At 62.3% G+C, this 57,671-nt stretch carries 50 protein-coding genes (2 of these 50 cut by a window edge); 25 read left to right on the forward strand and 25 right to left on the reverse strand.

Annotation, left to right across the window (positions count from 1 at the left end; genetic code table 11):
• The 5 genes from EGD98_RS04335 to EGD98_RS04355 form a co-directional block, all read left to right on the forward strand.
• Window positions 1-584: the 3' portion of a cohesin domain-containing protein gene (locus EGD98_RS04335; protein WP_220587124.1), read on the forward strand. It extends 97 nt beyond the left edge of the window; 584 of the gene's 681 nt are visible here — the last part of the coding sequence; the start codon falls outside the window, past its left edge; the stop codon is at window positions 582-584.
• Between the two features lie 65 nt (window positions 585-649).
• Window positions 650-1,426: a glycosyltransferase family 2 protein gene (locus tag EGD98_RS04340; RefSeq protein ID WP_220587125.1), complete on the forward strand. Its 777-nt coding sequence runs from the start codon at window positions 650-652 to the stop codon at window positions 1,424-1,426.
• A gap of 275 nt (window positions 1,427-1,701) precedes the next feature.
• On the forward strand, window positions 1,702-2,628 hold the full coding sequence (locus tag EGD98_RS04345) for a glycosyltransferase family 2 protein (RefSeq protein ID WP_220587126.1): 927 nt from the start codon (window positions 1,702-1,704) through the stop codon (window positions 2,626-2,628).
• A 247-nt stretch (window positions 2,629-2,875) separates the two neighbouring features.
• On the forward strand, window positions 2,876-3,988 hold the full coding sequence (wecB, locus tag EGD98_RS04350) for a non-hydrolyzing UDP-N-acetylglucosamine 2-epimerase (RefSeq protein WP_220587127.1): 1,113 nt from the start codon (window positions 2,876-2,878) through the stop codon (window positions 3,986-3,988).
• A complete protein-coding gene (locus EGD98_RS04355) occupies window positions 3,985-5,358 on the forward strand; it encodes a nucleotide sugar dehydrogenase (protein ID WP_220587128.1) in 1,374 nt (457 codons plus the stop codon). The genes wecB and EGD98_RS04355 overlap by 4 nt, the downstream gene beginning before the upstream one ends.
• An 85-nt stretch (window positions 5,359-5,443) precedes the next feature.
• Here the strand turns inward: EGD98_RS04355 and EGD98_RS04360 are convergent, their stop codons facing one another.
• Window positions 5,444-5,761, reverse strand: coding sequence for a nickel-binding protein (locus EGD98_RS04360; protein ID WP_220587129.1), 318 nt, complete (start codon window positions 5,759-5,761; stop codon window positions 5,444-5,446).
• A 425-nt stretch (window positions 5,762-6,186) separates the two neighbouring features.
• On the opposite strand from EGD98_RS04360, the gene EGD98_RS04365 reads away from it, so the two are divergent.
• On the forward strand, window positions 6,187-6,903 hold the full coding sequence (locus EGD98_RS04365; RefSeq protein WP_220587130.1) for a ZIP family metal transporter: 717 nt from the start codon (window positions 6,187-6,189) through the stop codon (window positions 6,901-6,903).
• 119 nt (window positions 6,904-7,022) lie between these two features.
• Here EGD98_RS04365 and EGD98_RS04370 read toward each other — a convergent pair whose 3' ends face one another.
• Window positions 7,023-8,201: a redox-regulated ATPase YchF gene (locus EGD98_RS04370; protein ID WP_220587131.1), complete on the reverse strand. Its 1,179-nt coding sequence runs from the start codon at window positions 8,199-8,201 to the stop codon at window positions 7,023-7,025.
• Window positions 8,202-8,240: 39 nt separating this feature from the next.
• Window positions 8,241-9,314 carry a polymer-forming cytoskeletal protein gene (locus EGD98_RS04375; RefSeq protein WP_220587132.1) on the reverse strand — a complete coding sequence of 358 codons (1,074 nt, stop codon included), beginning with the start codon at window positions 9,312-9,314 and terminating at the stop codon, window positions 8,241-8,243.
• Window positions 9,315-9,519: 205 nt separating this feature from the next.
• Between EGD98_RS04375 and EGD98_RS04380 the strand changes: the two genes are divergently transcribed.
• The 4 genes from EGD98_RS04380 (at window position 9,520) to EGD98_RS04395 (ending at window position 11,967) form a co-directional block, all read left to right on the forward strand.
• Window positions 9,520-9,717 carry a DUF5800 family protein gene (locus tag EGD98_RS04380; RefSeq protein WP_220587133.1) on the forward strand — a complete coding sequence of 66 codons (198 nt, stop codon included), beginning with the start codon at window positions 9,520-9,522 and terminating at the stop codon, window positions 9,715-9,717.
• A gap of 235 nt (window positions 9,718-9,952) precedes the next feature.
• Window positions 9,953-11,119 carry a thiolase domain-containing protein gene (locus tag EGD98_RS04385; protein ID WP_220587134.1) on the forward strand — a complete coding sequence of 389 codons (1,167 nt, stop codon included), beginning with the start codon at window positions 9,953-9,955 and terminating at the stop codon, window positions 11,117-11,119.
• Window positions 11,116-11,502 carry a Zn-ribbon domain-containing OB-fold protein gene (locus tag EGD98_RS04390; protein WP_220587135.1) on the forward strand — a complete coding sequence of 129 codons (387 nt, stop codon included), beginning with the start codon at window positions 11,116-11,118 and terminating at the stop codon, window positions 11,500-11,502. The genes EGD98_RS04385 and EGD98_RS04390 overlap by 4 nt, the downstream gene beginning before the upstream one ends.
• 198 nt (window positions 11,503-11,700) lie before the next feature.
• A complete protein-coding gene (locus EGD98_RS04395; RefSeq protein ID WP_220587136.1) occupies window positions 11,701-11,967 on the forward strand; it encodes an amphi-Trp domain-containing protein in 267 nt (88 codons plus the stop codon).
• Between the two features lie 27 nt (window positions 11,968-11,994).
• Here the strand turns inward: EGD98_RS04395 and EGD98_RS04400 are convergent, their stop codons facing one another.
• Both EGD98_RS04400 and EGD98_RS04405 read right to left on the reverse strand, forming a co-directional pair.
• Window positions 11,995-12,933 (reverse strand): alpha/beta fold hydrolase, encoded by a 939-nt coding sequence (locus EGD98_RS04400; RefSeq protein ID WP_220587137.1) that lies wholly within the window; start codon window positions 12,931-12,933, stop codon window positions 11,995-11,997.
• A gap of 127 nt (window positions 12,934-13,060) precedes the next feature.
• A complete protein-coding gene (locus EGD98_RS04405; RefSeq protein WP_220587138.1) occupies window positions 13,061-14,743 on the reverse strand; it encodes a hypothetical protein in 1,683 nt (560 codons plus the stop codon).
• A gap of 249 nt (window positions 14,744-14,992) precedes the next feature.
• Here EGD98_RS04405 and EGD98_RS04410 point away from each other — a divergent pair, with 249 nt between their 5' ends.
• Window positions 14,993-16,207: a hypothetical protein gene (locus EGD98_RS04410; protein ID WP_220587139.1), complete on the forward strand. Its 1,215-nt coding sequence runs from the start codon at window positions 14,993-14,995 to the stop codon at window positions 16,205-16,207.
• 107 nt (window positions 16,208-16,314) lie between these two features.
• On the opposite strand, the gene EGD98_RS04415 is transcribed toward EGD98_RS04410, so the two are convergent.
• The 3 genes from EGD98_RS04415 to EGD98_RS04425 all read right to left on the reverse strand — a co-directional run bounded on the left by EGD98_RS04415 (window position 16,315) and on the right by EGD98_RS04425 (window position 22,946).
• Window positions 16,315-18,336 (reverse strand): hypothetical protein, encoded by a 2,022-nt coding sequence (locus EGD98_RS04415; protein WP_220587140.1) that lies wholly within the window; start codon window positions 18,334-18,336, stop codon window positions 16,315-16,317.
• A 384-nt stretch (window positions 18,337-18,720) separates the two neighbouring features.
• Complete coding sequence (locus EGD98_RS04420) at window positions 18,721-20,400, reverse strand: hypothetical protein (protein WP_220587141.1); 1,680 nt, start codon at window positions 20,398-20,400, stop codon at window positions 18,721-18,723.
• 647 nt (window positions 20,401-21,047) lie between these two features.
• A complete protein-coding gene (locus EGD98_RS04425) occupies window positions 21,048-22,946 on the reverse strand; it encodes a hypothetical protein (protein WP_220587142.1) in 1,899 nt (632 codons plus the stop codon).
• A gap of 977 nt (window positions 22,947-23,923) precedes the next feature.
• Between EGD98_RS04425 and EGD98_RS04430 the strand changes: the two genes are divergently transcribed.
• A complete protein-coding gene (locus tag EGD98_RS04430) occupies window positions 23,924-25,129 on the forward strand; it encodes a hypothetical protein (protein ID WP_220587143.1) in 1,206 nt (401 codons plus the stop codon).
• A gap of 177 nt (window positions 25,130-25,306) precedes the next feature.
• On the opposite strand, the gene EGD98_RS04435 is transcribed toward EGD98_RS04430, so the two are convergent.
• The 8 genes from EGD98_RS04435 to EGD98_RS04470 form a co-directional block, all read right to left on the reverse strand.
• On the reverse strand, window positions 25,307-28,234 hold the full coding sequence (locus EGD98_RS04435; protein ID WP_220587144.1) for a hypothetical protein: 2,928 nt from the start codon (window positions 28,232-28,234) through the stop codon (window positions 25,307-25,309).
• Between the two features lie 95 nt (window positions 28,235-28,329).
• Complete coding sequence (locus EGD98_RS04440) at window positions 28,330-29,688, reverse strand: outer membrane protein assembly factor BamB family protein (RefSeq protein WP_220587145.1); 1,359 nt, start codon at window positions 29,686-29,688, stop codon at window positions 28,330-28,332.
• A gap of 175 nt (window positions 29,689-29,863) precedes the next feature.
• Window positions 29,864-33,334: a DUF7286 family protein gene (locus tag EGD98_RS04445; protein ID WP_220587146.1), complete on the reverse strand. Its 3,471-nt coding sequence runs from the start codon at window positions 33,332-33,334 to the stop codon at window positions 29,864-29,866.
• Window positions 33,331-34,299 (reverse strand): DUF7284 family protein, encoded by a 969-nt coding sequence (locus tag EGD98_RS04450; RefSeq protein ID WP_220587147.1) that lies wholly within the window; start codon window positions 34,297-34,299, stop codon window positions 33,331-33,333. Before EGD98_RS04450 ends, EGD98_RS04445 begins: the two co-directional genes overlap by 4 nt.
• Before the next feature lie 113 nt (window positions 34,300-34,412).
• Window positions 34,413-35,825, reverse strand: a complete 1,413-nt coding sequence (locus EGD98_RS04455; protein WP_220587148.1) for a M61 metallopeptidase family protein — start codon at window positions 35,823-35,825, stop codon at window positions 34,413-34,415.
• Window positions 35,826-35,911: 86 nt separating this feature from the next.
• A complete protein-coding gene (locus EGD98_RS04460) occupies window positions 35,912-36,454 on the reverse strand; it encodes a DUF7285 family protein (protein WP_425433342.1) in 543 nt (180 codons plus the stop codon).
• A complete protein-coding gene (locus EGD98_RS04465; RefSeq protein ID WP_220587150.1) occupies window positions 36,351-36,845 on the reverse strand; it encodes a DUF7283 family protein in 495 nt (164 codons plus the stop codon). Before EGD98_RS04465 ends, EGD98_RS04460 begins: the two co-directional genes overlap by 104 nt.
• Before the next feature lie 439 nt (window positions 36,846-37,284).
• Window positions 37,285-37,746 (reverse strand): DUF7311 family protein, encoded by a 462-nt coding sequence (locus EGD98_RS04470; protein WP_220587151.1) that lies wholly within the window; start codon window positions 37,744-37,746, stop codon window positions 37,285-37,287.
• Window positions 37,747-38,168: 422 nt separating this feature from the next.
• On the opposite strand from EGD98_RS04470, the gene EGD98_RS04475 reads away from it, so the two are divergent.
• Window positions 38,169-38,639, forward strand: a complete 471-nt coding sequence (locus EGD98_RS04475; RefSeq protein WP_220587152.1) for a hypothetical protein — start codon at window positions 38,169-38,171, stop codon at window positions 38,637-38,639.
• A gap of 123 nt (window positions 38,640-38,762) precedes the next feature.
• On the opposite strand, the gene EGD98_RS04480 is transcribed toward EGD98_RS04475, so the two are convergent.
• From EGD98_RS04480 to EGD98_RS04500, 5 genes are all read right to left on the reverse strand, one after another.
• A complete protein-coding gene (locus EGD98_RS04480) occupies window positions 38,763-39,686 on the reverse strand; it encodes a DUF8054 domain-containing protein (RefSeq protein ID WP_220587153.1) in 924 nt (307 codons plus the stop codon).
• A gap of 166 nt (window positions 39,687-39,852) precedes the next feature.
• Window positions 39,853-40,881 (reverse strand): methylmalonyl Co-A mutase-associated GTPase MeaB, encoded by a 1,029-nt coding sequence (meaB, locus tag EGD98_RS04485; protein ID WP_220587154.1) that lies wholly within the window; start codon window positions 40,879-40,881, stop codon window positions 39,853-39,855.
• The gene (locus tag EGD98_RS04490) at window positions 40,878-41,300 is read right to left on the reverse strand and encodes a cobalamin B12-binding domain-containing protein (RefSeq protein ID WP_220587155.1); all 423 of its coding nucleotides are present in this window, start codon (window positions 41,298-41,300) and stop codon (window positions 40,878-40,880) included. The genes meaB and EGD98_RS04490 overlap by 4 nt, the downstream gene beginning before the upstream one ends.
• 52 nt (window positions 41,301-41,352) lie before the next feature.
• Window positions 41,353-42,126 carry a PAS domain S-box protein gene (locus tag EGD98_RS04495; protein WP_220587156.1) on the reverse strand — a complete coding sequence of 258 codons (774 nt, stop codon included), beginning with the start codon at window positions 42,124-42,126 and terminating at the stop codon, window positions 41,353-41,355.
• A 119-nt stretch (window positions 42,127-42,245) separates the two neighbouring features.
• The gene (locus EGD98_RS04500) at window positions 42,246-42,521 is read right to left on the reverse strand and encodes a DUF7111 family protein (RefSeq protein WP_220587157.1); all 276 of its coding nucleotides are present in this window, start codon (window positions 42,519-42,521) and stop codon (window positions 42,246-42,248) included.
• A gap of 84 nt (window positions 42,522-42,605) precedes the next feature.
• Between EGD98_RS04500 and EGD98_RS04505 the strand changes: the two genes are divergently transcribed.
• Window positions 42,606-44,030, forward strand: a complete 1,425-nt coding sequence (locus tag EGD98_RS04505) for an HTTM domain-containing protein (RefSeq protein ID WP_328762011.1) — start codon at window positions 42,606-42,608, stop codon at window positions 44,028-44,030.
• 38 nt (window positions 44,031-44,068) lie between these two features.
• Window positions 44,069-44,356: a PadR family transcriptional regulator gene (locus tag EGD98_RS04510; RefSeq protein ID WP_220587158.1), complete on the forward strand. Its 288-nt coding sequence runs from the start codon at window positions 44,069-44,071 to the stop codon at window positions 44,354-44,356.
• A 22-nt stretch (window positions 44,357-44,378) separates the two neighbouring features.
• Here the strand turns inward: EGD98_RS04510 and EGD98_RS04515 are convergent, their stop codons facing one another.
• The gene (locus EGD98_RS04515; protein ID WP_220587159.1) at window positions 44,379-45,236 is read right to left on the reverse strand and encodes a 3-hydroxyacyl-CoA dehydrogenase family protein; all 858 of its coding nucleotides are present in this window, start codon (window positions 45,234-45,236) and stop codon (window positions 44,379-44,381) included.
• 243 nt (window positions 45,237-45,479) lie between these two features.
• Between EGD98_RS04515 and EGD98_RS04520 the strand changes: the two genes are divergently transcribed.
• The gene (locus EGD98_RS04520; protein WP_220587160.1) at window positions 45,480-46,358 is read left to right on the forward strand and encodes a class 1 fructose-bisphosphatase; all 879 of its coding nucleotides are present in this window, start codon (window positions 45,480-45,482) and stop codon (window positions 46,356-46,358) included.
• 95 nt (window positions 46,359-46,453) lie between these two features.
• Here the strand turns inward: EGD98_RS04520 and EGD98_RS04525 are convergent, their stop codons facing one another.
• Entirely contained in the window at window positions 46,454-48,457 is a 2,004-nt protein-coding gene (locus EGD98_RS04525) for a PKD domain-containing protein (RefSeq protein ID WP_220587161.1), read from the reverse strand.
• 110 nt (window positions 48,458-48,567) lie between these two features.
• On the opposite strand from EGD98_RS04525, the gene EGD98_RS04530 reads away from it, so the two are divergent.
• A complete protein-coding gene (locus EGD98_RS04530) occupies window positions 48,568-50,337 on the forward strand; it encodes an acyl-CoA carboxylase subunit beta (RefSeq protein WP_220587162.1) in 1,770 nt (589 codons plus the stop codon).
• Between the two features lie 290 nt (window positions 50,338-50,627).
• Window positions 50,628-50,993, forward strand: a complete 366-nt coding sequence (locus EGD98_RS04535; protein WP_220587163.1) for a DUF5658 family protein — start codon at window positions 50,628-50,630, stop codon at window positions 50,991-50,993.
• A gap of 5 nt (window positions 50,994-50,998) precedes the next feature.
• Here EGD98_RS04535 and EGD98_RS04540 read toward each other — a convergent pair whose 3' ends face one another.
• Window positions 50,999-51,448: a MaoC family dehydratase gene (locus EGD98_RS04540; RefSeq protein WP_220587164.1), complete on the reverse strand. Its 450-nt coding sequence runs from the start codon at window positions 51,446-51,448 to the stop codon at window positions 50,999-51,001.
• Between the two features lie 75 nt (window positions 51,449-51,523).
• Between EGD98_RS04540 and EGD98_RS04545 the strand changes: the two genes are divergently transcribed.
• The 6 genes from EGD98_RS04545 to EGD98_RS04570 all read left to right on the forward strand — a co-directional run bounded on the left by EGD98_RS04545 (window position 51,524) and on the right by EGD98_RS04570 (window position 56,627).
• Window positions 51,524-52,357, forward strand: a complete 834-nt coding sequence (locus EGD98_RS04545; protein ID WP_220587165.1) for an HpcH/HpaI aldolase/citrate lyase family protein — start codon at window positions 51,524-51,526, stop codon at window positions 52,355-52,357.
• A 40-nt stretch (window positions 52,358-52,397) separates the two neighbouring features.
• Window positions 52,398-52,796 carry a pyridoxamine 5'-phosphate oxidase family protein gene (locus EGD98_RS04550; RefSeq protein ID WP_220587166.1) on the forward strand — a complete coding sequence of 133 codons (399 nt, stop codon included), beginning with the start codon at window positions 52,398-52,400 and terminating at the stop codon, window positions 52,794-52,796.
• Window positions 52,797-52,871: 75 nt separating this feature from the next.
• Complete coding sequence (locus EGD98_RS04555; RefSeq protein ID WP_220587167.1) at window positions 52,872-54,128, forward strand: Glu/Leu/Phe/Val family dehydrogenase; 1,257 nt, start codon at window positions 52,872-52,874, stop codon at window positions 54,126-54,128.
• A 65-nt stretch (window positions 54,129-54,193) separates the two neighbouring features.
• Window positions 54,194-55,471, forward strand: a complete 1,278-nt coding sequence (locus EGD98_RS04560; RefSeq protein ID WP_220587168.1) for an outer membrane protein assembly factor BamB family protein — start codon at window positions 54,194-54,196, stop codon at window positions 55,469-55,471.
• Between the two features lie 56 nt (window positions 55,472-55,527).
• Entirely contained in the window at window positions 55,528-56,013 is a 486-nt protein-coding gene (locus tag EGD98_RS04565) for an SRPBCC family protein (protein WP_220587169.1), read from the forward strand.
• Between the two features lie 62 nt (window positions 56,014-56,075).
• A complete protein-coding gene (locus EGD98_RS04570; protein WP_220587170.1) occupies window positions 56,076-56,627 on the forward strand; it encodes an FAD-dependent oxidoreductase in 552 nt (183 codons plus the stop codon).
• Window positions 56,628-56,637: 10 nt separating this feature from the next.
• Here the strand turns inward: EGD98_RS04570 and EGD98_RS04575 are convergent, their stop codons facing one another.
• Window positions 56,638-57,435, reverse strand: coding sequence for an RIO1 family regulatory kinase/ATPase domain-containing protein (locus EGD98_RS04575; RefSeq protein ID WP_220587171.1), 798 nt, complete (start codon window positions 57,433-57,435; stop codon window positions 56,638-56,640).
• Window positions 57,436-57,511: 76 nt separating this feature from the next.
• On the opposite strand from EGD98_RS04575, the gene EGD98_RS04580 reads away from it, so the two are divergent.
• A protein-coding gene (locus EGD98_RS04580; protein ID WP_220587172.1) for an acyl-CoA dehydrogenase family protein crosses the window boundary here: on the forward strand, window positions 57,512-57,671 show its 5' portion. Its footprint extends 980 nt past the window's final position; the window shows 160 of its 1,140 coding nt (coding positions 1-160); it begins with the start codon at window positions 57,512-57,514; the stop codon falls past the right edge of the window.

Genomic DNA, 57,671 nt, shown 5'->3' on the forward strand with positions numbered 1-57,671 from the left:
GTCCCTCGACTCAGACCACGAACGATAGCGCGACCGCGGCCCAGACCGACAACGCCACCACGACAGTGACGACCGACCCCGGCGGGACCGTCTCCGTGCAGCGCTGGGAGACAGTCACTGTGACCGTGCGGGCGAAGGCGACGAACGTGACTGGCTATCAGTCGGCGGTGTCGTACGACCCGAGCGTCCTGCAGGTGCAGACGCTCTCGGGCACCGAGGACTTCGCCGACCCGGTCGCGACTGTCGACAACGCGAACGGGTCGGTCGTGTTCAACCAGATTCGCTCGGGTGAGACCACGGACCCGGCGCTCGTCGAACTCTCGGTTCAGGTGATCGGCACCGACGGGCAACGGGGCGACCTGTCGGTCCGCACCCAGGAGACGCGGTTCAGCAACGCCACGGGGGCGACGTTCGACCCGGACAGTTCGAACGGTGTGACCATCGCTGTCCAGCCGGGAGAGAACGGGACGGATGGGGCAGAGAGCCCCGGCCAGTCCGGGCTGGGGCTCGGTGGCCCCGCGGTTCTCCTGGGAGCGCTGGCCGCCGTCGGCTGGCTGATGTTGCGCAGCCGACGGCAGCCGTAACCGCCTCGGAGTTCCCTGGCAGTAGACGGTGAGTAACCAAACAGAAACGCACGCGTCTGGTATCCATGCCAGACATATCGGTAATCGTTCCGACGCTCGACGCCGACCGGACCTTCGGGTGGGAGTCGAAGCTCCGGGCCTCGCCCGTCGAGGCCGAGCTGCTCGTCAGAGACGAGGCTAGTGCCTCGGCGGCCCGCAACGCCGGGATTCGGGCGGCCAGCGCGGACAAACTCGTCTTTCTCGACGACGACTCCGACCCCCGCGGCGACTACTTCCAGCGCGTCTCCGCGCTCCTCGACGAGCATCCCGCGGTGACCGGCCGGATTCGCGACACGGGGTCGCGGTTCATCCGGCCGGTATCCTCGAGCGACTACGACCAGGGCGAGTCGGGCCACGTCACGGAGACGGTCGTCGGCTGTAACATGGCGATGCGCCGCGAGGTCCTGGAAGATATCGGCGGGTTCGACGAGCGACTCCCGTACGGCCACGAGGAGACGGAGCTCATCGACCGTCTCTGTGACGCCTACGACGTCTGGTACTGTCCCGACCTGGTTGTCGACCATCCCTTCGCCGACTCGCTGGGTGGCTATCTGGAGAAGCAGTACCGACACGGGCGGGAGGCCGTCCCCTACTACGCGATTCGAGGCGAGAACTTGCCCCGACGAATGGCCCGCTTCGCACTCGTCCCGAGCCACTACACCGGCCCCACAGCCACGGCGACGGCACTCCAGACGCTCGGGCAGCTCGTGGCCGTCGCCGGGATGGCACGCGGACTCCTGTGGTATCTGGCCGCGGACGGCGGGGACGGCCCGCTCGACCAGCCCACGGACGAGCGAATCTGAACACGGCCGCGGATTCTATCTAATATCAGAGTAATAATAATTTTCGCCCCAGCCACACCAGAACTGCAACCCACCGTGTAGCGGATGCTGGGAGTTCATTACCGGAAGCGACCACGGCGCTCGCAGTTTGCAGGTCGCTAATTCGGTTAGTCGGCACCGTCGGTGTGCCGGATATTCCACACGTGAGGGCAGCCAGTTCGCAGGAAGCCCGTAACAATGTCTTACTGAGGTGTCAGTTCGCTTACGGCCGTGCCGTCGGTCGCTACGAAACTTCCATGAGTACGACAAGCTCCAATTCGACCGAACGCCGGCTCACGAGTGACGTGGTCATCGGTATCCCCGCGTACAACGAGGCCGACACCGTCGGCGACGTCGTCCGTGCAGCGTCTGCCCCTGACGTGGACGTGGTGGTGGTCGACGACGGGAGTGACGACAGCACAGCGGCGGTAGCATCCGACGCCGGCGCCACGGTACTCCAGCACGGTGACAATCGCGGCTACGGCGCTGCGCTCGGCACGCTGTTTTCGGCCGCCCACGACAGCGGTGTGGACCACCTCGTCGTCGTCGACGCCGACGGACAGCACGACCCCACAGAGGCCCTCTCGCTCGTCGAGGCCCAGCGGTCCACCGGCGGCGACATCGTCATCGGGAGCCGGTTCGTCGAGGGGTCACAGACGGATATGCCGCTGTACCGACGCGCCGGTCTCGGTGTCATCAACGGGCTCACCGGCGCCGCGTTGGCGCTTGGCTACTCGGCCAACGCCGTCGCCGACACCCAGAGTGGCTTCCGGGCGTACAACGCCGAGGCCATCGAATTGCTCGCCTGCCGGGCCGACCTGAGCGACGGGATGGACGCCAGCCTCGATATCCTGTTTCACGCCGCGGACGAGGAGTTCACCTTCACCGAGACGCCCGTCGACGTGACCTACGACGTCGCAGAGGCCAACACGCACAACCCCGTCGTCCACGGAGCAGTCCTCGTCTCCAACATCTTCGGTCGCGCCCTCTCGGACCGACCGGGCCGGGTGCTCGGCGTTCCCGGTTCAATCTGTCTCGTCCTGGGCGGCCTGCTCACGAGCGTCTCGCTCACCGGGCTCACGCTGGCCGTCATCCCGGTGCTGGTCGCAGTGTTAGTCCTGACTGGCAGCGGACTGCTCGGGGCCGCCCTGGCCATCGGTCGGTTGAGGCCGTCCCGTGAGTGATACGGCCCGACGCTGTGGGCCTACCCCACGGTGACGCCACTGGTATGTACCTGATACGTTGTTTACACCCGCTGGCGTGCAATTTCTCAGAAGTGGCTTTGAAACCCACCTATACTGTCAGTGAAAGATAGAAGACAGCGTATACTCTGGGCTAAACCTGACTGCTTTCGGGCGGTTTTCTATCGAGCGGAACGGCGTCCTGCTATAGACTGCATTACAAATAGAACAAGGGTGGGTTGGTTCTCCCATGACGCCCCGAATGGTCTTCGTGCTCGGAACGCGTCCCGAGATTGTCAAACTCGCGCCGATAATCAGAGCCTGTGACCGCGCCGCGGTCGACTACAGCGTGGTCCACACGGGCCAGCACTACTCCGAGCGCCTCGACGGGGTCTTCTTCGACGATTTGGAACTGCCCGCGCCCGACTACAACCTCGAAGTCGGGTCGGGCGACCACGCGGCCCAGACGGGCGAGATGGTGGCTCGCCTCGGCGAGGTGTTCGAGCGCGAGTCCCCCGATGTCGTCGTCGTCCAGGGCGACACCAACTCGGCGTTCGCGGGCGGCATCGTCGCGAGCAAGCGCGACGCAGAACTGGCCCACGTCGAAGCCGGCCTCCGGAGCTTCGACCGGGACATGCCCGAAGAACTCAACCGCGTGCTCATCGACCACGCGGCCGAGCACCTGTTTGCTCCCACCGACGAGGCAGCCGACCAGCTCCGGACGGAGGCGATTCCCGACCGTCGCATCGAGGTGACCGGCAACACCGTCGTCGACGCGGTGCGGCAACACGTTCAGCTGGCCCGGGAGAAGAGCGACGTGCTCGCGGAACTCGACCTCGGCGAGGCACCCTTTGCCCTCCTGACGGCCCACCGGCCGGGCAACGTCGACGACCCCGAGCGGTTCCGGGGCCTGCTCGACGGCGTCGGCCAGTACGCCGACGATAGAGAACTCCCGGTTGTCTACCCGGTCCACCCGCGCTCACGCGAGAAAATCGACGCGTTCGAACTCGACGTCCCCGACGCCATCGCGTGTATCGAGCCGCTGAACTTCCTCGATTTCCTCCGACTGGAGAGCGAGGCGGATGTCGTTTTCACCGACTCCGGCGGCGTCCAGGAGGAGACCTGTGTCCTCGGGACGCCCTGCGTCACCGTCCGCGAGAGCACGGAGCGGCCCGAAACGCTGACCGTGGGGTCGAACGTGCTCGCGGAGCCGACTCCAAAGAGCATCGTCGACGCTGCCGACGAGGTGAGACGCGGCCGCAACGACTGGGAACCCCCCTTCGGCGACGGCCACGCGGCCGAGCGCATCCTCGAGACGCTCGGGGTCGACGTGTCGGCCGTGTCCGGGGAGGTCCCGGTATGACTACCGACTCCGTCAAGGGCGGAGACGGTACCACGACCGACTCCGTCAAGGGCGGAGACGGTACCACGACCGACTCCGTCCACGGCGGAGGCGGGACCACTACCGTCTCCGTCCACGGGCTGGGCTACGTGGGTCTGCCGACGGCGGCGCTGTTCGCCAACAACGGCTACACCGTCTACGGCGTCGACACCCAGCCCGACAAACTCGAACGGCTCCGGACCGACGGTGCCGACTTCCGGGAGGCAGCGCTCAACGACTACGTCGACCGCGTGCTCGGAACAGACGCGCTGCACCTGCGCGAGCACCCCGTCGAGAGCGACTACCACCTGATATGCGTGCCGACGCCGTTCGACCACGATCGCGAGGCCGCCGACCTCTCGTACGTCCGGGCCGCCGCCGAGGGCATCGCCCCGAAACTCCGACCGGGCGACACCGTCGTCGTCGAATCGACGGTCCCGCCGGGGACGACCGCGAACGTGGTCGGCGAGACGCTCGAACGCAACGGGGACCTCCTGCGGGAGACGTTCAACCTCGCGTTCTGTCCCGAGACCGTCCTGCCGGGCTCGATACTCGAGGAGCTCAGGGGCAACGACCGCATCGTCGGCGGCATCGACGACGAGGCCACGGCCGCCGCCCGGGACCTCTTTGCTGGCGTGGTCGACGGCGACATCCACACCGCACCCGACGCGGCGACGGCGGAGTTCGCGAAGCTAGCCCAGAACACCCACCGCGACGCCAACATCGCCATCGCCAACGAACTCGCGAAGGTGGCCCGCGACCACGGCGTCGTTCCCCGTCCGGCGTTCGACCTCGCCAACGAACACCCGCGAGTCGACCTGCTCCACCCGGGGCCGGGCGTCGGCGGCCACTGTCTCCCGGTCGACCCGCTGTATCTGGGCCAGCACTCCGACCACGTCGCTCTCATCGAACACGCTCGGGCAGTCAACGACGGGATGGTCTACTACGTCCGGGACCTCCTCGAAGAGGGGCTGGGCTCACTCGCCGAGAAGCGCGTCGCCGTCTTCGGGCTGGCCTACAAGGGGAACGTCGCCGACACCCGCAACAGTCCGGCGACACGGTTCGTCGAGACGCTCGGCGAGACGCCGGAGCTGGTTGCCACCGACGGCGGGAACGTCGTCGACGTGCGCGTCCACGACCCTCACGTGGCCGAGGCCGGCGTCGACCTCTGGAGCCAATCGGCCGCTCTAGAGGGTGCCGACGCGCTCGTGTTCATGACCGACCACGACGAGTTCACCGAGCTGGACCCCGAAACGGTCGCCGAGCGGATGGACGACAACGTCGTCGTCGACGCTCGTGGGCTGACCGACGAGTCCTGGCACGAGGCTGGGCTTGACGTCAGACGGCTGTGAGGGTATCGTAGAAGGGGACACGACAGGAATCCAGCATCCCCGTTCGTGTTCTAGTCGCTCTGTTCGTTCGCGTCTGGCCGACGCGTCAGGCCGACTTCGAGGTGACGCCGACCTTCGGGGCGACCCCAACGTGTGGGGGGCCGACCACGTAGATACCGCTCACAGCGAGCCCGGCTCGCTCACTGTGTTTGCGGAGCGTCGCTTCGGAGTCTGCGTCGTACCGGCACATCGTTGCACCGATCAGTCCTTCCTCGTTGAGGAACGTCTGGGAACCGAGATAGGACATCGGCACCCCCTCACCTCGTAGTTCCTCGATAGCTTCGCCCGAGCTCTCGACCGCCTGCTCCAGCTGCTCGCTTGTTATTCCAGCTTCGAACTCGCGCAATACGTCGTAGTTGTTCATGGTGCTTTCTGAGAAGGAACGATCAGCGGTTCGGGTTCTCCGTTACTGATAGGGGCCCAGTCATGATAAAGGTATGTCAGATTCGCCCAAGGCTACTTATATTGATTTAATGGGTATACGTAGCGCGACGGGGAGAGTTCCTCCCGAGCGGCTCTGGGTGTCCCCTGTGGTTACTCAGTAGTCCCCCCACTGTTGGCACGCCCGTCCCCGCTATACAGCGGGACAGTGGGACCCTTCGCTACGAATCGTGCAGTCAGTTCGACGCGATGTATCCGCTGTAACGGTCACGGCGTTACTGACAGATTCAGAGCGGTTCGAAACGGCGCTGCTACAAAGAGTGCGCGTACGTATCCGTGACACCACTCGTACAGCGAGCGGAGACTGCTTAATTAAGAGTCTTGGGGCTTCGGTTATCAGGACTGTGCATGGTACTTACGCAGGCGCTGTCGTATACAGCACTCGCTGTCGTGGCCGCCCTCGTCGGTGGGATCATCGCCGTCTACCGCCCGCCGAGCCCACAGATGGAAAGCAACGTCCAGCACTTCGCGGCCGGGGTCGTCACCGCTGCCGTCGCCGCCGAACTGCTCCCGGGGATACACGAACGGGCACCCCAGATAGTCGTCCTCGGCTTCGCTATCGGGGTAGCGACGATGCTGGGTATCCACCGCTTGAGCAAGACTATCGAGAAACGCGATATCGGCGGGCAGTACGCCGGTGCGGCCGGGTTGCTCATCACCATCGGGATAGACATGGTCATCGACGGGGTCCTGATTGGCGTCACCTTCCTCGACAATCCCGACACCGGAATCATCATCGCCGTGGCGCTGGCCATCGAGGTGCTCTTTCTCGGGGTCGCCGGCGTCGTCGCGCTGCCGCGGGAACTGGGCATGGCCCGGAAGCTCGCCGTCCCGGCGACGTTCGGACTCTTGCTCGCGACGGGCGTGACCGGTGGTGTGCTCGTGCTAGAGGGCGTGACAGGCGCTCCCATAGCGATTATCCTCGCCTTCGGTTCCGCCGCCCTGCTGTACCTCGTCACCGAGGAACTGCTCGTGAAAGCTTCGAAGGTCCCCGAGACGCCGGTGTCGACGACACTGTTTTTCGTCGGCTTTCTCGCCATCTTCTTGCTCGACATGCTCCACTGATTACTGGCCTACCGGGAGCAACGAAGGGAAGATAGAGCAGGTCTCTGGCCTTTACTGTCGCCTCGCTCCCTGGTGGGAGCGTATCGGTCGGGCTCTTCCGACTCTCAGACCGCTCTCAGCTACCCATCGGATATTATCTTGATGACGGCGCCCTCTTCCAGCTCCGTCTCGTCGCTGACGCGCATCTCCTTGCGGGCGTCGACGGCGTGGGTGTAGCCGTCGCCGATATCGGAGTGGACGGCGTAGGCGAGGTCTTTCGGTGTCGAGCCACGCGAGAGCAGGTGGGCGTCCGGGAGGACGTTGCCCTGGCCGTCGGTCCACTTCGTGTCGTTCTGGACCGGGTAGGCGGTGATCTGGTCCAGCAGGTCGTAGACGGCGGTGTCCATGGCCCCCTGGACGCCCGTCCCGCCGAACTCGGTCATCACCTCGCGAATCTTCTCCAGCCCCTGTTGTTGCTGGTCGCTCACGTCACCGACGATGTCGAAGTCGGTGTCTCCTGGGTCGTACTCGACCACGCCGGCTTTCGCCGCGTTGCGGAGTGCAAGTTCGCCGTCGGCGGTCGCGGGGACCACGATATCGGCGGCCTCGCGCAGCCGCTCGATGTTCTCTTCGGGCGCGATATCTGCCTTGTTGGCCACGACGACGATGGGTTTCGTTCGCTCGCGTATCTCGCGGGCCAGCGCCTCGCGGTCCTCGTCGGTCCAGGCAATGGGGTCCTCGGGGTAGTCCAGCTCACGCAGCGTCCGGGCCACGTCGAGTTCGCTCGCGCCGACGCCGGCCAGCAGGTCGACCAGCGACTCGTCTAAGGCGAAATCCGGCGACCGGGACTGTCGTTCGATGGACTCCCAGTTGCGTGAGACGATACTCGCGAGCCAGAGGTCCATCTCTTCCTGGATGAAATCGACGTCCTCGACGGGGTCGTGTTCACCGACCTCGACGGGTTCGCCCTCGGCGTCCGTGCCGCCGGAGGCGTCGACGACGTTCAGGATGACGTCGGCGTTCGTGAGCTCGTCGAGGAACTGGTTGCCCAGCCCGCGACCCTCGTGGGCGCCCGGGACCAGCCCGGCCACGTCGATGAGCTCGACGGGGACGTAGCGCTTCCCGTCGCGGCAGTTGTCGCCCTCGCAGCGCTGCTCGCGGTCGAGACATGGACAGTCGGTGCGGACGTGGCTCACGCCGCGGTTGGCGTCGATAGTCGTGAAGGGATAGTTGCCGACGTCCACGTCGGCCATGGTCGCGGCCTTGTAAAGAGTAGACTTCCCGGCGTTCGGTTTGCCGGCCAGCGCGATAGAGAGCATGCTAGTAGCTACCCCAGTCCGGGAAAAGGGGGTTTCGGTCTACTCCGCAGTGGCCTGTTCTTCGTCGTCGGCCGCCGCGGTCTCGTCGTCCCCTGCGTCACCATCTTCGTCCGCGTCGCCTGCGACCGTCGCATCGTCGTCTTCTGCCGCGGCGTCGTCAGCGTGGTCCGTCTCCGTAGTGTCAGTGTCAGCCTGTTCCCCGTCCCCAGCCCCGTTGTCTTCGAGTTCTTCGGCCATCTCGGCCATCGCCGCCGCGTCTTCGTCGGGCCGGTCGAGCACTTCGTCGGTGTGCATCCGCATCTCCCCGCTCGCGCGAATCTTCCCATCGATTGTGGCGTTCTCGTGAAGCTCGACCGCGTTCGCGGAGATATCGCCCCACACCTTCACACCGGGGCCGATGCGGACGTCGCCGTCGCGGGTCGTCACGTCGCCCTTTATCTCGCTCCCCTTGCCGAGGACGATGTCCTCACGGGCCCGGAGGCTACCGAAGACGACGTTGTCCCGGCCGACGACCAGGGACTCCGCGCGGATGTTGCCGTGGAGCCGACAGTCGTCCCCGATGACCGCTGGGGTCGAGACGCGCCAGGCGTCGTCCGAGACGCTCGCGCCGCGGGGAATCAACAGTGGTTCGTACTCGTCGTCCTCGCCGAGCATCTCCGAGAGCACCTCCTCGGCGGCTTCGTCCTCGCCGATACGCAGCAGTTGCGAGAGGTACACAAAGAGGAAGACGATGGTCGGCATCGGGTTGCGGATGACGATCCAGCCGTTGGCCTCGAAGCCGTCCTCGATGTCGACGTCGTCGCCGATGTCGAGGTCACCCGCGACGCGCAACTCGCCGCCGATGTGGACCCGCTCGCCGATGTAGGCGTCCTCGGCGACGAGGACGTTCTCCGCGACGTCACACCACATGTCGAGCCGACAGTCGCCGTCGGCCTCGATGTGGCCACCGAAGCGGACGCGTTCGTCCGCGATGACCGACCGGCCGCGAACGCCGAACTCCACCGTGCTCTGGCCGCCGACCACCACGTCTCCGTCAGTCACGAGGTCGTGTTCCTCGACAGTCGTCCCGTCGGGAATCGAAAGTTCGGAGAGTAGGTCGGAGCCGAATTGCACAGGTCTAGAACGCGTTTCGACCGTCTTAAAGCCTGAGGGAGCGCACGACGGACGTCTGACGCCCGTCTGACGGGCGTGTGCGGGCCGGTGCCAACCGGCGCTGATTCCCCGCCGAATCGCCCCGGAAAATCCCCATCGCGTGTGAACCTGTAGCGAAGCCCTCACGAGCGAGTACGCTTTTATCTGCACATCGCCTATTCCGGGTATGACTGTTCTCTCGTTCGACGAGCAGGGCGTCGATGTCGTCTACGACGGGACGGAGTTCAGACTGGAGAAGTCACTCATCGAGGACGCCACCCAGAAGTCCTATCCGGACGTGACCGACCACGAAGTCCTCCAGATTGTCGAACCCGACCCGTCGCTGTCCGGCGAACCGCGCCGCATCGCCGAGATAGTGGACTGATACGGATTGTTGTAGTCTCTTACCGGTATCGCCGACACCCGGGTCGGCCGATCACCGGTAAACAGCTACAACAATCCGTATGAGCGGAAATCCCACGAGGGAACTTATTTCCTCGTGGGAAAATATAGGTTAATAGTACAATGAGTCGCTGTCTTGCGGTTTTTCCTACGGGAAATCGTGGCAAAAACTCACAGTGGCGGCAAGCATTTAAGTACTCAGAACGCACCCCGAGGTAATGACAGACCCACGTATTGCGGGGGCCGGTGTCACACAGTTCGGGAAGCATCCCGAGCGGACCGGCCGGGACCTCTTCGCCGAGGCCGGACTCGAAGCGCTCGACCAGTCGGGCGTCGACCCCGACGACGTCGAGGCACTGTACTACGGGAACTTCATGGGCGAACTCGCCGAGCACCAGGGCCACCAGGGGCCGCTGATGGCCGAGGCAATCGGCGTCGACGCGCCTGCGACGCGGCTGGAGGCAGCCTGTGCCTCCGCCGGGGCCGCGGTGCGAGAGGCGGTAAAGACGCTGCGGAACGGTGAAGCGGATGTCGTCGTCGTCGGCGGCGCCGAGCGGATGACGAATATCGGCACCGCGGTGGCGACGGACGCCTTAGCCATCGCCGCTGACGACCTCTTCGAGGTACGCGCGGGGATGACCTTCCCCGGCGCCTACGCACTGATGGCGCGGGCCTACTTCGAGGAGTACGGCGGCTCTCACGAGGACCTCGCCCACGTCGCCGTCAAGAACCACGAGCACGCGCTTGTCAACGAGCACGCCCAGATTCAGAAAGAAATCTCCGTCGAAGATGCCCTGGAAGCCCCGACAATCGCCGCGCCGCTGGGTCTGTACGACTCCTGTCCCATCACCGACGGCGCCGCCGCAGCGGTGTTGACGACCGACGAGTACGCCGAGGAACACGGCCTCGACGCGCCGGTCGCAATCAGCGGGACCGGCCAGGGCGGCGACAACCTCGCACTGCAGGACCGGCCACACCTCGCCCGGACTCCCGCGGCGGACAAGGCCGCCCACGAGGCCTACGCCGACGCCGGCATCGAGGCCGACGACGTGGACGTCGCGGAGGTCCACGACTGCTTTACCATCGCCGAGGTGCTGGCCATCGAGTCGCTCGGCCTGTTCGAATCCGGGGAGGGAATCCACGCCGCGACCGAGGGAACGACGACCCGACACGGCGAGATGCCGGTCAACCTCTCGGGCGGGCTGAAGGCCAAGGGCCACCCCGTCGGTGCGACCGGCGTCGCCCAGCTGGCCACCATCGCGTGGGTACTGGACGGCTCGCACCCGCGGGCTGACGCCGTTCCCGATGGGACGGTCGGCGTCGCCCACAACGCCGGCGGCACGGTCGCGTCTACGACCGTCCACGTCCTGGAGGTGAAAGAATGACCGAAACCCCACGAAACGGCGAGTACGACGACTGGCTCGACAGTATCGAGGACGGCGAGGGCTACTACGTCGAGTGTGACGAGGGTCACGGCTGGCTGCCCCCGCGGCGGGTCTGTCCCGACTGTGGCTCCCGGGAGCTCCACGACGAACCGCTCCCCGACAGCGGCGAGATAGTCACCCATACCACGATTACCGTCGCCACGCCGCAGTTCGAGGACGACGCCCCCTACGTCACCGCCATCGCCGACTTCGGGCCCGTTTCGATTACCGGGCTGGTCCGCGGCGTCGACCCCGAGGACGTGTCCATGGCCGACGTGGTCGGCATCGAGGTCGGCGAGCGCGAGACGACCGGCGAGCGCGCCGTCGTCTTCCGACCGCGGTAGGGTGGCAATTGCGACGAGTTACGCACTGACCGAACGGCTGTCGTAGGCCTGGTATGCGTTGCATTCGCTGAAGGGAGCTAACAGCCCCGGCCAGCTATCGGCGCTTTGCTGCCCGTCCACGGGCTGGCTCCAGCCGACGAGAAATCAGGGCCACCGCTTTTGGACCTGTCAATTCGTAGTACAAGATGGTGAAATACCGTGCCCGAAATCGAAACCCAGTCCGTCCAGAGCCGCACCGAAGTCGCTACGTACCTTCGAGACCTCGCGACGCAGCTCGATGGCGGGAGCGACGTCCGCCTCGAACTCGGCGGCCAGTCGGTGACGGTGAACCCGGTCGAACCACTCGTCCTCAAACTGGAGGGGGAGTGGGACCCGACGGGCGAGGCCGGGACCGAGAGCATCGAGTTCGAACTCGTCTGGGGGCCCGACGCGGATACCGGAGAGACCGGCTCTACGACGCAGTAATATAGGTTCTCACACACCCCGGCTGTACTATTCGATGTCCACCGTCACAGCCTCGCCCCGCACCACGTCGACGAACTCCTCGGGGTGTTCGACGTGGGGGAGCAGGAGTGAGTCGCCAAAGACCACGAGCGTCGCGTCGGCTTCGTCGGCGAGCACGCGCCCGTCGGCCAGTGGCGTGATGTCGGCGTCCTCGCCCCAGACCAGGGTTATCGGCACGTCGAGGTCGTCGAGCACGTCGCCCAGGTCTTCCTCGGGGTCGAGGAACCCGGAGATGAACGAGGCCGGCGCGAAGCGGGCGCCGGGCTGGTGGGCGCTGGTCCACTCGTAGTCGACGACTGCGTCGGTGAGCTTCTCCATGTCGTAGTAGCCGTGGTCCGCGTGGAAGTGGCGAATCGAGGCCTTCGAGCCGACGAGGTTGTAGATGGCCTGGCCGAGGACCGGCGCCCGGAGGAGCGACCGCCGCGGGACCGACCGGCCGCCCATCGAGGTGTCGGTGGGACAGATAAGAATCAGCTCGGCGATATCCACCTCGCGGGCCGCCATCGCCGCGTATGCGCCCGAAAGCGAGGAGCCCACGACTGTCGCGTCTTCGCTCTCGTCGGCCAGGAAGTCACGAATGAACGCGGTCATGAGCGACGCGGAGTACAGCAGCGGCGGCCGGTCCGTGTGGCCAAAGCCCGGCAGGTCCGGCGCGACGACGTGGTACTCCTCGGCCAGCGCGTCGAAGACAGCGTGGAACTCGTGGTTCGAGGCGGCGGCGTTGATGCCGTGTAGCAGGACGAGGTCGGGGTCGTCGGGGTCGCCGGCTTCGGTGTAGGCCACGTCGAACCCCCGCCAGCGGTAGGTCCGCTGGTCGCCGTGGAGGAACGGTTCGAACTCGTCGGCGCGCGACTGGAGGACACGGTTCGCCACCGCCGCTGTGCCGACCGCACCGACCGCCGCACCGAGCGCGTTGCGGAGTTTCATACTCGCCTGTAGGAGCGGGAACGTGTTTATACGTGGGGGAGATGTGGATACCTGCGCGGGTTCGAGTCGCTGGACTGCTGTGGCGCTCCGACACACGCCTGAATTCGACGGCGAGCTGTGACCCCTGTTACTCGGTTGACTCGGCGGTCTCGCCATTCGACGCCAGACTGGGCCGGCGCCAGAGATACACTGCCCCGACGAGAAGGTTGAGTAGTGGAACCAACGCGGCGACGAGATAGAGCAGGCGATGGCTCGGCCAGTCGGTCACCAACTGTGTCGTTTTCGAGTCCAAGTAGATGAAAAACGGGATCAGGAGCCAGGTCACGGCCGACGTGAGCCCGGTTACCATCGTGGTAACAAGCAACACGACGGTCAGGGGACCCAGGCCCGTACCGGTAGCCCCACTCTCAATTAGTATCGTCGCCGTGACGAAGGCGACCACACTCAGTGTAGCGAGAACAGTCGTCGCGAGTATCCACCGCCGCCAGCCAGTGCCGGGGTCGCAGTCCGTGGACTCATCCTGGTCGGGCTGGGACTGGTCCTCCCGCGTCGTCTGCGTAGTATCACCGGCATCTGTCGACGTTTCACCGTCAGTATCACCGGCATCTGTCGACGTTTCACCGTCAGTATCACCAGCAGCTGTCTGCGTTTCACCGTCAGTTTGTTCGGCCGTGTCCCCTGAAGCCGGCTCGATTCCCAGTCTTTTGAGTCGTGTCTCGAACGTGGCATCGGGCCAGAACAACCTATCGAACAGTCTATCGAACAGGCCGATGGAACGACTTGGAAATTGGATGTTCGTGCCCAGTTGTGGATACACTTCGGCGATAGTCGATGGGTCGAACTGCGATGCGACGAACGCGTCGGCGTCGTATACAATTCGTCTGGCCCGCCAGGACAGTAGTGGTACTGTAAAAAATAGTGGCAAGACGCCCCAGAACAGCGGGCCCGATATGGTGAACAGCCCGAGGAAAAATGCCGGCCACACGAAGAACATCAGGACGAGCCCTAGAACTGGCACTGTTACAAGCCAGATGGTTGTAGTCCAGTAGCCGTTGGCTGACCGTTCGTCGACCAGTGCGAGTGCGACTGCGAGAGTCGTATCGTCGACTCGTTCCAGAAACGACTCGGTGACACCGACCGAGTGATACGCGCCACGACCGCCGACGTTGAGATCGAGTTTGGCCTCCTCGGCTACGATCACGATCCGACCGGGCGAACGGTCGAACCGTTCGTAACAGCTCTCGATGCGCTCGCGTTCCTCCTCGGTCGGGTCTCGTACCAGACCACTGTTGAGCGACGGTAGCCGAATGTACAACGTTTGGATTGTGTACACTGTCCACGCGACCGCGCCAGCCATCACGAACCAGGCACCGCTTGCATCCACGACGCCGAGTCGAATGGTCTCGGCCACGATGGCGAGCGCGAACAGCACCGCAAATACCGTCCGCTGGTGACGACGGCGGAACCGGTCCGGAAGCGTGTACGTGCCGGGGCGACACGCTTCGGCGACCGGCCCAAAATTGCGTCTGACGATGACCAGGCCGGCGACCGCGACCACCGACGTGACGAGGGCGTTCACCACGACGGCGACCACTGTGGACCCGACTGCCGACGCCGCCAGCTGCCCCGGTCCGGCGACGACCGCACCGGCGTACGCGACGACCAAAGTTCCGGAATTGAGCGGGGACTGGACCAGCCCGATAGCGGTGAACCCAGCGTCGATGCGCTTGAGGACGGCGGCCAGGCCTCGACTCACGAGGAAGAGGCTCCCGAGGAAGACGACAAACCCGAGTGCTGTCCAGTGAATCACTGTTTAGTGCAACCATATTAAACTCAAAAAATCACTCGGTAACGGCCAGATAAAACGGCTGGACTGGCGGCAGCGCTCGCGTTCAGAGCGCTCTGTGGATGGTTGTATTGAACCCTCCGTGCTCGGGCCCCTAGACAGTTTCCTCTCTCAGACCCTAAGCTGTAGAAGACGAATTCACAGTTGGTGTCGTCTATTTATTCCCGGTCAAGCCGTGAATTTATCACCCCAACGAGAGTCCACTCGACCAGTATGCCCGTCGTCCCGGGATTGGTCGCAGCAGCGATTCTGATAGTCGGACTGTTCACCTTCGGTCGTCTCGTCGGGTGGTGGCTCGGGCGGTCCGAAGAGATTACGCCGAGACAGAGATCCGTCTTTGACATATTAGTAACATTGGTGCTGCTGTTTTTGATGGTCGGCGTCCCAATGTTGTACCGGCTGTTTCCGGTCGGCTACGCACTTTCTCCGTCGAAGTCGTTATTCGTTGGGTCGTTACTTACTGCCGCCATCTCGACCACTGTCGCTGTCCTCGGTTTCGGTGGGGCACTGCTGGGTCTGCGTCCGTTTCTATCAGACCGAATGCAGGTCAGGGGTGAGTTGTGGCGGCGAAACCGGATCGTTCTGGGCGCCTGGGTCGGTATAATACCCTTTGCCGCTATGGCGATAGAGTTGGGAGTTATCTATGCAGAACGGCAACTCGGCGTGCTCGTCGCGGTGCCGATAGTCGTCTTTGCTGGCTTGTACCTCAGTGGGTTCGTTGCGTTGCCGGCGCACTGTCCGGTTATTCGGTTCGGCATTCGGCGGCCGACGGCGGAGGAACGTGACCGAATCGAGGCCATCTACGAGCGATTGGATATTCCACTCCCGAACAGTATCGAAATCACCGTCGACGACGATAACGAACGACTGGTCGTGGTAGACAACGACGACGAGCGTGTCCTCGCACTCAGTGATTCACTGTTGCCTGCTGTCGACGACGATACCCTGGCGGTCGCTATCGCCCACTCCGAGGGGCGAGCGAGACACGATACGAGTTTCTTCGAGAAGCTCTGGATGGGTAACTTGGTCCTGGCTACCGTTCTCTACGTCTGGGCCTTCTCCATGCAGTTGTTCTATAACGACCTGTCGACAGAACTTGTTCAAGGAGCGGTGGTTTTGCTATTGCTAATTGTATTCGTCAATGTGTTACTATCTTCCTGGAACCGGACTCGGATTTACCTGGCTGACGAATACACCATCGAACACACCGTTCGGTCGTGTGTCACGGCTGTCTACCGCAACTCCGACGAACGGCTCGGCTGCATCCAGCGACGGCGCTCAGTCGGAAACGACTTGATCAACAGCGTATTGAATAAGTTGGTTCCGGAGCCACAGATGAAACATCGGCTCGAACATATCGGACTCGAAGAGGCGAGCAACCCGCCACACTCGGACCAGCAGGGTGGGGACCCGGATAGCATAGCATAGAGCTACCCGATAGAGATAGTACTCTGCCTGGTAGACCCCGACGAACTTGGCGCATCGCTCGATCCGCTCCCCGGAAGCTGGGTAGCGATATCCGCAGCTACTGAGGACTACCGATTGTCTGAGTCCGGAAGGCGGGCCAGCCGTGCTTTGATCGGCGGATGGGGGGCCAGACCGGTTCGCCAGGTGAACGTCGACGAGCGCTTCCGTTCGATGTGTGACCCGACGGTGCCGAAAGCTTCTCGGACGGTGTCACTGCCGAAGCGCTCACAGAGTCGACTGTCGATTCGATAGAATCCAGCGGCATAGCGGCGGTTGTAGAACAGTATCACCGGCAAGAGGAGTAGCCCGGCGACCCCCACGACGGGTGCGACCCCGCTGTTGGCCAGTGCCAGCTCGACGGCGTATCCGAGTACCAGGGCGCACAGCACCCACAAACAGAGTAGAAACCGTCCGTTCGGAGTGAGCTCTCGCCCTCGCTCGTACCCCTCGGCGATTGCGACCGCGAGATGACTATCGTCGCCGGTCTCGAACAGGGAGGTCGCGACGTGGAGCGTCCGGTGTGTGTCGTCACCGGTGACGAAGACGTCCCAGGGCCACAGCTTCCTGTATACACGCACCTCGTCGATAGTATCGTACTCGGCGTCGAGGAGTGGCTGCAAGCGGTCGATTTCCTCCGAGGTCGCTTCTCTGCCGTAGCGGGAATACAGGTGGAGTAGATACTGATCCCGGTAGGATAGGCCGGTGGCGATGAGGAGCAGCGCCGTCAGACAGAGCCAGAACAGTGAGAAGGACCCGTTGACGACGAGGTCGATGACGAGGAGGCTGCAGACGACAACTACGGGGAACTCCCAGCGGGTGTTGATCCCAGTCCGACCGGACGCTGGGAGACTGTCGACGGGCGATCCGCGCCGGCTGTACACTACAAGCAGCGGGACCAGGGCGGCGAAGACGCCGAAGAGGGCGGAAGACGGTCCGACGAGCCACGTCGAGGCGGGTCCGGATACGTTGTCGGCTGCCAGCGCGACCGGACGGAGCAGGAGATTACCGACCCAGATGCAGACTGTAATGAAGATTGCCAGGGACCAGTAGGTGACGTCTGCGAGACGGCTCTCCTCGATACTGTCGCCACCAAGTCGGTCCAATCGACGTGCAAGCGGCAACTCCGTCGTGCCCGAGGCATCTGAGTCATCGTGGTCAATTCCACCATCCATGATGAGCCAGCCGCCGAGGGCACGGTACGTCCGACGCACGGCTGTGATTCCGAGGTGGCGACTGGCGAAATCGTCCGCGGCAGCGAACGACCACTGTGATAGTTTCCCCACCAGTCCGATGCACACCAAAAGCCCGGTCACGAGCAACACAAGCGGAAGCAGTGGGGCCTGAAACGCTGTGATACCGATGTCCAATGCCTGGAGTGCCAACGTGTTCACTGTCGCCAGACTGAACAGGATGAGCAATGCCACCATTGTCTGGTTAGCTACAGTGTATAGGTTCGCGAACGGGCTCCGATGTGTCGCCTGGGCGAACGCGACGGCCAGTTCGTCGTCAGTGGCGACGTCGAGTAACTCCTCGTGGACGTACGTCAGCCGCTGCCCGAACGAGTTCGTGACGAACACAGCAGGCGCTTTCGGATTGGCGTTATCGTCAAGGGAGAAGACGACACTTGTTCCCGGAGACGAGTCGAACGCCTCGAAACAGTTCCGGATGCGGTGCGCCTCCTCGTCGGTCGGTGACCGATATCTGTCGGCCGGTCGCCGACCACCGTGGAGAATCTTGAACGCGGCGACACTCACCGGAATGAGCGTACTAATCGCCAGAAGCGGAATGATACCGGCGATAAAAAGCCCAACAGCCGCGGCGAGTGGTGCGTAGATACCGATGCCAATGGCAGCTATTGTCCGCGTCCCGTATCGAATAGCGTCGGCCTCGATATCACCAGTGTCGGTGCCGTTTCCGACACGATAGGCGGCGAGCCCGAGGGCTGCAGTAACGGTGGTACCGACAGCGTACACGGCTGCCGACAGCAGTGGTGACGACGGGCCGACCAAGAGCGTCGGTATCGCGAAGAAGCTGAAACCGATTCCCGGTACGAGGAAGACGAGGAACTGGAGCCCCACTGTCAAGCGCATCCGGGTCGTGTGGCTCACTTTTGTTACAACTCGTCTGCGCCCGTAGCCGGCAGCGAGGGCTCCGACGGCGTATAGGAATAAGAAGCCGACGAGAGTCGGTGTATCCATTGTCTCGTAGTACTGTTCAGATCCTTTCGCCAGATAAAATTCGCGATAGAAGCGGACGAATTATGCGCTTCTTGGGACGAACAAAACCGGAACGACGGGTTCAGCGCTGCCTTTGAATTACCGTTCGAGGAGCGTCTCGAACATATCGGGCTCGCAGACGTAGGTACCTCAATGTAATCAGCCCGTTGAGAAGCGAATTCCGACACCGACGAACGTGGCGCATCGCTCGATCCGCTCCCCCGGAAGCTGGGTAGCGATATCCGCAGCTACTGACGACTACCGATTGTCTGGGTCCGAAAGGCGGGTCAGCCGTGCTTTCATCGGTGGATGGGGGGCCAGACCGGTTCGCCAGGTGAACGTCGACGAGCGTTGCCGCTGGACAGACGGCTCGAGACTGACGTATGCCTCATGGACGGTCTCACTGCCGAAGCGCTCACAGAGCCGTCCATCGAGTCGGTGGAAGCGAGCGGCGTAGCGCCGGTTGTAGAACAGGATAACTGGCAACAGAAGGGCCCCGGCGACCCCGACGGCGGGCCAGACCGAACTTCCGGCCACGAACAGGAAGACACTATACCCCATGACCAGCGGACACAGTGCCCACAGGGAGAGAAGGAACCGGCCGTGTGGGCTGAGTTCCCGCCCCCGCTCGTAGGCCTCGGCGAGTGCGACGGCGAGGAGGGTATCGTCGGTGGTTTCGAGCAACGAACGTTCGACGTAGAGCCTCCGGTGGGTGTCGTCACCGGTGACGAAGATTTCCCACGGCCAGAGATCCTCGCACACCAGGATCTGGTCGATTGAATCGGCCTCGGTGCCGAGACAGGACCGCAAACGGTCGGCCTCCGCCGCTGATGGGTGCTCGGGAGAGCGTGAAGCTATGTACGAATAGTACTGATGGCGGTAGGACAGGCCGGTGGCGAAGAGCAGCAGAACGGCCAGGGCGAGCCAGAAGAAAGACAGGTGCCCATTGAGGACGAGGTCGGTGACGAGCAGACTGCAGACCACCACGACGGGGAGTTCCAATCGGGTATTGATCCGTGACCGGGCGGCCGAGGGGAGACTATCGACGAGCGACCCCCGGCGGCGGTACGCGACGAGCAACGGCACCGCGGCGAGTACGAGGCCGACGAGAGCGGAAGCCAGCCCGACGAGCCACGTCGGTAGTGTGGCGGACATACTGTTGGCGGCCAGCGAGACCGGACGGACGAAGAGGTTGCCCAGCCAGATGCCGACTGCCAGCGAACCTGCGAAGAACCACTCCGTGACAGCCACGAGCTGGGTGTCGTCGATCAGGCTCCCACCCAGACGCTCGATTCGCCGGACCAGTGGCGGTTCACTCATCGCCGACGCGTTCGGATCGTCGTGGTCTATCTCGGGGTCAGTGACAAGCCAGTCGCCGAGGGCACGGTATGTCCGACGGACTGTGGTGGTCCCGAAGTGTCGGCAGGCGAAATCGTCCGCGGCTGGGAACGACCACTTCTCCAGTCTCGCCAGTAGTAGCAGGAACACGAACAGCCCGGTCACAAGGAATACGAGCGGGACCAGCGGGCCCTGAAGCTCTGAAACGCCGACGTCGAACGCCCACAGAGCCAGCGTGTTCAGTGCTGCTAGGAAATATACGCCGACCAGGACCGCCAGATGCTCTCTGAGGACAGTGAACGCGTTCGCGAACGGACTCCGGTGTGTCGCCTGGGCGAAGGCGACGGCCAGTTCGTCGTCTGTGGCGACCTCGAGCAACTCCTCGTGGACGAAGGTCACTCGCTGTCCGAACGAGTTCGTGACGAAGACAGCAGGCGCTTTCGGAGCGTCGGTATCTTCGAGGGAGAAGACAGCAACCGTCCCGGGCGACGAGTCGAACGCGTCGAAGCAGTCCCGTATGCGGCGTGCCTCCTCATCGGTCGGGGACCGATAACTGTCGGCTGAACGGGTGCCACCGTCGAAAACACGGAGAAGGCCCATTCCGAGCATGATGGCTGTGACGACAATCAGAACTGAGACGAAGTCGAACCAGGCTAGAGCGACAACCGCGACCAGCGAGGCGTATATAGTGAAAACGAGGCCAACTCGTAGTCGCCGGCGCGATCGGTACAAATCCGCGAAATAGTCACGACTATCCCTGCCGAGGCGGCATCCAAGATTATACGCGGCAGCCCCGAAGACTGCAGTGACGGTGACACCTACGGTGTACACAGCTACCAGCAGTAGTGGTGACACGTCGCCGACCAGTAGTCGGGGTACACCGAGACCACTAAAAGCGAGCGGTGGCATCAAAAGTAAGCATCCCACGGCCATACCTCCTAATTTCTCCCCAGCCCCGGAGCGTCCTTCCGTCACAAGCTGCTCAGAGCCGTATCCACCTGCGAGGATGACGCAGACGTACAGCAGCAAGAATCCGGCGAGAGTGGGTATCCCCATGAGTTCGTACAGTCAGTTCGGAAACCGAGGCACATAAATTCATGGACATTTTGCAAGAATAATATTCCGTCCTGCCACCGTACGTCCGTGGGTCCGAGGCGGGACTCGACCACGGCTGGGACACCGCCGTACCGAAGCCCGTCGCAGATTCCGTCGTGCAGACGTGCCCGGCGATATCCGGTCGGCAGCAGCTACTCCGGTTGTCGTCCGTCGGATTCGGGAAGCCGGGCGATCCGTGCCGCCATGGACGGATACGGGGCCAGACCGAGCCGCCAGGCGTGTCGGAACGACCGGTCGTTTTCGATCCACGACCCGACAGTGTCGTATGCGCCACGAACCGTCTCGGTACCGTATTGGTCACAGAGTCGCGTATCGATGCGGGAGAACCGGCCGGCAATATGCCGAAGGCAAACCATCACCACCGGTATAGCGAGGAGACTGACGACCACTACACCGATGGCCAGCGGGCCGTAGCTGCCGCGGGTGAGCGTCTCGACCAGCACTAGCAGCCACACCACGAACAAAAAATACATAACTCTGCCGCTGGCGCCGAGTTGTCGACTCCGCTCGTCTGCCTCCGCGAGTGTGACTGCGAGGTTCGAATCGTCACTGATGTCCAGCACGCCCTCCTCGATATGGAGCGTCCGATGCGTGTCGGTACCGTTCACGAAGACACTGTACTGCTTCAGCGTGTCGTGGACGTGAATCCGGTCGACCGATTCGGCCGCCCCACCGAGACAAGAGCGTAGACGGTCTGCTTCCGCCGCGGACGGTGGCCGTGAGGTCCGGGATTTCACGACCGGGTCGTACCGACTTCGGTAGTTCAGGCCGGTGAGGAGCAGACTCAGGACGGCCACGGCGAACCAAAAGAAGGAGAGATAGCCAGTGACGACGAGTTCGGTGACGACTATACTGCAGACCACCACCAGGGGGAACTCCCAGCGAGTGTTTAGCTCCGCCCGCATGGCTGGTGGAAGGGTATCGATGAGCGACCCGTGGCGGCGATACACGACCAGCATCGGAATCGCAGCCAATGCGACGCCGACGACGGCGGATGCCACGCCGACGAGCCACGCCGGTAGTGTAGTGGACAGCGGGGCCGCGACCGGACGGACCAGGAGATTCGTCACCCAGAGGGCGGCTGCCAGCATGACCGCGAAGAGCCACCCGGTGGTAGCTGCGAGATTGGTTTCCCCAGTTCGGTCCCCGCCAAGGCGGTCGATTCGACGGACCAGCGGCGGTTCCATTCCGCCCGACCCGGTACGGTCATTGTGGTCGATTTCGGGGTCCACAACGAGCCAGTCGCCGAGAGCACGGTACGTCCGACGGACGGCGGTGGTCCCGAACTGCCGACAGGCGAAATCGTCTGCGGCGGTGAACGACCACCGGGACAGTGACGACGTTACCCGATGACAGACGACCAGACCAACCAGAACCAACAGGAGCGGGAGGACTGGCCCCCGTAGCGCCGTGATTCCGATATCGAACGCCCACAGAGACAGCGTGTTCAGTGTCGCCGGGATGTACAGGAGACCCAGCAGTTCCAGCGTCGACGAGGCGGCAGCCAACACGTGCGTGGACGGACCCCGATAGGTCGCCTGGGCGAACGCGACGGCCAGTTCGTCGTCCGTGGCAAGGTCGAGTAGGTCCTCGTGGACGTAGGTCAGTCGCTGCCCGAGCGAGTTCGTGACGAAGACTGCAGACGGTTGCGGACTTTCGCTGTCTTCGAACGTACAGACGACGACGGTGCCCGGAGTAGCGTCAAACGTATCGAAACAGTCCCGGATGCGGCGTGCCTCCTCGTCGGTGGGGGACCGATACGCATCGGCTGGCCGGCTGCCACCGTGCAGAACCCGGAGGAGACCGAGCCCCACGATGACCAGCGTGAGGACGACCAGGAGGGAGACGAATCCGCCCCTGAACAGCCCGTAAGCCGCGACGAACGAGGCGTACATCCCGATGCCGATAGCAACCAGTGCCCGTATGCGAGTCCTGTAGCGGCCGACGTAGCGCTCGGTATCGTCGTGGCCGAGACGGATTCCGGCTCCGGCGGTGCCGAGCCCGACGAGTGCAGTGACGATAACAGCCACTGTGTACACGGCCACCAGTTGCAGGGGCGATGTCGCACCAACTATACGGATGGGTACGTCCAAGATGGAGAGACCGATAGCCGGTACCAGAAAGAGGAGACCGCTGATGACGAGTATAGTCTGGTCACGGAGCCGACCGTCGACAACAGTCGAATTTTGTCCAAGCCTGTACCCGATAGCGAGGGATCCGCCGAGGTACAAAAGCAAGAAAGCGCCGAGGGTATGAATCATCAGCAGTACCTCCACGTGGGGAACTCCTGTATGTAAAATTCACGTTGATATGAAATGAAAAGTGCTGGATTCCGGACGATCGGATGGCTGCGACGCGTCACCGCCGGGTTGTTCGAAGACACCCGGGTAGAGAACGACGCTGGAACGTCAAACGAGAAACCTAGGCCCTCGCGTTGGTTCGCCCAGTTTGCGGAGCTCGCATCATGCCCCGGGGGCGGAGGGGTTCTTTCCGAGGCCCATTACAACATTCATCATTATTCGCAAGATCATCGGGCCCCTGGATATGACGGCACTTACGAAGCCCTATATCAGGCCCCGATTGTCCCGGCACTGATGCTGAACGGCCATCCGAAGATAGCAATGGCGATGACGATAATGACGATGATAGCTATGAGTACCCATTCGATGAGGCGCAGTTCACCGATAATCGGTAGTTCTATCGGGACCTTCTTGGGTAGATTCTCCTCGGCCGCCAGGTAGTTTTGAGAGAAGCTGGCCTTGACAGCGGCGACGAGGTCGCTGGTGGCGACCTATCTGCTGCCTGTATCCGTCTGTCTCTGTACCACGACAGTGGGTCCGGCGGGTGTTGATTGGGGTTCGACCGTCGAGACGAGGGAACCCGCTCGAGTAGCGAAAGATTTTAGCCGTGGATACGTCGAGCTGTTCGCCTCTGAACTCTTAGCAGGAGGGTAATTTTGATAACATGGGTGTGTTTATTACGTCCCCGTTGTTAGAATATAATAACGATGAGTGTTGTCCCAGGACTGGTCGGGACAGGGATACTGATAGTAGGATTGTTCGCCCTCGGCAGGATTCTGGCATGGTGGTTCACCCAATCCGACGGTCTCACAGCGAGACAGCGGTCGGTTCATGACAATCTGACGTTTCTCGTTCCTGTGGCTGTTATGATTGCGGTGCCAGCACTGTTCTCTATCGGCGACGAACTGCTCGGTACGGGGCCGAATCTGGCGACGGCACTGCTGAATAGCGCGATCGCGACGGCTGTTGTGGTCATTGGTCTGGCTAGCGCAATGCGCGGATTCAGGCCGTTTATCTCGACTCTCCCGATGGTCGAGGGGGAACTCTCGCGGCGGCGCTGGAGAGTGACGGTCTTTCAGATTGCTTTGATACTCTTCGTCGCCGTGGTCATCGAACTGGGCGCCCTGTACGCAGCGACGCCGGCCTCAATTGCCATCGGGGTTGTACTAATAGCATCCATAGGCTGGCTCTCCAGTGAAATTTTCGCGTATCCATCGATGTGTCCGTCTATCCGGTTCGGTATTCGTCGGCCGACGACAGCGGAGCGCGACAAGATCGAACAGGCGTATGACCGGCTGGATATCTCGTTCCCGGACGGTATCGAAATCACAGTCAACAACGACGCAGAACGCATGGCGGTGTTGGAAAACGGCGACCAGCGATTCCTGGCTTGCAGTGACTCGCTGCTGTCGTCTGTCACCGCCGACACACTGTCGGTTGCCATTGCTCACGCCGAGGGACGGGCTGCTCACGGGTTAAGTCCGCTACAGAAGGCAAGAGGCTGGACCCAAATGTGGACTCTCGTTGTGGGTATCTGGGCCGTGTTCGCCGCTGGGATCGATACCGGACTGGGTGGTGCGTTCAAGATCTGGACAGCCGTGCTCGTTACACTGCTGATACTCGTCACCCTGCTGATTGCATCGTGGAGTCAGGAACGGGTTCACTTAGGCGACGAGTACACTGTCGAGCACGCCGCCCCGTCGGCCGTCGCAGCTATCTATGGGAACCCCGAGAAGCGGCCACGGTTTCTACACCTTCGGGATGACTTCGACAAAGACCTCTTGAACGCTACGTTCGGGAAGTTGTTTACAGAGCCGACGATGAACGAACGGCTCGAACATCTCGGTCTCGGAGACAATAGCAGAGACGGGCAGACAGACCTGGATGCAACAAACCCCGACAACTCCGCGTAGCGCACCCCAACACCCAGACAGATAAAGCGTCTGCTCGCTGGCGGAAAACTCAGATAGCAGCTATGCTGGCACCGGAAGTGGTGTTCTGCCGACTTTCGCGTCTGTTGGAACGACCAGATAGATTACAATGAGCTTTCCAGACCATCTCATCGCTAGCTATTTGATTCGGAACGTGCGCTATAATTCTGGGGACGGAAGCGCATCGGCCCAGCCTTCATCAAGCAGGGAAGACTGAGACAGTGAAACTGTCAGCATCATAGCAAGAAGGGCATATGCTGGTGCATATGCTGTAATGGCAGGCCCGGGACCGGTCGCCCCTTCTACAAAGGGATAGCTGCCGGCAAGAATCCCAAGTGCCAAACCTACAAGGAAAGCAGTGCAAATCCAGAAGGCCTCCTCGATACTATTTTTAAGTACATCAAGGATGTTCGGGAAAGTAATCTCTGGTATTTCGATTTCAGCATCTGGCCCTTCAACGGTTCTCACCCAGCGTGCTATTACGTCGCTTGGGGTGGTGACTGGCTCGTAGAGATTCCTATTATTATTTTGACAGTGGAACCTGCCACAGATTGCACTTCCCTCGATATACCGGACGAATTCGGTCACTTTCGCGAGCAGTCTAGCACGCTTCGACCGCGTATATGTCGCCATGTTAGCATACTCCACGAGTTTCTCGCAGAGTTGACCGGCCACGGTTAGAATGTGGGTGCGAATAATTTTGCTCAGAAGGGTATTCGCATCGTCATAAATAGACTCGAGAGTCTCATCGGATTCAATGGCCTGCGTTACCCTATCAGGGACCAGATCTTCTTCCCGAGAATCCGGGATATCCTCGTTAATAAAGTTTACAATCTGTTGTAACTCCTGAGCATCTGCACAGAGGAAATCTATATGCACCGAACCCCAATCAATTGGCTCTTGTGTCAACCCGTCACCGCTGTCGCCGATGATTTCGAGAACTCCCGGGATGTCGTCATTGTTGACATCGCTGTCGGAGACAACGTTTTGATGTAACACAGCGAATGCCGTATAGATAGATTCGGAGCCGGCATCGCCACTGGGTTCAGTTTGCGACTCTTCGATCTGCTCCTGTGTGTCGGGCTCATCGCCACTACTGAGTTCAGATTTCAACTCGTCTATCTGCCCCTGTGTGTCGGACTCGTCGTCACCTAGTGCGAAGGTCCGCCAGCTATTGATACTATCGTACGAAAAGGTGAACTCGTCGGGGGCATCGTCGCTGTCCGTCGTGGTACTGAACGAATAGGTATCTGCTATCATATCCTCAAGGTCTCCGGTCATTCCGTCGGTGAAATCAAACTCATTCTCTGTTCGATTAATAATCTCGTCAAGTGAAGAGTCCAATGTATTATATAGGGTATTAATATTCGTTTTGATATCTTTGACCGTCGGTACGTCGCTCTCTGAATCAGTCGTTTCGGTATCTTCGACCGCCGACATATCTCTCTGTGAATCATTCGTTTCGACATTTCTGACCGGCGACGCCAAGCTCTGTGAAGTGTTCGGAAGTTCTTCAACATTATCACAAAACAGGTATTCAGAGGTATTACTGACACTTTGGAGCACATTCGTCCAAAGTTGTTGATGCAGGTACAGTGACCAGGTGATTTGGGCTTCAAGAACGCTGTATAGATGTTCGGCGTACTGGCCAGCTCCGATACTCAAGTCCGCGCCTCCGTAAAGACATCCATCGTTCCCCTGGCCGAAGAACAGAACCGTGGATGGGTCTGTGGGCTTCACCTCGTCTGCTTTGACGACATCACTCATCGAAATCTTGACACCGACCGTTCTAACGTAACCGCCTGGAGCAGCCGGGCAGGGTTTTATCGGGTCAGCGTCGTATGAACCAAAACCTTCGTATTCTCCGTTCACAGCTTCGCTGAGGACCACTCCTGTAGTGTCCTCTGCGAATTGTCTGGAACTTTCCCATGTTGAATTGTCAATGTCAACTAACTCCCCACAGATGTCTGGACGTGAAGGCGTTCCAACGTTTGGGTAAGATGGGCCGGAATATCCAACCTCCAGCTCAGACCGGTGTAGCGTAGCTTTCCTGTCACCGAAAGGTACAGTATCTTCATACGGGGTTTTCGAGGTGCCCTCTTCCGAGGCATCTCCGTACGATTGACTTGCCTCGCTTTCGCTCTCGGACGACGGCGCTTGCGATGTGCTGAAGCCATCATAGCCCTCAATCGAATCGGAAGACGATCCAATTTCGTCTTCAACTGCCTCATCAAACGATTGGACGAATACATTCAGATCTGAAACATCAAAGGGTGCGGTAACGTTGAATCCATCATTTAGCACGCTATCAATATTTTCTGGTTCAGTCGATAGGAGATCCTCAATTGGGTTAAGTACACTAGAAATCTCATCTAGGAACTCATTTACAGCGTCTTCAATTGCTATGAACGGTGACTTTATAATATCGGCGAGTTCGTCGGAATCGTAGTATTCGTCGATATTGGGGATCTGATCTTGTAGATCACTCCAGACCTCTTCAAGCCCCTTTGTAAGGTTCTCGTAATGCTTTGTTGCTTCATTTATCGCTTGGTTCCAGATATTGTGTGAACCAGCGGACGATGGCACAGCGCTTGACCCGCCCTTACTGTTCGCTACCCGACTCCCGACGATTTCTACCGGCGTAGAAGATATAGTATTATTACCGGAATCACCCCCATTGTCAGGGTCTACACCGAGCACGTCTTGGATGGTCTCCATATGCTCATTGAGCCATCGGAGAGCGTCTACTCTTGTTGGAACGGATGCAAGCAGTGCCGAAAGATCATCGTATATATTATAGAAGTCATCTAATGTAGCCCCATATCCGTCTGTAAGATCTCCATATATTCGGTCAAAGAACCTATCCTGTAAAGAATCTTTCATTACCTGAGTGATATCTTCCGCATCGAACTCCCAGTCCTCTTCACTCGGTTCCTCCCCAAACTGGTTATTTTCCAGATTGCTTGCTGCTGCTGTCTGATCTGTAAAGATAGACTGCATTCCCGCGAACAGTCCACCACTGCCGAGTGCGTTCAGAAGGGACCGTCGAGAAACCCCATCCGAATTGAACGAGTTTCTATCGTTCATTTCACGTAATTAGGCACGCAGTTTTATATTTATTCCTTTTGATTTAATCTTAAATTTGCTTTTATATTATTGTACTGAACTGTGTCGGCAGCAATTCAGGCATCAGGGTCATCAAGATTTAATGTGTCGTCAATTGTCGATTCTGTGTCGCTTTCCTCTGACTCTTCGTCACTGTCTAATGCTTTTTTTCCGAAAAAGTACCCCATGAGCGCAACGGTGGATCCACCGGCACCAAGAGCCCACGGCGATATTCCATCTTCGTCTCCGTTCGGCCCAGAACTATCCGTCCCTGCTGTGGTTGTCTTGGTGCTGCTACCAGGTGTGATAGTGGATGAGTCAGTCCTGTTACCTTGCTCGTTTGGTGATGGGTTCTGGTTGGAAAGCGTACTTACCTGAGTGTGGTACCCGAAAGACTGATCTTCGGTTCGTGAACCATCGCTTGACGCGTCTGTCCCAGCGTTGAGCGCATAGAGCATTCCGTCGTCACTCCCGACGAACATCACGCCGTCGACGACTGTCGGCGAAGACAGCATCCGCTCCTCACTCTCGGAGTGGAACGTCCACTCGTACTCCTCGCTGTCGAGGTTGACTGCATATATATCACCTAGCGACGTGCAGAAAAACACCGTTCCACCAGCGACGGTTGGTGAACCAAACACGTTCCCAGTGCCTGAAACCCACTGTTCCTTACCATTGTTCGTATCGAGACACGCGACGGCGCTCGGGCCCCGCGCGAGACCGATATAGAGCGAGTTCTCATATACCGTCGGTGTCGATTCAATCTTGGACTCTCTGCCGTGGGTCCACTCGATAGTCCCGTCTGTCCCGTCGACAGCGTAGACTGTACCGTCCTCCGCGGCGAAATACAGCGTTCCCTCGTGTTCGGTCGGTGTCCTCACAGCATCTGACGGCTCCGTCAAGACCCACTGCTCCTGGCCGTCGCTCGTCGATATCGCGTAGAGTTCACTGCCGCTCCCGATGAATATCTGTCCGTTGATGGCGATCGGTGACGTCTCTATCTGGGACCCCGTCTGGAACGCCCACTGTATCTCTCCCGACTCCGCGTCAATCGCGTACAACTTACCATCGTGCATCCCGACGTATATGGTTTGCTGGTACAAGAGGGGCGACGAATTTAGGCCGCCAAGTGTGTACCCGCCATCTATTGAGATAGACCAATCTTCTTCTCCGGTTGATCGATCCAGTGCGGCAAAGTACCCAAAGTTATTCACGGCGTAAACGCGGTTTTTGTCGATCGCGGGACTGGTAAGGATGCCACCGTTTGGTAGGCGTGCGTCCCATTGATTTCGGCCAGCAGATACGCTGACTGCATGAACTCGACTTCTGAGATTGCCAAAGAACACCGTCCCACCGGCGACTGTCGGTGACGACCGAATCCGCCCCGGTGTTTCGTATTTCCAGTGTAGCTCACCCTGTTCGGTTTCATTTAGCATATTCCGTACCCCTCCCCCGAGCGAACACAACCATGATTGTGGTATTTAACAACGCTGCAAATAAGTATTTTGCGTTTGATTAGATGTTATATTTTACAAGATAAATATATGAATGCAAATACATCTTGTGGTCGCTAAAAAAAGACAGGCACTCCGTATGGCTTAGATATCAGGTCTAACAACCGCCGAGGACACTTGGGTCGTTTATCGAACCAACAGTATCCCAACTGTCGCTACAGTGACCCTTCTCCCCCGCCTTCCCACCGATTCCTAGCCGATCGCCCGGAACAGCGGCGACGATACTGACCTTCGACTCGAAGGAGATACTGGTCGATCGCCCGAGCCGATGCTCACTACCGTCGATTTCGACCGACACCTTCGCATCTTCACGGACGTACTCCGCCGCGGGTGCATCCTGTGTCGTGCCGGCCGACGCAGTCACGGTGAACCGGGGATAGGTGCCCGCCAGAGTGAACTGCCAGACGTTGGTTCTGAGTTCGTGCCAGCCTGGCACGCCGGGCAGTAACATCCCGCTGGGCGTTCCCCCGGGTGCGACCTCCCACTGGGTCTCGGCGTACCCGGGGTCCAGTTCGCTGGCGTTGGACAGGGGGGCGTTGAGGTCGCTCTCCAGCCAGTCGTCGGCCCCGGCGACGGTGGTGGTGTTCTCAAGGTCATCGCCTGCCTGTTCGGCTCGCTGCTCGTGTATCCGGAGCGTGTTTTCGTTCAGTTCCGTTCGAAGTGCCCGCCCCAGTTGTCTCGTTTCCCATGCGGTCTGCCCATCCACCCGACCGTCACTCAGACCGGTCCCAGTGCCCCGAACCCCATCTTCGATACCGAACCGTATCGACGACGCCAGATGCTTCTGGAAGCTCCTATCGAGGTACGCGTACTGTAGCGCATCTGGTCGGTCGAACCTCTCCGATGTGTTCTCGGCAATCTCGGACAATGCCGCGTCGCTTCGGGCTAGCACGGCGACTTGCCGCTCGGTCGACCCGTACCTTGCAAGCTCGTTCGACAGTGCACGCGTGACGTTGCCGGCTTCGATGCCCGAAAACGGCTGGGCCGCTTCGGTCCCAGCGTGGGCGACAATCGCGTCTCGCTGGGCCGCCAGAGACGCGTTGAGATCGCTGACACTCCCGCCGTCCCAGTCTGGATCGCTGACGAGCGGGTCCGCAGCTTTGCCCGCAGAGAGCACCTCTGCTGCGACTCGCAGCTCCACTCCGGAGCGATACGGATGCCCCTCGTACGGAGACGCGTACGGCTGGCTACTGCTGTACGCCGCCGGGTAGTATCCAGCGGAGGGCGACTCGGTCGCTGGAACCGTGTTGATATCGAGCGTATCGAACGTCATGTAGTTCGGCGCCGCGTTTGGCGTGATGTACGTCCCTTCGAGCAGGTCCGGACCGACAGTTCTTCTGACAGCCGTTCCGACTCCCGGATGATACGTCGCTGTAGTGTCGACTGGTCCGCTGGTCAGCCACGGTTTCGCAGCCGTCGTCGCGCTGAAAAGCGAGGTGCCGCTGGGCCGTTCGACTCGCTCGTCTAGCCGACTCATCGCGGTCTCGTGCTTCCGGCTCGTTTCGTTTAACCGTCTCCGCAGTCGGTCCACGAAATACTTTCTCACCTCGGCACGAACTTTCTCCGGCGCGTTCTCGTAGTGTGGTCCGTCGACGACGCCGTACACCCAGCGTCTGTCGCCCAGCTGTCTCGAGAGGTTCCGTAACGGGCTCTCACCGTGCCCGTCGGTGAATGGGTCGGTGTTCGAAGCTGTGCCGGACAGCAGCTCTCTGCGGGTGACTGTCGTCGAGACGCTCCCCGTGTCATTCGTGAACTCGCGCAAATCAGCAGCGACCTGTCCGCGGAGTTGCTCTCTATCTTCCGGCGCAGCCTGTACTGTCGCGGAGTCGTCCGCGATAATTTCGACCAGATCTTGGGAACTAGTGACGGAGTTGCTATCTTGGGTCTGTGAGTAAATATACGACTCAAGTTCTGATTCCACCTCCCTGGGTGTCCTGAAGCTAGAGACGCCTGGAAGGAGTTCCACGACTGCTTTCTTCGGAATGTCGGAGCCGGCCTCGTTGTACTGGAGATTCGTGTCGGACCACGATGTAAGTGGAGCCGATTCGTAATCGTAGTCTATACCCTTCTGCTCGACCAATGTATTCGGTCCACTTTCTCCATGAACTGTCAGGTTGGCTCTGTACACGATCTGATGCAAGTTGTCGTTATCGTCGAGGAACCACCCTTGGAACTTGACTCTGATGAGATAGTAGTCGACTTTTGGTGTGTCGGCATCTGAATCCACCACTCGTTCGATATTTTCAACGTCTACGATCCTATATTCAAGAGACTGGAAATCAGCATTCGCGTTCCCAATGATTGCCTCTTTCTCAACATCATCATCGTAGCCGACCTCAACCTCGTACACCCGGTCGATAGCCCGATCTATGCCACCGTCCCGGGTGAGGTTCCCGTAGACCGTTTTCGCTTCCTCGTCGAGGCTCAGTGTGTGGTTCGTCCCAAGGTGGTCCTCTCGCCGGACGATGGACTCCCAATCAGGCTCGTCCCGCAACGCCTGCGCGTTCGTCCCGATATCCTCGTAGATGTAGTTCGACCCGCTTCGGAACCTGTCGTCGGTGATACTGTCCATGACTCGGTCGACGCTCGTGCTGGTCCCGTTGACCGTTTCATAGCCGCGGCGCTGGTCTTCGGCCAGTGCCCGGCCCCACCCGCGAGTCAATAGCTGTTCGCTGAATCTATCGTCGCTCCCGAACACCCGCCGCTGTGTGTGATAGATGCCCTCGTTGGCGAGCACTTCGAGATGACGGGGTGAGAGAATGCGGGCGTGTGGTTCCCCGAGTGACTGTGCCTGTGCACGTGTGTAGGCGAAAGGGTACGCGTACATCGCCGTGTAATCCCCGAGTCCCTCGGGGTTCGGCGCGGATTCCGCCCCGTCCCGGAAGTCCATATTCAACTGCCGCTCGTACTCCTGGGTTCGGTTGTGGAGGTCGAACAGCGGTGTCGCCACCGTCGTGTTGATCTCTCGGGTCCCTGTTTCCAGGACGTCCCCGTCGCGAGTCATCCGGATGGAGACGCCCTCGAGTGCCACCTTCACGTTGCCGTAGCCGACGGACTCGCTGGTGGCTTCACCGTAGGACATATTCCCGACGTACAGTGTGACTGAGTCGATGGCTGCTCGGGCGTCGCTGGGAGACTCGACCGGGTCCAGCGAGACGTTCGTCCGGGTCTCGCCTCTGATAGTCTGGTTGGTCTGGGGCAGCCGCTCGCTGGCTTCCATATATATCAACAGCTTCACGTACCGCTCGAACACCGCATCCGAGTCGGCCGATGACCGAGTTTCGCCGGGTGGGACGAGTACATCACCATACTGTGTACCCGCGGCCTCGAGCACTGGGGCTCTGCCAGCTTTGATCGTCGCCTCTCTGACAGCCGACGCGAGGGCAGTCTGGGTCGCATCTTCGGTCCGCTCCATAGCGAGCTGTGGGTCACGGTCGACGTTCCCGTCCTCCCGAGTGGCCAGAACAAACACAACCGATTGTGAGGTGACCAGCAACAGCAGTGCGATGAGCGAAAACGGGATTCGCGCCCGCGTATCCTCGAGGAAATCGTCTCTGGGCCCGGTCATTCGTCCCACACCCGTACGGTAATTTCGACCTCTGAGGCCTGGACGCCCGCTTCGACGTCGCTGGGGTCGTCGTACTCGTTTGCGAGTTCAGTCGCGATTCGGTCCCCCAGCGCGTCGACCAACCGGTCGTTGGCTTCGGCGCTGTTCGCGGTCGACCGATTGAGTGGGCCGCCGTTTGTCGTCCGGTCCCCGAGGTCGACGTCGTTCTCCAGGAACGTCTCGAAGCGCTTGTACCGGTAGACGGTCAGTTCCCGCTCCAGGCCGCGCTGTTCGAGGCTGAGGTTGCTCGCCCGTTCCGGGAAGTACCCGTCGACGATGGACCGTGCGATAGCGTCACCCCAGGCGTCGAAGTCCCTCGAGGCGTCCGGCTCGACGGGCTCCATTCCGCTCGGTACTGTGGTCGTCACGCTGTGTACCTCTTTGTTCGACGGAGGCGAATCGCCCGCCGACGCTGTCCCCAGGACAGAGGAATTTTCGTACGGTCGCCAGACTGCCGTCATGTTGAACTTCGACTCGGCCGGAAGCATTCGCACGTACACCGACTCGGCGAGTGCGTCCTCGTATGACTGTCCCGTCACGGTCAACTGTCCGGTGTTGTCCCACAGGCTCGGCTCGTCGAACCTCGCGTTGGTGACGGCGGCGTCTGCCAGTAGATCAGCCGGCGTCCCGTGGACGACTCGAGTGTAGGCTGTCTCACTACCCACGTTACCCGCTTCGAACTCCGGTTCCGTGCTGACGGGTTGAATAGAGTACTCCGTCGTCACTGTCGAGCTCAAAAGCGTCTCGGCCGTGTGGTCGGCCCGGGTTGATTCTCGATCCGAGTCCTGGGTCTGGCCGTAACTGACACCCATTGTGAGCAGACCGACAGCGATACCGAGTATCAGCAGGGCGAACACCGCATCGACAGCGGTACTGATAGCGCGTTCCCGTCGGGCTGGTCCCCCCAATTGGTCCTCTTCTTTCATACGTTAAGTTCATTCCCACCGTTCTGTCGCGGCCCGGGTTGGAGTTGCCAGACGACGACAGTCTCAGATTTATGCGTATATTTCCTTTATTTAGCAGTATTAAAATTTTCCTTTTATTTGGTTGGTATAAATCTGAAACCGACCGCGACCAACAGGACGGATAGTAGCGCCACCCCCGGCCCAAACCCGGGGCCGTCACCGTTCGTGGCGCGTTTGCTCTGTGATTTCGTCTGGCGAGCTGTCGAGGCCTGTGCTGTGGTCCTCGTCGGCGTCTCCGTCGCACCAGCGCTCACACCTGGTGGTTCCGAATCGGACTGGTTCGTTCCGGGCCGCTCTGGGAGTGACTCTCCGAGGAGCGCCTCGTAGCTCTCGGGAGACCGGAGCGGTGGGGTAGCGTTCGTCTCTGTGTACTGTACTGCCTGCGCACGAACCTCCGGGCCGGCCACAGCTTCGACCGCCGACGTGAAATCCTCGGAGCCGAAAGTTTCCGACGCCGACCATCGCCGCATCACATCGGCGAACGTCGCGTTACCACCGGTCGCATTACGGATGCGAATATCGAGCTCGGCCACGACGAGCGCGCCTTTTCGATAGTTTGCAGTTGTCCGCTGCCACGTCTGTGGGTCGTCGAGGACGACCGAACTGTACCTGCTGCCACTGGCGAGGAGCTGCCGAAACGCATCGGGGTCGGTGTTGCCACGCTGTAGCCCCACGAGGGCGCCATAATACTGGGCTGTCCCCTCGTCTAACCACCTCGTCGCCGGTGTCGTGGCCCGCCGCCGCTGCTGGGTGTGGACGTACTCGTGGACCCAGGGATTCCCTCTGCCGCTGGCCTCCATCGTCGCCGAGAGGCGTGCGTCGGCACCGACCGCCAGCCCGTCTGGGCTCCACATGGCTCCGGTAGTCGGCACAACAAACAGGGTAGATGGCCGTTCCTCATCGCGTAGCTCCAGTCTGCTAGCGTACGTAACGGCGGACATAATCGACGCGGGTCTCGTTATCGGTTGTGCGCTGTCCGGCAGGACCAGCCGCACCTGCCCGTCAGCGCCGGTCAGTACCTGGTGTGGTCCGAGATATGCGAACTCCTCGCCAGCGATACCGTCGGTCGCGTTGAAAGCGTATCGAAGCCCCGGATTGCTCCCCTCAAACGCCCACCGCGTTCGTGTCTCCGGCCGGAGAACCAGCGCCCACTCGTCAGTCCAGTCGACTGCTCCCAGGTGCCGGTCGTCCAGGTAGAACCCCTCACCGGCAGGATACCGTACTGTGACGTTGCCTATCGTTCCGTTCCCGGTCCACTCGTACGTCTGTCTACCGCGCTGGTTGAACTGATGCGTGTCTTCGACGGTGACGGCTGCTGTCTCGATACGAAAGACTAACTGTGTGACGTTAGCCGGTATCCGATAGGTAATCGTCGCTTCGACCATCGACGAATTCGACTCGACACGTTCTATCGTGACTTGTTCGACTACTTGCGTCGCGTTGGTAGATGGGTCCGTCGCTGTCGGTGCCTCGTCCTGGGAGTTCACGGGCACGGGACCACCGAGCGCCGAACCCGTAGGGAGCGCGGTGAGGACCAGTAGCAGTACGGCTACGCGGTATCCTGCTGTTTCGGTCACGCTTCCCAGGCGCTGACTCGAAGACGGCCCGTGGTGACGTTCCCGGGCGCGTATCGTATCGAGATTGGTCGTTCAGTCGTCGTGGCTCCATCTGGTGGACCCTCGACAGCCGAGTCGCGGTCCGCGGCGTATCTCGCTTCTTTTATCACTACCTTCCTCCCGTCGGAGGCCACCGTCTCTACCTGTACCACCATATTGAACCCGGCCGGAATCGATTCGTTCTCTATCGTCTTGTTGAGCGGCTTTGACGACACGTTGTAGGCTCCGTCGGTCTCCATGTCTTCCCAGACCCGTTCGAGCGTCTGGTCACCGACTTCACGGTCGGAGGAAGACGAGACCACGTCGACGACAGTACCCCCGTACATACTTAGTGCAACCGCCAATATGGCGACGGCTAACAGTGCTGCAAGCGGCTCTGTCTGGCCGCGAGTCTCCTCACGCGGCGACGAAGGTAACACTGACACCCCCCCAATTGACCTGTCTGACACGGAGTTTACCGTCGCCGCTGTGCCACTCTCCGTCGGAGTTAACCGCGGCATCGCGGGCCGTCTCCGCGTAGCTTTGCATCGCCGACGGGTTCGCAAACACCGATTCCGGGTCCTCACCATAGACGATATTTAACCCATCCTCTGGGTTCGGATGGGTCCGTACTGGTGTCATGGTCCCGAAAGCGATACTCGCCCATTCCGTGCCACCCTCGTTTCGCATTCCGATTCGTTTCACGTCGATTTTGACCTCGTCGGCGTCATGCTCGTACGTCGCCGATGCGTTGTACGAACTCCCGCTGACCTCGTCTACGGTATTTGCCGCCTCGGCTGCATCCGGTGGGGGTTGGCTCGGGAGCGAAAGTGCGATGCCCGCGAAGGCGACAGACGCGATTGCGACTCCAACCCACACATACCACGCGTCGACTGGCGCTTCAAAATCCATAGATATTTCCCCCGTTCTGGATGGATACAGTGGCCAGTGCCGTCTGTCGGTCCCGATACTCGACCCCTGTATGGCTTACAGAATCCCCGCCAGTAGAGTGATAGGCACGATGCAGACTGCGGACGCCTCGGTGAGTGTGGTTCCGGCTCCGTCGCCTACCAGGTCGACCCGATGGACCAGTGACAACGGTATCAAGATTCAACACGCGGTTCTCACGCTGACACCGATGACGAGACAGAGTTTGTCGGTCGGTAACCGGGCACCCATCGAGATTTCCTCGGTACCGCGGGAACCCGACCCGGTCCCGATATCCACAGTTACGCCTGTAGCGGGCGCCCGCTTCACTTGCGAAGCATCCCTCAAATCCTGGTCGGGGACACACTGTAGACAAGGATTCGCGATGGGACATAATTAATTCTACCGTCGTACGTATCATAAATTAGGCGATTTGGATGTATACGACCGGATCTCCGTTCGAATCGGGCTCTAGAGTCAAAACGACCTCTACCCCGTCTCCGGTACTATCTAGTTCGAACTGACTGTCACCATCTGTATCGACGATAGGCGCGGAGACGAACCGCTGGTGCGTGCCGCCGGACTCCAACTGGTATTCGATACGGCTGTTACCTTCGTTGACACGGGTAATCTCGAAGTGCGTCACGGCTTCGTACCCCAGCGATCCGTCCGGAAATGTGAGTGTCACGAACCGCTTGGGCCCCGCTTGTCCAGGTGGTGGCAATTCCTCGTCCTCCATGAGAGAAACAGCTGCTGAATCGAGAGCAGATACCTCAGTCTCCATCTCGTTCCGGCTGTTCTGCCCGTCGACGTGGTCGATACCGGCGAACAGCATCCCCGTAATTGCGACCGTGAGTACAACCGCGACAACGTATCTGACAGGCATCGTTTTGGACTACAATTTTTCCAGACGGCTAGACACGAGGATTTCCTGGTAATTATCGTCTCTCACTCTCACGCCTGGCACCGATTGACGTTTTCTTCCCGGAAGCACCGTCTGTCTGGGCCTGACACTACGTTCTCGCTTACCCACCTTTGCGACCGGCTCCAGGTTGTCACAACTGCGATAATGATGGCTGAATGCACTTTCGACGACGTTCCGGTACGGCCCGAGTGTGGTGGCTGACCGGGCCGGAAGAATGTCGGGCCCCCGGCTTACTGTAGAATCAATTCCCACCACTATTTTCACTTTATTCAGTAAATATTTGATAAATAAAGCCTGAAAAAACTTCCGTCTGAGAGATAAAGATGGTTTGACCCTCCCTGGAAACCAATGCTTTTATACGCAGAATGGGTTCATTACGCCTGATGAACGGCGGAACATATGCCTTTCTCGGCGATGAACGAGCTGTCGCGGGGTTGCCGATCAGGCTGCTTATCGCTGTAGTACTCGGGATCGCCAGCTTCGCATTAATGATGAACGCGCTAGGTGGTGTCAGCGCTGACCCCCAATCTGAGATACGCGTCGAAGTGACCAATGCGCAGACAATGGACGTTTCGGACAGTGACACCCTCGAACTCAGTGTCAGTGCTGGCGATGAAAACGATATCAGCGGGGCAACAGTTACCATCGAACCGGACACTGCGAAAGGTGATGTCGTCCAGAGGACGACTCAATCTGACGGTAGTGTCTCGATAACCGATTTTCAATCGACTGCGAACGTCAGTCTTCGAACAGACCAGAACCGGGGAACGTTTGATGTAGATGTCCGCCCACCGGGGAACAGTGATCTGAAAGACGAACAGGACGAATCCGAGATTGTAATCGTGACCGGCTGACCGCCGGCTATGGTTCCTCAGCCGGTGGTGAGACGGCAATCTCTTCGCAAGCCCGGGATAGAATCTTGGGAGGACGATACAGCCCCTGGAATCGCCCTCGAGTGGTCGCCGTACGACCAGTGTTCAGAGCTGGTCCACCCGGTGCTCAAACAGGACCTCGCCGGTCTCGGTACACCGGGTGGTGGCCACCCTGTACGATCGACAACACGACTCCACAGTATCTGTGTCCAGCTCAACGCCACCATCAGCAGTCGGACACGTTTCGAGAAAGAGGCGTAATGCGTTCAGTAACTGCCCTTTTTGTTCAGGAGGCAACTCACTCCATACAGGGATTTCATCTTCTATTATCTGCGCCGCAGCGATATCCGCAAGGAGCGCAGATTTCGACGGCCACTGGCCCACCCGCATGCCGTCTGCCTCGAGCACTTTCGCACCATCGTAATTCCTGATCACGTACCGGGCGCTATCATCGAGGCCGAACACGGTGACAGCGTCTCTCGCGGATATGGACGCTGAATCTGTGTTCCTCATCGCTGCTTGCCAGCGTTCCTGAAAGCCGTCGTCGAGGCAGAGATCGTCTTCCTGTTCACAGGGTAGCAAGATACCACTCTCTGCCAGAAGTTTGGCTGGTTCATCGTTTTCCGCCGCCAGTGAATCGGCAGTGTCCTGATTGGCTGTATCGTCCGTTTCACCGGCCTGCCCGCTTGCTTCGTCGGCAGCTGCACCGGGCGTCTCGTCTCCTCCCTCGCTATCAATTGCCCCAAGGCCACTTCGATCGGACATTGCCGGTTCTTTCCCGAACAGTTCGAGTATTTCGGGTGGGAGATACGTTTTTGTCAGCGTCGGCGTCCCGGGGACAAGATACCCGCGAGTATATATCAGGGCCGTAGATGTCACGAAGGTGAGCAAACCGTGTTTTCTTGAACGTCGTGCCGCTACCAAACTGATAGCTGAAGCGAGAATCAGATTGACTATTGTACAGGCCCAGCACCGATTTTCGCCGGTGTATTCCGGTTTAGATAGGTGGGCCGAGTACGGTATTTTCACACCGTCCTCTCCGGAATAATATTATATAAATGTTTTCTCATGATATAGCCGTGCCGTTCGGTGCCAACTGGATAGCATCGGCGAGATTGGGACAGTACCCGAGTTGGTACGGATATGGGACCTTCAGGGGTGCCGAGCCGTTCCTGGTTCACAGAGCCACTCGCAATCAGCGATCGGATAGGCACTCCCGGAGCGGCGCCAGCACATCGTCGACGACGGTGTAGGGGTCGGTCTCGCGTGCCAGGACGGCGTCGACGTGGACGTCTAGCCCGCCCTGTCGCTCGAGTTCGTCGGCGAGCAGGCCGTTGGCGTCCTCGCGTAGCAGCGTCCGAATCTCGGCGGCAAAGCGGTCCCGGGCCTGCTGTTCGCGGCCGCCGGTCCGGTCCAGATAGTCGCCGTGGTCGTCGAGTGCCCCGAGGAAGTCATCGACCCCCTCGCCCCGGTTCGCGACAGTCTCGACGATGGGTGGCTCCCAGTTGTCTCCCGCCGTCGTGTCCTCGTCCGCGGTCCCGGCGACCTCGGCCATCTCTGTTCCGGACGCGCCGTGGTGGCCCGCCGTCGAGCGACCCTGGAGCATCTCGCGCAGTTGCTGGACGGTCCGGTCGGCGCCGTCGAGGTCGGCCTTGTTGACGACGAATACGTCGCCGATTTCGAGGATACCCGCTTTCAGCATCTGCACGTCGTCGCCGCTGCCCGGCGGGACGAGTACCGCGACCGTATCCGCAGTGCGGACGATGTCGACCTCGTTTTGCCCGGCGCCGACCGTCTCGACGATGACGTAGTCCTTTCCGAAGGCGTCGAGCGCAGTGACGGCGTCGGTGGTCGCCGTGGAGAGCCCACCGAGCGTCCCCCGTGCCGACATCGAGCGGAAGAAGACGTCCATATCGCCGGCGTTGGAGGCCATCCGGATACGGTCGCCCAGTACCGCGCCACCGGAGTACGGCGAGGAGGGGTCGATGGCGATGACGCCGACGGTGTGGCCGTCTTCGCGGAGTCGGGCTGCGACCTTGTCCACGAGCGTCGACTTCCCTGCCCCGGGGCTGCCGGTGACGCCGATGACCTCGGCGTGGCCGGTGTGTTCGTGCAGCGCGGAGACGACCTCGCGGTAGCCCGGCGAGCGGTTCTCTATCTTCGTGATAACCCGTGCCAGCGCGCTGTGTTTGCCCGCGAGCAAATCGTCCACGAGGTCGCTCATCGTTCGGGGGCCTGCTCGCGGATGTACTGTATCATCTCCGCCATCGACGCGCCGGGGCCGAATATCTCGTCGACGCCCAGCTCTCGCAGCTCCGGCTGGTCGTCGTCGGGAACGATACCGCCCACGAGCACCAGCCGGTCGTCGAAGGCGTCGTACTCCCGGAGCCCGTCGAGAATCCTGGGGACCAGCGTCTTGTGGGCCCCCGAGAGGATGGAGATGCCGACGACGTCGACGTCCTCCTGGACGGCAGCCTGTACCACCTCGTCGGGCGACCGGTGGAGCCCGGAGTAGATGACCTCGAAGCCCGCGTCCCGGAGCGCACGGGCGATGACGTGGGCCCCGCGGTCGTGGCCGTCCAGGCCGACTTTCGCGACCAGACAGCGGATGGTCCGCTCGTCCTGCTCGTGCTCGACGCTCATGCCAAAAGCTACCACGTCGTCCGGTTTCACTCTTGCCCCGGTGGGGTCGGCGCTACGTGTCGGTCTCTCCGTCGGTGATGACGCCAATAAATCGCGGCTCGCCCTTCTGTTCGAACTCGCTGAACGAGACCGAGATTGGTATCTCCCTGCCGTCGCGGTGTTGCCCGGTCAGTTCGACCGCCTGCCAGTCCATCGTCCGCTCGCCGGTCCGCAGGTAGCGGTCGAGCGCCGCGTCGTGGGCCTCGCGGAACCGGTCCGGCATCAGTCTGGTCAGGGGCCCATCGACCAGCTCGGACGGCGAGTAGCCAAAGACTCGCTCGACAGCGGGGTTCGCGAACCTGACCGTACTCGTCGCGTCGATGATGACGATAGCGTCCGTGATGTTCTCCACGATGGCCGAGAGCTGTATCTTCGTCCGTTTGGCCGCCCGTCGGCTGCGCGCCTGGTCGACCACGTTGGACACCCGGTTGGCCAGCACGGCGTAGTGGTCGGGCCCGCTGTCCTTCTGGAGGTAGTCCGTGACACCCGCGCTGATGGCGTCGCTCGCGACCTCCTCGCTCCCCTTGCCCGTGTAGAGAACGAACGGGAGGTCGGGATACTGTTCCCGGACCCGTTCGAGGAACTCGATGCCGGTCGCGCCCGGCATATTGTGGTCGGAGATGACGCAGTCGACGGGGTTCCCCATGAGGTAGTCGAAGCCGGCCGTCGGGGAGGGCTCGACGTGCACCGAGAACCGGTCGTCGGTCCGTTCGAGGAACGTCGCGACTAGCTCGGCCAGTTCGCTGTCGTCGTCGACATGGAGTACCCGTATTTCGTCCTCGGTCACACTCTCTACCCGACCGTCCACGTGACAGACACTCCCCAGGGTCATAAGTTTGGGAGCCGATACCACGCGGTGGGAGCCGTCTGTCTGGCCGGTCGCCGTTCAGTGTCGGTCCCGAGGGGTTACATCCCCATGTCGCTGGCCGCCTCGGGCACGGGTAGGGCGTTCGGCGACGTGCCCAGCAATTCGGCGGCGTGGTCGAGCGCCATGTCGAACCCGTAGTAGCGTTCGAGCTCGTCCCCGTCGGCGGTCGGCCGGACCTTCAGCATCGCGTAGCCCTCGACGTTCTGGGCGATTGCGGCGGTGCCGTTGGCGCCTTCGAAGGTGAGTAGTCGCTCCGCCTCGGTCTCGGTGTACCGGGCCGTGATGCCGTCGGCCGTCGCTTCGGTCGCTGTCATTGCCGGGCGTTAGGACTGAACCGCTTGAAACCTGTCGGTCGGCGGTGGAAGACTTATGTTCCCGACTACTGTGGCTCCGATATCGTGACCGAACGCCTCGACGCAGTGCAGGCGGCCATCGCCCGGCGACTGGCCATCGACCGCCGGGCGCTCGCGGCGTTTCGCGTCGCCCTGGCGCTCGTCGTGCTCGTCGACCTCGCGCGACGCCTTCCGGACGTTCGGGCCTTCTACACCGACGCCGGCGTGCTCCCGCGGTCCGTACTCGCCACCCTGTATCCTGGCTATGGCGCCGTCTCGCTGCACGCCCTCTCCGGTGGGCTGGTCGTCCAGTTGGCCCTGTTCGCTCTCGCTGGTGTCGCCGCGCTGGCGCTGCTGGTCGGCTACCGGACGCGACTGGCAACCGTCGTCTCGCTCGTCTTGCTCGTCTCTCTTCAGCTCCGCAATCCGCTGGTCCTCAACAGCGGGGACGTGCTCCTTCGCCGCCTGCTGTTCTGGGCCGCGTTCCTCCCGCTGGGGAGCCGGTGGGCTGTCGATAGCGGTGAGCGCACCAACAGTTCCGGAGCCACCGACCGCGTCGTCGGCCTCGCAACCGCCGGGCTCCTCGCGCAGGTGGTCGTCGTCTATCTGACGAACGCGGTCGTGAAGTTCCGCGCCGACGTCTGGCTGCGGGGCGACGCGGTCAGATACGCCTTCCAGCTCGACCACTTCACCGTACTGCTGGGTGACGTTATCGCGGGCTGGACGCCCGCAGTACAGTTCGCGGCCTGGCTCTGGCTCGCCCTGCTGGTCTGCTCGCCACTGCTGGTCGTCCTGACCGGCCGCGCCAGGGCGGCGCTCGTGGGAGCCTTCGCTGCGATACACGCCGGGATGGTGGTGACAATGCAGCTTGGCGTCTTCCCGCTGGTGTCGCTTGCCGGACTGGTCCCGTTGCTCCCGGGGTGGGTCTGGGACCGCGTCGAGGCCCGGGTGCCTGTCACCAGACGGCTCCCGCGGCTCCCCCGGACCCCGCTCGCCAGACGGGTCCCGGCCCTGACCGCGCTCGCTCGAACGCTCGCCGCGCTCTGTCTCGTCGCGCTGGTCGTCGTCAATGCCGTCGGCCTGGGCGTGGTCGGCGCGCCGGCGGGGACACCGGACCAGGTCACGGAGCGCTCCTGGGATATGTTCGCACCGTCGCCGCCGCGTGCGACGTGGTGGGTCCTCGCGCCGGCGAACCTCACCTCGGGCGAGCGGGTCAACGCCATAACCGGCGAGCCCTTCGACGCGTCGCGGCCGCCGGAGGTCGCCGAGATGCACCGAAACGAGCGGTGGCGAAAGTTCTTCGCCGACGCGAAGCGGGAGCCCCAACTCCGTCAGTCGCTGGCCCGGCACCTCTGTACGCGCTGGAACCGGACCCACGACAGCGGGATGACGGACGTACAGCTGTGGCACATGTCCGAACGGACGGACCTCGACGGCCCGGAGTCTGTCGAGCGGGAGCGACTGGGCAGCTATCGCTGTGGAGCGACGTGAGTCGAAAGGACCGAGACGGGGCCGGTCGTGGTGCCCATATGGCGAAGTGGCTCCAGAGCGGTCGACGACGCGACATCTGTATCCTGCTTGCGGCAGCCGAGGACGGCGAACTGACCGGCCAGCGGCTGAAGACGCGCCTCGAATCGCGCTACGATACGCGCATCGACCCCAAGAGCTTCTACGGGGCCCTGGAGGCGATGGTCGACAGCGGGTTCGTCGCCCAGCGGACCGACGGTATCGCCGACAAATACTCGCTGACCGAGGCCGGCGAGGCCCGGCTCCGCGAGCAGTTCGAGTGGATGCGCGAGAGCCTGGGCGAGGCGTGAGTGCTCCCGGTCGGCCCGCCGCTCAGTCGTACTCGTAGAAGCCCGCGCCAGTCTTCTTTCCGAGGTCGCCGGCCTCGACCTTCCGTTTGAGCAAGTACGCCGGTTTGTAGCGGTCGCCGAGCTCTTCGTGGAGCGTCTCGCTGGACTCGAGGACCACGTCCAGTCCGATGTGGTCGGCCAGCTCCAGGGGCCCCATCGGGACGTTCGTCCCCAGGCGCAGGCCCCGGTCGACGTCGCCCTTTGCCGCGACGCCCTCGTCGTAGGCCCGGATGCCCTCGTTTATCCAGGGCATGAGGACGCGGTTGACGACGAAGCCGGGCCTGTCGTCGGCCTCCCAGGTTTCCTTGTCCAGGTCGGCGGCGAACGCGTGGGCCAGCTCGACCGTTTCCCGACTCGTGTGTTCGCCGACGACAACTTCGACCCCGGTCATCACCGGGACCGGGTTCATGAAGTGGAGTCCGACGACCCGCGCCGGACGGTCGACGGCACTCGCGATACTCGTTATCGAGAGCGTGCTCGTGTTCGTCGCGAGCACCGTCTCCGGGCCGCAGGTCTCGGCGAGGTCGGCAAAGACCGACTGTTTGACACGGAGGTCCTCGGTGACGGCTTCGACCACGATGTCGGCCTCGCCCAGGGCGGCGAGGTCGGTCGTTCCCTCGATGCGCTCCCGGGCGCTCTCGGCCGCCGACTGATCGAGGTCGCCACGGTCGACAAACTGGTCGAGGCTCGCCTCGATGGTCTCGAAGCCGTGGTCGACGAACTGCTGTTCGACGTCGCGCATGACCACGCGGTACCCGTCGACCGCGGCCACCTGCGCGATACCGCTGCCCATCGTGCCCGCGCCGACGACGCCGACGGTGTCGATATCGTCGAGGTCCATAGGGTCAGTTGGGCCGGCCGGTGGGTAAGCGTGCCGCCGGGTCAGAAGTATACTAATACTGACTAATCAATTCGACTCAATTGCATAGAATTCGATAATCCACAGATGGCTCGATGGTGAAGATATTTACTCGCATCGTAGTAAGTGTCAGCCTAAAGATACTTATGCCGGGCGCCAGAACGAACAGACGACGCGTTCCAGACTACCGCCCGACCTGTCAGGGCACTATACCTACCCCCATCAATGAGCGAATCACTCGACGCCTCGGCACCGAACGCCGACGCCACGGTCGCACAGGTCATCGACACCATCGCGGAAACCACGTCCGACGTCCGGACGGCAATCTTCACGGAGCGGGGCCATAGCGACTCGGTGAACCCGACCGGCGACGAGCAGCTCGCCGCGGATCTGCGAGCCGACGAGATATTCGAGCAGCGCTTGCTGGCCATCGACGGCGTGGCCAGCTACGCCAGCGAGGAGCGTGAGGATGTGACCACGGCCACCGGCCGGCTCCACGTCGCCGTCGACCCGCTGGACGGCTCCTCGAACCTCGAGCCAAACAGCGGCATGGGGACCATCTTCGCCGTCTACACCGAGCGCCCGCCGACCAGCGGACGGAACCTCGTCGCCGCCGGCTTCGTCATCTACGGCCCGGTCACCTCGATGCTGGTGGCCCGCGACGACCGCGTCCGCGAGTACCTGCTCGAGGACGGCGAGAAACGGCTCGTCGACAACGAGGTCACCGTCCCCGAGGACCCAACCGTCTTCGGCTTCGGCGGCGGCGTCGACTCCTGGACCGACGAGTTCGAACCGGTCGCCGAAGAGATTCGCGAGGAGCTGAAACTCCGCTACGGCGGCGCGATGGTGGCCGACATCAACCAGGTCCTCACCTACGGCGGCGTCTTCGCCTACCCCGCGCTGGAATCCCGGCCCGAGGGCAAACTGCGCCTCCAGTTCGAAGGTCACCCCATGGCCTACATCGTCGAATCGGCCGGCGGGAGTTCCTCGAACGGCGACGGCTCGCTGCTTTCCGCCGAGCCCGACGGCCTCCACGAGCGGACGCCGCTGTATCTCGGAAACGACGAACTCATCGACCGCATCGAATCCGCCGTCGAGCGGTAACGCGGTCTCGACCGTTTATACTGCCGGCTGTAACAAACGCAAATAATTCTTCACCCGAGGTGGCGAATATTTTCACGAACGTACAGCCGGCAGTATTAGTACCCGAGATATATCGCCAGCGCCTTGAGGATGCTGTAGACCACGACCACGAGCCCGACGACTGCGCCCAGGACCGTACCGACGAGGCCGCCGGGCCACAGCGCCAGTGGGTTCGGCAGCCCCGACAGCAACCCGGCGACCGACGCGGGCAACAGCGACCCGCCGCTCGGCTCAGTCACGTTCGTGACCGGTGTTCCGGCGACCGACAGCTCCCCTTCGGTCGTGAGGTTCTGCTCGTAACTCCGCGTCACTGTGGCTCCCGCCGGGACCGATAGCTCGTGGGTGGCGACGCTGGTGCCGTTGAGCCGGACGCTGAACGGGTACGTCCCGTCAGCTGCGCCGCGGTTCGTCGCGGTGACGTTGATGACGACTGTCTCGCCCACGCTCGGTGCCGTCTCGTTGACCGTCACGTTCGTGATAGTGATGTCGGAGCGAGCGACCGGGTCGGTGGTCGCCGTCGAGCCGGTGGCCGGGGACTCGGTGCCGGTCGGCGACTCGGCCGTCGGCTCGCCTGTCTCGGCTACCGTCGGCCCCGAGGGCTCCGGTGCGGTTCCGACAGCGAACTGTGAGAGCCCCGAGGCCGTGGCCTGGTAGACCACCCGGTCGTCCAGCCGGCTGACGACCGACGTGGACAGCGGCGTCCAGCCGTCGGCGTTCCGGTACAGTGCGACCGCTCCGGGGGCAACGCCGGTCCGATTCAGGCTCTCTCTATCGACACTGAACCTGATGCTCACGCGGTTGGCGGGCTGGTCGTGGTCGATTTCGAACAGCCCGAACGATGAGCCCTCGAGTGAGCCGGGGCGACTATCGCTGGCCCGGAACCGGAGCGACACCGACGTGTTCGCAGGGAAGGCGGCACTGAGTCGTTCGAGGGTGACGTTGTCCGTCCCGACGAGCGTGCCCTTCTCGGCTCGGACCTGCTGGACGAGCCCGGCGCCCTCGACGGTCGCGTTCGCGTGGGTCCCGTTGTGCACCGTGACCGACACCGGGCTGTCCGCGCTCTGTTCGACCTGAATCTCTCTTGTCTCGACCGCTGTGTACCCCTTGCTGTCGGTCACCGCGAGCGTGATATCGTGGCGCCCGGCGGCCGCGAAGGCTACCCGGATAGACGGCCCGGAGAGTACGGTCCCGCCGTCGATTCGCCACCGGTAGCTGTCGATACCGTCCTCGTCGACCGTCTCGGCGGCGCTGAAGTTCACCGACGTGTCGACCGTCGTCCTGGTCGGCCCGTCGAAGACGATTTCCGGCGCCGAATCCTCGTATCGGAACTGCCGCATCCGCGACATCACCCGTTGATTGTCGTACCGGTCGATGGCACGCTCCCAGACGAAGCTGTAGGCCCCGAACTCGGGGACGGTGTAGCGGGCCTCGAACGTCGTGTTCGCGTCGTCGACAGCGGTGAAATCCGCCATCGTGAGTCGGTCGTTGGTCGGGCCGGTCACGGCGACTCTCAGCCCGCTCAGCGGCTCGCTGGCTGCGACCCGTATGTCGACTGTGGAGTCGTTCACGCGGGTCAGGTCGAAGCTGCGGAAGTCGGGGACAGACGTGTCCATCCCGGTGACCGTCTTCGTGCCGTTCGTCAGCTCGTTGCCTTCCATGTCGGCTATCCCGCCCGCCTCCGAGAAGCGTACCGTGACGTTGTTCACGTTCAGCCGGTCCTCGAGGAGCAACAGCACGGACAGTCCCCCGTCGGTCGATTCGACCGAGACGTTGGCGACGCTCCCCGAGCTGAGGGCGAAGTCGGTGGCCGCTATCGTCTTCCGGTCGATGGTGCTGTTATCAGTGAAAATAAGCTCTATCTCTTCGGGCCCCGCCTTCGTCGCGTTCTCCCACGTGGGCGGTTCGGTGTCGTTTTCCTCCCCCAGCGCCTGTGTCCCGGCCGCCGTCGCCGACCCGGTAACCGCGAGGAAAACCACAAGCAGGCACAGCAGGCCGAGGAGCCAGCCGCCGGCGCGAACTCCTCGCGCGGTCGTCGCGCGCTCCGATCTGACCCCTCGCATACGTACCAGTTGCGCGGCCCTGACTATCAATGACCCGGCACCATTACAGCCGATGATAATCAGTTCCGGCAGGGGCAACACCTGTCACCCTCCGGACCGTGTGGTATGGTATGAAGGTGCGTATCGCCGCGTCGGCCAGTCGGGACGAGGCCGCCGCTATCGCCGCGGCTGTGGCCGAACACGTCGGCGAGACCGTCGAGGTGTACGTCGGTGACAGCGACGAACCGACGCTGGTCCGGGAGGTGGCCGAGACCGACGATGCGGGCGAGGGCGAACCGGGTGACCAGGCGACCGAACCCGGTCCGACCGAGCGGGAACGCCGCCTCCGCGAGGAAATCGCCGACATCGAACGCGGTGGCCCCGAGAAGTACCGTGAACGGCTCGAAGAGCAGGGCAAACTGTTCGTCCGTGACCGACTGGAACTGTGGTTCGGCGCGGACGGCCTCGACTTCGAGGACGGTCGGTTCGCGAACTTCGATTCGTGGAGTCCGGAGAGTCCCGACGTCGACGAGTACGACCCGGACACCCGGCTGCCGGCTGACGGGCTCGTCACCGGCGCGGGCACCCTCGAGGGGCGCAAACTCCACGTCGGGGCCAACGACTTCACGGTGAAGGCCGGCTCGGTGGCGAAACACGGCGTCGAGAAGTTCCTTCGGCTCCAGGAGCGCGCGCTGAAGACCGGGCGACCGGCGCTGTATCTCGTGGACTCCTCGGGCGGGCGAATCGACCAGCAGTCGGGCTTCTTCGCGAACCGGGAGGGCATCGGGAAGTTCTACTTCAACCACTCCCGCATTTCCGGCGTCGTTCCACAGATATGTGTCCTCTATGGCCCCTGTATCGCCGGTGCGGCCTACACGCCCGTCTTCTCGGATTTCACCGTGATGGTCCGCGGGATGAGCGCGCTGGCCATCGCCTCGCCGCGAATGGTCGAGATGGTCACCGGCGAGGAGATAGCCCTCGAAGAACTTGGCGGGCCCGAGGTCCACGCCCGTCACTCTGGGAGCGCCGATCTGGTGGCCGACGACGAGGCCCACGCCCGGGAACTCGTCGCCAGCCTGGTCAGCTATCTCCCGGACAACTGCGAGGAACGGCCCCCGAGCGCCGACCCCGTCGAGCCCGCCGAACCGCCGGCGGGGCTCGACGGTATCATCCCCCAGGAACCGAACAAGGGGTACGACATGCACCGGGTCATCGAGCGCGTCGTCGACGGCGGCTCCTTCTTCGAACTCCAGTCCGAGTACGGCAACGAGATACTCACCGGGTTCGCCCGCATCGACGGCCGCTCGGTCGGGGTGGTCGCCAACCAGCCCGCCCACCGCGCCGGGGCCATCTTCCCGGATTCGGCCCGCAAAGCCGCCGAGTTCGTCTGGAAGTGCGACGCGTTCAACGTCCCGCTACTGTACCTCTGTGACACGCCGGGCTTTATGGCCGGCTCGGGCGTCGAGAAAGAGGGTATCCTGGAGGCGGGCAAGAAGATGATATACGCCACGAGCGAGGCGACGGTTCCCAAACAGTGTGTCGTCGTCCGGAAGGCCTACGGCGCCGGCATCTACGCCATGTCCGGCCCGGCCTACGACCCGGAGGCGACGCTGGCACTACCAAGCGGCGAGATTGCTATCATGGGGCCCGAGGCAGCCATCAACGCCGTCTACGCCAACAAACTGGACGCCATCGACGACCCCGACGAGCGGGCCGAGCGCGAACGGGAACTCCGCGAGCAGTACCGCGAGGACATCGACGCCCACCGGATGGCCAGCGAGGTCGTCATCGACGAAATCGTGCCGCCGGGTGACCTCCGGGCCGAACTGGCTGCTCGGTTCGAACTGTACGAGACCGTCGAGAAGGACCGCCCCGAGAAAAAACACGGGACGATTCTGTAATCCCGGCTCTCAGTTGAGCCATGGCTTCTCTACGGGCTCGAACTGCTGTCCACAGGCCGGACAGACGACGACGCGGGCGCCGTCGACCCGAACTGTTTCGAAGCGGGTGGTCCAGTCCCGGTGTCCACACTGCGGACAGCGCCGCCGAAGTGGTGGAATCACGTCGTAGCTTACACATCCAGGGGGAAGCAACTGTCGGCGAGCCGACCGGAACAGTTATTTCTCACCCGTGAAAGAGTCGAATTAACGGGGCCGCAGGTGCGTGCAGGGGGGTGCTCCGGGGGTGCAAGATGTGGCTATCTGACCGCACGGTCTCTCATGGGACCATCGAGACGTGGGGGCGTCGCGCGCTCGACCTGCTTTCGAGCGTCGAGCGAGAGCTGTGGGTCCTCGTCGTCGTGGCCCTGCTCGCGGACGTCTACCTGACACAGACCGGGCTCCAGGCAGGATTGAGAGAGGGCAACCCCGTCGCCCGGCACCTCATCGAGACGTTCGGCATCGGGGCGCTGGCCGTCTTCAAGTTCGCCGTGGTTGGGTTTGCCGGCGTCCTTCGCGAACTGGTGCCGGCCCGTCAGGCGCCGACGATTCCGCTCGGGCTGGCCATCCCGTGGGTGGTCGCTGCCTGTATCAACGCGACGCTGTTGCTGGGGCAGTAGCCCCGTCAACCGTCGGCCCGCTCGACCAGCGCAGTCCGCTCGAACGTACAGACGAGCGTGTCCTCGCCGGTGTAGGCGTCGACCTGCATCGTGACGACACCCCGGTCGCCGTCGCTGGTGAGTCGCGTTTCCAGAACCGTGGTCTCCGCCCGAATGGTGTCACCGTGGAACACCGGATTGGGGTGTTCGACCCCGTCGTAGCCGAGATTCGCGACGATGGTCCCGTCCGTGGTCTCGGGAATCGTCAGCCCGACCGCCAGCGACATCGTATAGAGGCCGTTGACCACCCGCTCGCCGAAGGTCGTCTCGGCGGCGAAGTCGGCGTCGAGGTGGAGCGGCTGCTGGTTCATCGTGAGGTCACAAAAGCGCTGGTTGTCGCTCTCGCTGACCGTCCGTCTGCGGTCGTGTTCGATGGTCTCGCCCTCGGTGAACCCCTCGTAGTACAGCCCGCTCATACCGAACCAACGCCTGCCTGACCCTTAGCGGTGTGGGCACCCATCACTTACCACGGTGGGTGACCAAGCCACACCATGGTCCGCCGAAGCGTCCTTTTCTCCCCAGGTGACGACCCCGAGAAGCTACGGAAGGCGGTCAGTTTCGAGGCCGACGTCGTGGTGTTCGACCTGGAAGACGCTGTCGTCCCCAGCGCGAAGGCGGCGGCCCGCGAGTCCGTGCGTGACGCACTCGCCGACGTCCTGCCCGCCGACGCCGAGGTCTGTGTCCGGGTCAATCCGGTCGATCGAGGCGCGGCCGACGACGTGGCCGTCGCGCTCGCCGGTGGCGTCCCCGACTCGGTCATGCTCCCGAAGACCGGTGGCGCCGAAGACGTAACACGACTCGCGACACTGCTCTCCGAGAGGGGTCTCGACTGTCCGATACTTGCGCTGGTCGAGTCCGCCGCCGGCGTGCTCCACGCCGAGGCCATCGCCGCCCACGACGCCACCGACGCGCTCGTCTTCGGTGCGGAGGACCTCGCTGGCGACGTCGGTGCGACTCGCACCGCCGAGGGCGGGGAGCTGACCCACGCCCGCCAGCACGTCGTCCTCGCGGCGCGAGCTGCAGGGATTTCGCCAATCGACACGCACTATCCGAACTACACCGACGACGCTGGGCTCCGAGCCGAGGCTGAACGCGCCGCCGAACTGGGCTACGACGGCAAGCTTGCCGTCCACCCGGGGCAAGTCACGGTCATCGACGACGTCTTTACCCCGAGTCCAGCACGCGTTCGGTGGGCCAAGCGCCTGCTGGCGGCTCGCGACGACGCCGACGGCGGCGTCTTCGTCCTCGACGGTGAGATGATAGACGCCCCCCAGATTCGCCAGGCCGAGCGGGTGCTAGAGCGGGCTGGGGCCGGCCGGGACTGAGCGCCGTACTACTAACTGCCTCTGTACCGATAGCTGACATATGGCGTCGATACCCGAACAGTACCACGACCTCTTCGAGAAGACGACGTTCGCACACGTGACAACGATGCTCCGGGACGGCCGGCCCCACACCACGCCCGTCTGGGTCGATTACGACGCCGACGACGACCGCCTGCTCGTCAACACCGAACGTCACCGACGGAAGGCAAAGAACGTCGAGCGGGACCCGACAGTGTCGGTCAGCATGACGGACCCGGACGACCCCTACCGGTTCCTCTCTGTCACCGGCGAGGTCGAGACGGTGACGGCCGAGGGCGCTCGGGCACACATCGACGAACTCGCCAAGCGATACATGGGCGAAGCGGAGTATCCCCAGCCTATCCAGAGCGAGCGGATCATCCTCCGCATCCGGGCCGAGGACGTGTTCCACGGCGGCTGAGTGACCGTCGCTCGTGGGTCGGAAACGTCCATGGCCGGCGGCATCCTTTTGTCCGCGCTCACTGATGTGTTGGGTATGTCTGACGAGGTGAATCCGTTCGAGAGTCTGCAGGAGCAGATCGACGACGCCGCCGCCTACCTCGAATACCCCACCGACGTTCTGGAGCGGCTGAAATACCCCGAGCGGCTGCTGGAGACGACGCTCTCGGTGGAGATGGACGACGGCTCCGTCGAGGTGTTCAAAGCTTTCCGCTCGCAGTTCAACGGTGACCGCGGCCCCTACAAGGGCGGTATCCGCTATCACCCGCAGGTCTCCCGCGACGAAGTGAAGGCTCTCTCGGGCTGGATGGTGTACAAGTGCGCCGCCGTCGGCATCCCCTACGGCGGCGGCAAGGGGGGTATCCGCATCGACCCACGTCGGTACTCCGCGAGCGAAATCGAGCGCATCACCCGCTCGTTCGCCAAAGAGCTGCGCCCGTTCATCGGCGAGGACAAGGACATCCCCGCCCCCGACGTCAACACCGGCCAGCGGGAGATGAACTGGATAAAAGACACCTACGAGACGCTGGAAAACACCACGGAGCCGGGCGTCATCACGGGGAAAGCGCCCGAATCGGGCGGCAGCGCGGGCCGCGTCGAGGCGACCGGCCGGTCGGTGATGCTCACCGCGCGGGAGGCCTTCGACTACCTCGGGAAAGACATCGAGAACGCGACGGTCGCCGTCCAGGGCTATGGCAACGCCGGCTCCGTCGCCGCGAAGCTCATCGAGGACCTCGGCGCGAAGGTGGTCGCCGCCTCCGACTCCTCCGGTGCTATCGTCAACCCCGACGGCTTCGACGCTCGCGCGGCGAAAGACCACAAGCGTGAGACGGGCTCGCTTGCGGGCTTCGAGGGCGCGACCGAGGAGCTGTCGAACGAGGACCTGCTCACCATGGACGTCGACCTGCTGGTCCCCGCCGCACTGGAGAACGCCATCGACGGCGAGCTGGCCCAAAGCGTCGAGGCCGACATCATCGTCGAGGCCGCCAACGGCCCGCTCACCCCCCGGGCCGACGACGTGTTGACCGACCGTGACGTGGCTGTCTTCCCTGACATCCTCGCCAACGCCGGCGGCGTCACGGTGTCGTACTTCGAGTGGGTCCAGAACCGCCAGCGCTTCTACTGGTCCGAGGAACGCGTCAACGACGAACTGGAGACCATCATCACGAACGCATTCGACAATCTCGTCGACACCTACGAGCGCACCGACGCGCCGAGCTTCCGAACGGCGATGTACGTCGTCGCCATCGAGCGCGTCGTCGACGCCGCCGAGGAAGGCGGTATCTGGCCCTGAATAGCTATCAGGGTCCGGGCTCGGAGAAGGATAAATTATTCACTCGACACACTGAATATAGGGGTATGCGGAAAGTTTCTCGCCGTCACGCACTCTCATCGCTCGCAGCCGGCGGCGTCAGTCTTCTCGCGGGCTGTCTCAACGGGTTCGGCGGCGTGCAGAGTGACGACCACCACGTATCCAGGACCGTCGACATCTCCGGCACGTGGCCGATGCCTGATTTCGACGCGGCCAACACCCGACACGTGCCTGGGGCCCGCGGCCCGAGTTCCGGCCCCACGGAGGCCTGGCGCTACTGTGCGCCGGAATCCACCGAGAACGCGAGAAACGGCATCCACGACGCCCCTGCCGTCCGAGGCGGGTCAATCTACTCTGTCGAGAGGGAGGCACTGCGTGCACGTAACGCGAGCGACGGGGCGGTCGAGTGGGAAGCGGGTCGAGTACCCGAGGGGATATACCGGGCACCGACGGTCATGGAAGACACCGTCTACCTCGTTGACTACACTGACCCGCCGGCGGTGCCGGAGGTGCTGGCGGTCTCGCGTGCGGACGGCTCGGTCAAGTGGTCCAAACGGCTCGGCAAACAGTGGGCGTTCTCCCCACTGGTCCACGACGGAACCGTCTACGGCCTGTCCAGCGGCCAAGATACGGGGCTTCTCCAGGCGTTCTCGACGGCCGACGGCACTGAACAGTTCCGAATCGAAGGCGAATTTTCGACGGTCCTAGCAGCAGTCGACGAGACGCTCGTGGCGGGATTCGAAACGGGGTCGATAGTGGCACTCTCGACGAGCGACGGGAGCGAACGCTGGCGAGTCCAGACGGGAGGGGACCAGTTTTCGACCCCGGCTATTGCAAACGGGACTGTGTACATTGCCAGTTATGACGACAGCACATCCGGGGGGAACGTAGACCTCAGAGCACTCCGTCTCAGTGACGGGACTCTCCGGTGGCGCGAGGTTCTCCAAAGTGGAACGGAGATAGCTGGACTCGCTGTGGGGGACGGCGCTGTCTATGCTGCCATGAACAAAAAGTTGGAATTTAACAACAGCACTACTATTGCCTTCGACGTCGACGACGGGTCACGTCGCTGGCAATACGACGGCCTCAATATGAATTCACCGGTGGTCACCGAGGGAGGTATCTACGTTACTGAAACTAGACAGGGCTTCGATACAGTGGAAGGGTATCTCACCGCGCTCGCTCCCGAAGACGGGTCAGTTCGCTGGCGCCACGAGACGGGTCGGAATGTGTTCGGCCCTGTCATCGTTGACGATGTCGCCGTGCTCGTGACCAAGCCCCGCAATTACACGAAGAACTTCGGCTGTGTCCGTATTCTGGCCTGACAGTTCCACCCACCGGGACCACCGGAGTTTTGTTCCACTCGCCCCAACACGATATCATGCCCGTTTTCGAGCGCGAGGTCCGTGTGTCGGCGCCCTTAGAGGACGTCTGGGAGTTCCACGCGACGGCCGACGGCCTCGTGGCCCTGACGCCCGAGTGGATGCATCTCCGCGTGGACGAGACCCGCGGGCCCGACGGGGAGGCCGACCCCGACGAGCTGACGCCGGGCTCGGTCGTCGTCTCCTCGATACAGCCCTTCGGTGTCGGGCCGCGCCAGCGGTGGGTCTCCGAAATCGTCGCCCGGGAGGAGGGCGACCACGAAGCGATGTTCCGCGACGTGATGACCGAGGGGCCGTTCCCGGAGTGGGAACACACCCATCAGTTCCGTGCGGCCGGCGACCTCGCGACCATCGTCCACGACCGAGTGCGGTACGAGCTCCCGGGCGGGCGCTTGGGCGAACTTGCCGGACCGCTCGGCTTCGTCGGGATGGAGCCGATGTTTCGGTTCCGTCACCGGAAGACGAAGGAACTGCTGGAAGCCTGATTTGGGCGGGAATACTGCGGGCTGGAACAGCCATTTCAGTGTCGACGGCGAACGGCCAGTGCATGACAGACGTAGTCGTGGTCGGCGGCGGTCCCGCCGGCCTCAGCGCGGCACTGTTCACAGAGAAGAACGGCCTCGACACGGTCGTCTACGACACCGACGAGACGTGGATGCACAAGGCCCACCTGTTCAACTACCTCGGCATCGACTCGATGGACGGGTCGGAGTACATGGAGGTCTCCCGCGAACAGGTCGAGGAATTCGGTGTCGACATCACGGAGAGCGAGGTCACGGATATCGAGCAGGGTGGTGACGGCTTCGTCGTTACCACCGCCGAGGGCGACACCGAGGCGACCTATCTGGTGTTGGCGACCGGCGCCGACCGCTCGCTGGCGGAGACGCTTGGCTGTGACTTCGACGGCGACCTCGTCGACGTGAACCTCTCGATGGAGACCAGCGTCGAGGACGCATACGCCACTGGTGCGATGGTACGGGACCAGGAGTGGCAGGCCATCATCTCCGCCGGCGACGGCGGGGCCGCGGCGCTCGATATCCTCTCGAAGGAGGAAGGCGAGCACTTCCACGACTTCGACACGCCGGCCGACGCGGCGTAGCCAGTCACCCCTAATCGGCCGACCGCTCGATAGCGCCCCGGAGTACCGTCGCCTCGAAGTCGTGGTCCGGGCGGATGTTCACGAAGTCGAGGAACTCCTCGGCGGCCAGGAGCTCCTCGGTCGTGTAGTACTCTCTGGCCGCGCTCACGGCGGCGTGGGCGCCGACGAGGGGCTCCAGCGCGCCGAGTGCACAGGCCACGTCGTAGGCTCTGGCGTCGGCGATAGCCCCCTCGCGGACGCTGGTCGCGTCGATGAAGTAGAGCCGGTCGTCGGCCACCAGAACGTTCTCGGAGCGGAAGTCGCCGTGGGCCAGGCCGGCATCGTGCATCCGGTGGAGGAACTGGAAGACGGTTTCGGCGTGGGATGCGACGGTCTTCGACGGGAGTTCGTCCAGCGTCCGGAACTCCTCGAGATACTCGAGGACGATGACGCCCAGCCCATCGTATTCGAACGCCTCGATGGGTTCGGGGGCGTTCACGCCGAGCTCGCGCATCCGCTCGGTCGCCGCGAGCTCGTGTTCGGCCATCTCGTAGGGCGTCCCGAAGTGTTCGAAGAAGCCGGCCGTTCCCGAGGAGAAGGCGCCGATGTTGCGGCCCGTAGTGAGGAGCGCGTGGACCAGCGAGTTCTGTGGAGTGATGACCTTCACGAACCAGCGGTCGTCGACGACCATCGGCGTCGAGAGCCAGTTGTCGGCCTCCAGAAAGCGAACGCGGCCGGCGGGCTCGCCGTACCGGTCGAGGACGGCCCGGGCTACCCCAACCAGTTGCGACCACGGGACTGTGCCTCGGAGGAGCCGTCGGAACGCCACGGGGTAGCAGAGGCGAGGCCGACTGATAGATGTTGTGTCCCACATGGTATTTGTCGACAGGACCCATACCAACCCCATGGAGTTTTCGCTCCCGGCCGAACACCGGCACGTCCGGACGGCCGTACGGGAGTTCGCCGAGGACGAAATCGCCCCCATCGCTCAGGACATCGAGGACGAGGGACGCTTCCCGGCCGAGATATTCGAGCGGCTCGGCGAACTCGACGTGATGGGCGTCC

The organism is Haloarcula salinisoli, from assembly GCF_019599405.1.
Classification (GTDB): domain Archaea; phylum Halobacteriota; class Halobacteria; order Halobacteriales; family Haloarculaceae; genus Haloarcula; species Haloarcula salinisoli.

What these genes read in the sequence shown, in the direction of transcription:
- EGD98_RS04340 (WP_220587125.1), top strand. Translation starts at nt 650, where the DNA reads ATGCCAGACATATCGGTAATCGTTCCGACGCTCGACGCCGACCGGACC.
- EGD98_RS04345 (WP_220587126.1), top strand. Translation starts at nt 1,702, where the DNA reads ATGAGTACGACAAGCTCCAATTCGACCGAACGCCGGCTCACGAGTGAC.
- wecB (WP_220587127.1), top strand. Translation starts at nt 2,876, where the DNA reads ATGACGCCCCGAATGGTCTTCGTGCTCGGAACGCGTCCCGAGATTGTC.
- EGD98_RS04355 (WP_220587128.1), top strand. Translation starts at nt 3,985, where the DNA reads ATGACTACCGACTCCGTCAAGGGCGGAGACGGTACCACGACCGACTCC.
- EGD98_RS04360 (WP_220587129.1), bottom strand. Translation starts at nt 5,761, where the DNA reads ATGAACAACTACGACGTATTGCGCGAGTTCGAAGCTGGAATAACAAGC.
- EGD98_RS04365 (WP_220587130.1), top strand. Translation starts at nt 6,187, where the DNA reads ATGGTACTTACGCAGGCGCTGTCGTATACAGCACTCGCTGTCGTGGCC.
- EGD98_RS04370 (WP_220587131.1), bottom strand. Translation starts at nt 8,201, where the DNA reads ATGCTCTCTATCGCGCTGGCCGGCAAACCGAACGCCGGGAAGTCTACT.
- EGD98_RS04380 (WP_220587133.1), top strand. Translation starts at nt 9,520, where the DNA reads ATGACTGTTCTCTCGTTCGACGAGCAGGGCGTCGATGTCGTCTACGAC.
- EGD98_RS04385 (WP_220587134.1), top strand. Translation starts at nt 9,953, where the DNA reads ATGACAGACCCACGTATTGCGGGGGCCGGTGTCACACAGTTCGGGAAG.
- EGD98_RS04390 (WP_220587135.1), top strand. Translation starts at nt 11,116, where the DNA reads ATGACCGAAACCCCACGAAACGGCGAGTACGACGACTGGCTCGACAGT.
- EGD98_RS04400 (WP_220587137.1), bottom strand. Translation starts at nt 12,933, where the DNA reads ATGAAACTCCGCAACGCGCTCGGTGCGGCGGTCGGTGCGGTCGGCACA.
- EGD98_RS04410 (WP_220587139.1), top strand. Translation starts at nt 14,993, where the DNA reads ATGCCCGTCGTCCCGGGATTGGTCGCAGCAGCGATTCTGATAGTCGGA.
- EGD98_RS04415 (WP_220587140.1), bottom strand. Translation starts at nt 18,336, where the DNA reads ATGCGCTTGACAGTGGGGCTCCAGTTCCTCGTCTTCCTCGTACCGGGA.
- EGD98_RS04420 (WP_220587141.1), bottom strand. Translation starts at nt 20,400, where the DNA reads ATGGGCCTTCTCCGTGTTTTCGACGGTGGCACCCGTTCAGCCGACAGT.
- EGD98_RS04430 (WP_220587143.1), top strand. Translation starts at nt 23,924, where the DNA reads ATGAGTGTTGTCCCAGGACTGGTCGGGACAGGGATACTGATAGTAGGA.
- EGD98_RS04435 (WP_220587144.1), bottom strand. Translation starts at nt 28,234, where the DNA reads ATGAACGATAGAAACTCGTTCAATTCGGATGGGGTTTCTCGACGGTCC.
- EGD98_RS04440 (WP_220587145.1), bottom strand. Translation starts at nt 29,688, where the DNA reads ATGCTAAATGAAACCGAACAGGGTGAGCTACACTGGAAATACGAAACA.
- EGD98_RS04445 (WP_220587146.1), bottom strand. Translation starts at nt 33,334, where the DNA reads ATGACCGGGCCCAGAGACGATTTCCTCGAGGATACGCGGGCGCGAATC.
- EGD98_RS04450 (WP_220587147.1), bottom strand. Translation starts at nt 34,299, where the DNA reads ATGAAAGAAGAGGACCAATTGGGGGGACCAGCCCGACGGGAACGCGCT.
- EGD98_RS04460 (WP_425433342.1), bottom strand. Translation starts at nt 36,454, where the DNA reads ATGCCGCGGTTAACTCCGACGGAGAGTGGCACAGCGGCGACGGTAAAC.
- EGD98_RS04465 (WP_220587150.1), bottom strand. Translation starts at nt 36,845, where the DNA reads ATGGATTTTGAAGCGCCAGTCGACGCGTGGTATGTGTGGGTTGGAGTC.
- EGD98_RS04470 (WP_220587151.1), bottom strand. Translation starts at nt 37,746, where the DNA reads ATGCCTGTCAGATACGTTGTCGCGGTTGTACTCACGGTCGCAATTACG.
- EGD98_RS04475 (WP_220587152.1), top strand. Translation starts at nt 38,169, where the DNA reads ATGAACGGCGGAACATATGCCTTTCTCGGCGATGAACGAGCTGTCGCG.
- meaB (WP_220587154.1), bottom strand. Translation starts at nt 40,881, where the DNA reads ATGAGCGACCTCGTGGACGATTTGCTCGCGGGCAAACACAGCGCGCTG.
- EGD98_RS04490 (WP_220587155.1), bottom strand. Translation starts at nt 41,300, where the DNA reads ATGAGCGTCGAGCACGAGCAGGACGAGCGGACCATCCGCTGTCTGGTC.
- EGD98_RS04500 (WP_220587157.1), bottom strand. Translation starts at nt 42,521, where the DNA reads ATGACAGCGACCGAAGCGACGGCCGACGGCATCACGGCCCGGTACACC.
- EGD98_RS04510 (WP_220587158.1), top strand. Translation starts at nt 44,069, where the DNA reads ATGGCGAAGTGGCTCCAGAGCGGTCGACGACGCGACATCTGTATCCTG.
- EGD98_RS04515 (WP_220587159.1), bottom strand. Translation starts at nt 45,236, where the DNA reads ATGGACCTCGACGATATCGACACCGTCGGCGTCGTCGGCGCGGGCACG.
- EGD98_RS04520 (WP_220587160.1), top strand. Translation starts at nt 45,480, where the DNA reads ATGAGCGAATCACTCGACGCCTCGGCACCGAACGCCGACGCCACGGTC.
- EGD98_RS04525 (WP_220587161.1), bottom strand. Translation starts at nt 48,457, where the DNA reads ATGCGAGGGGTCAGATCGGAGCGCGCGACGACCGCGCGAGGAGTTCGC.
- EGD98_RS04530 (WP_220587162.1), top strand. Translation starts at nt 48,568, where the DNA reads ATGAAGGTGCGTATCGCCGCGTCGGCCAGTCGGGACGAGGCCGCCGCT.
- EGD98_RS04535 (WP_220587163.1), top strand. Translation starts at nt 50,628, where the DNA reads ATGTGGCTATCTGACCGCACGGTCTCTCATGGGACCATCGAGACGTGG.
- EGD98_RS04540 (WP_220587164.1), bottom strand. Translation starts at nt 51,448, where the DNA reads ATGAGCGGGCTGTACTACGAGGGGTTCACCGAGGGCGAGACCATCGAA.
- EGD98_RS04545 (WP_220587165.1), top strand. Translation starts at nt 51,524, where the DNA reads ATGGTCCGCCGAAGCGTCCTTTTCTCCCCAGGTGACGACCCCGAGAAG.
- EGD98_RS04550 (WP_220587166.1), top strand. Translation starts at nt 52,398, where the DNA reads ATGGCGTCGATACCCGAACAGTACCACGACCTCTTCGAGAAGACGACG.
- EGD98_RS04555 (WP_220587167.1), top strand. Translation starts at nt 52,872, where the DNA reads ATGTCTGACGAGGTGAATCCGTTCGAGAGTCTGCAGGAGCAGATCGAC.
- EGD98_RS04560 (WP_220587168.1), top strand. Translation starts at nt 54,194, where the DNA reads ATGCGGAAAGTTTCTCGCCGTCACGCACTCTCATCGCTCGCAGCCGGC.
- EGD98_RS04565 (WP_220587169.1), top strand. Translation starts at nt 55,528, where the DNA reads ATGCCCGTTTTCGAGCGCGAGGTCCGTGTGTCGGCGCCCTTAGAGGAC.
- EGD98_RS04570 (WP_220587170.1), top strand. Translation starts at nt 56,076, where the DNA reads ATGACAGACGTAGTCGTGGTCGGCGGCGGTCCCGCCGGCCTCAGCGCG.